The organism is Cohnella faecalis, assembly GCF_003570905.1.
Taxonomy (GTDB): domain Bacteria; phylum Bacillota; class Bacilli; order Paenibacillales; family Paenibacillaceae; genus Cohnella; species Cohnella faecalis.
Map to the genome: position 1 here is coordinate 57672 of NZ_QXJM01000063.1, position 57671 is coordinate 115342.

The 57671-nt window shown below is 54.1% G+C and carries 40 protein-coding genes, 2 rRNA genes, 2 pseudogenes and 1 riboswitch (2 of these 45 cut by a window edge); of the genes and pseudogenes, 33 read left to right on the top strand and 11 right to left on the bottom strand.

Annotated elements, in window-relative coordinates; all coding sequences use genetic code 11:
* On the top strand, positions 1-715 hold the 3' portion of the coding sequence (locus D3H35_RS29790; protein WP_119152674.1) for a DUF6338 family protein. Its footprint begins 59 nt before the window's first position; 715 of the gene's 774 nt are visible here — the last part of the coding sequence; its start codon lies beyond the left edge, outside the window; it ends in the stop codon at positions 713-715.
* Between the two features lie 156 nt (positions 716-871).
* On the opposite strand, the gene D3H35_RS29795 is transcribed toward D3H35_RS29790, so the two are convergent.
* The gene (locus D3H35_RS29795) at positions 872-1378 is read right to left on the bottom strand and encodes a phospholipase D-like domain-containing protein (RefSeq protein ID WP_158594372.1); all 507 of its coding nucleotides are present in this window, start codon (positions 1376-1378) and stop codon (positions 872-874) included.
* A 47-nt stretch (positions 1379-1425) separates the two neighbouring features.
* On the opposite strand from D3H35_RS29795, the gene D3H35_RS31090 reads away from it, so the two are divergent.
* The 7 genes and pseudogenes from D3H35_RS31090 (at position 1426) to D3H35_RS29820 (ending at position 7709) form a co-directional block, all read left to right on the top strand.
* Positions 1426-1629: a hypothetical protein gene (locus D3H35_RS31090; RefSeq protein WP_158594373.1), complete on the top strand. Its 204-nt coding sequence runs from the start codon at positions 1426-1428 to the stop codon at positions 1627-1629.
* Between the two features lie 306 nt (positions 1630-1935).
* Positions 1936-2088, top strand: a pseudogene (locus D3H35_RS35270) (Ig-like domain-containing protein); the annotation flags it as partial.
* A gap of 137 nt (positions 2089-2225) precedes the next feature.
* Positions 2226-3743, top strand: coding sequence for a hypothetical protein (locus D3H35_RS29800; protein WP_158594377.1), 1518 nt, complete (start codon positions 2226-2228; stop codon positions 3741-3743).
* A 25-nt stretch (positions 3744-3768) separates the two neighbouring features.
* Positions 3769-4491 (top strand): hypothetical protein, encoded by a 723-nt coding sequence (locus tag D3H35_RS29805; RefSeq protein ID WP_119152677.1) that lies wholly within the window; start codon positions 3769-3771, stop codon positions 4489-4491.
* Between the two features lie 162 nt (positions 4492-4653).
* Positions 4654-6330 carry a glycoside hydrolase family 13 protein gene (locus D3H35_RS29810; protein ID WP_119152678.1) on the top strand — a complete coding sequence of 559 codons (1677 nt, stop codon included), beginning with the start codon at positions 4654-4656 and terminating at the stop codon, positions 6328-6330.
* 86 nt (positions 6331-6416) lie between these two features.
* The gene (locus D3H35_RS29815) at positions 6417-7145 is read left to right on the top strand and encodes a YqjF family protein (RefSeq protein ID WP_119152679.1); all 729 of its coding nucleotides are present in this window, start codon (positions 6417-6419) and stop codon (positions 7143-7145) included.
* 57 nt (positions 7146-7202) lie between these two features.
* Complete coding sequence (locus D3H35_RS29820) at positions 7203-7709, top strand: ankyrin repeat domain-containing protein (RefSeq protein ID WP_119152680.1); 507 nt, start codon at positions 7203-7205, stop codon at positions 7707-7709.
* Positions 7710-7740: 31 nt separating this feature from the next.
* On the opposite strand, the gene D3H35_RS29825 is transcribed toward D3H35_RS29820, so the two are convergent.
* On the bottom strand, positions 7741-8298 hold the full coding sequence (locus D3H35_RS29825) for a guanylate kinase (RefSeq protein ID WP_158594374.1): 558 nt from the start codon (positions 8296-8298) through the stop codon (positions 7741-7743).
* 451 nt (positions 8299-8749) lie between these two features.
* Between D3H35_RS29825 and D3H35_RS29830 the strand changes: the two genes are divergently transcribed.
* The 4 genes from D3H35_RS29830 to D3H35_RS29845 all read left to right on the top strand — a co-directional run bounded on the left by D3H35_RS29830 (position 8750) and on the right by D3H35_RS29845 (position 12930).
* On the top strand, positions 8750-11419 hold the full coding sequence (locus D3H35_RS29830) for a lipase family protein (protein ID WP_119152682.1): 2670 nt from the start codon (positions 8750-8752) through the stop codon (positions 11417-11419).
* Between the two features lie 87 nt (positions 11420-11506).
* Positions 11507-12073 carry a beta-class carbonic anhydrase gene (locus tag D3H35_RS29835; protein ID WP_119152683.1) on the top strand — a complete coding sequence of 189 codons (567 nt, stop codon included), beginning with the start codon at positions 11507-11509 and terminating at the stop codon, positions 12071-12073.
* A gap of 353 nt (positions 12074-12426) precedes the next feature.
* Complete coding sequence (locus D3H35_RS29840) at positions 12427-12627, top strand: cold-shock protein (RefSeq protein ID WP_119152684.1); 201 nt, start codon at positions 12427-12429, stop codon at positions 12625-12627.
* A 90-nt stretch (positions 12628-12717) separates the two neighbouring features.
* Positions 12718-12930 carry a cold-shock protein gene (locus D3H35_RS29845; protein WP_119152685.1) on the top strand — a complete coding sequence of 71 codons (213 nt, stop codon included), beginning with the start codon at positions 12718-12720 and terminating at the stop codon, positions 12928-12930.
* Positions 12931-13127: 197 nt separating this feature from the next.
* Here the strand turns inward: D3H35_RS29845 and D3H35_RS29850 are convergent, their stop codons facing one another.
* Complete coding sequence (locus D3H35_RS29850) at positions 13128-14525, bottom strand: phytase (protein ID WP_119152686.1); 1398 nt, start codon at positions 14523-14525, stop codon at positions 13128-13130.
* A gap of 131 nt (positions 14526-14656) precedes the next feature.
* On the opposite strand from D3H35_RS29850, the gene D3H35_RS29855 reads away from it, so the two are divergent.
* The 3 genes from D3H35_RS29855 to D3H35_RS29865 all read left to right on the top strand — a co-directional run bounded on the left by D3H35_RS29855 (position 14657) and on the right by D3H35_RS29865 (position 17004).
* Positions 14657-15340 carry a hypothetical protein gene (locus D3H35_RS29855; protein ID WP_119152687.1) on the top strand — a complete coding sequence of 228 codons (684 nt, stop codon included), beginning with the start codon at positions 14657-14659 and terminating at the stop codon, positions 15338-15340.
* Positions 15341-15486: 146 nt separating this feature from the next.
* Entirely contained in the window at positions 15487-16443 is a 957-nt protein-coding gene (locus D3H35_RS29860; protein ID WP_147355993.1) for a hypothetical protein, read from the top strand.
* Positions 16444-16479: 36 nt separating this feature from the next.
* On the top strand, positions 16480-17004 hold the full coding sequence (locus tag D3H35_RS29865; RefSeq protein ID WP_119152689.1) for a hypothetical protein: 525 nt from the start codon (positions 16480-16482) through the stop codon (positions 17002-17004).
* Between the two features lie 33 nt (positions 17005-17037).
* Here the strand turns inward: D3H35_RS29865 and D3H35_RS29870 are convergent, their stop codons facing one another.
* Positions 17038-17715, bottom strand: a complete 678-nt coding sequence (locus D3H35_RS29870) for a response regulator transcription factor (protein WP_119152690.1) — start codon at positions 17713-17715, stop codon at positions 17038-17040.
* 21 nt (positions 17716-17736) lie between these two features.
* Entirely contained in the window at positions 17737-18873 is a 1137-nt protein-coding gene (locus D3H35_RS29875; RefSeq protein ID WP_119152691.1) for a sensor histidine kinase, read from the bottom strand.
* Positions 18874-19026: 153 nt separating this feature from the next.
* Between D3H35_RS29875 and D3H35_RS29880 the strand changes: the two genes are divergently transcribed.
* From D3H35_RS29880 to D3H35_RS29890, 3 genes are read left to right on the top strand one after another with little or no spacing between them, the layout of a single operon-like run.
* A complete protein-coding gene (locus D3H35_RS29880; protein WP_119152692.1) occupies positions 19027-19962 on the top strand; it encodes an ABC transporter ATP-binding protein in 936 nt (311 codons plus the stop codon).
* A gap of 13 nt (positions 19963-19975) precedes the next feature.
* Positions 19976-21151, top strand: coding sequence for an ABC transporter permease (locus D3H35_RS29885; RefSeq protein WP_119152693.1), 1176 nt, complete (start codon positions 19976-19978; stop codon positions 21149-21151).
* Positions 21144-22307, top strand: coding sequence for an ABC transporter permease (locus D3H35_RS29890; protein WP_119152694.1), 1164 nt, complete (start codon positions 21144-21146; stop codon positions 22305-22307). Before D3H35_RS29885 ends, D3H35_RS29890 begins: the two co-directional genes overlap by 8 nt.
* A 75-nt stretch (positions 22308-22382) precedes the next feature.
* Here the strand turns inward: D3H35_RS29890 and D3H35_RS31100 are convergent, their stop codons facing one another.
* The 3 genes and pseudogenes from D3H35_RS31100 to D3H35_RS29900 form a co-directional block, all read right to left on the bottom strand.
* Positions 22383-22553, bottom strand: coding sequence for a hypothetical protein (locus D3H35_RS31100; RefSeq protein ID WP_158594375.1), 171 nt, complete (start codon positions 22551-22553; stop codon positions 22383-22385).
* Positions 22554-22558: 5 nt separating this feature from the next.
* Positions 22559-23113, bottom strand: coding sequence for a hypothetical protein (locus D3H35_RS29895; RefSeq protein WP_119152695.1), 555 nt, complete (start codon positions 23111-23113; stop codon positions 22559-22561).
* A 129-nt stretch (positions 23114-23242) separates the two neighbouring features.
* Positions 23243-24858 (bottom strand): annotated as a pseudogene (locus D3H35_RS29900) (nitrite/sulfite reductase).
* 298 nt (positions 24859-25156) lie between these two features.
* Between D3H35_RS29900 and D3H35_RS29905 the strand changes: the two are divergent.
* The 4 genes from D3H35_RS29905 to D3H35_RS29920 all read left to right on the top strand — a co-directional run bounded on the left by D3H35_RS29905 (position 25157) and on the right by D3H35_RS29920 (position 31340).
* Positions 25157-25366 (top strand): hypothetical protein, encoded by a 210-nt coding sequence (locus D3H35_RS29905; RefSeq protein WP_119152696.1) that lies wholly within the window; start codon positions 25157-25159, stop codon positions 25364-25366.
* Between the two features lie 235 nt (positions 25367-25601).
* Entirely contained in the window at positions 25602-26720 is a 1119-nt protein-coding gene (locus tag D3H35_RS29910) for a S1C family serine protease (RefSeq protein ID WP_119152731.1), read from the top strand.
* A gap of 31 nt (positions 26721-26751) precedes the next feature.
* Complete coding sequence (locus tag D3H35_RS29915) at positions 26752-28668, top strand: copper amine oxidase N-terminal domain-containing protein (RefSeq protein WP_119152697.1); 1917 nt, start codon at positions 26752-26754, stop codon at positions 28666-28668.
* Positions 28669-28820: 152 nt separating this feature from the next.
* Positions 28821-31340 carry a U32 family peptidase gene (locus tag D3H35_RS29920; protein WP_199728652.1) on the top strand — a complete coding sequence of 840 codons (2520 nt, stop codon included), beginning with the start codon at positions 28821-28823 and terminating at the stop codon, positions 31338-31340.
* 136 nt (positions 31341-31476) lie between these two features.
* Here D3H35_RS29920 and D3H35_RS29925 read toward each other — a convergent pair whose 3' ends face one another.
* The gene (locus tag D3H35_RS29925) at positions 31477-32481 is read right to left on the bottom strand and encodes a CAP domain-containing protein (RefSeq protein ID WP_119152698.1); all 1005 of its coding nucleotides are present in this window, start codon (positions 32479-32481) and stop codon (positions 31477-31479) included.
* Positions 32482-32761: 280 nt separating this feature from the next.
* On the opposite strand from D3H35_RS29925, the gene D3H35_RS29930 reads away from it, so the two are divergent.
* The 7 genes from D3H35_RS29930 to ligA all read left to right on the top strand — a co-directional run bounded on the left by D3H35_RS29930 (position 32762) and on the right by ligA (position 42758).
* Entirely contained in the window at positions 32762-34120 is a 1359-nt protein-coding gene (locus D3H35_RS29930; RefSeq protein ID WP_158594376.1) for a UDP-glucose dehydrogenase family protein, read from the top strand.
* A 15-nt stretch (positions 34121-34135) separates the two neighbouring features.
* A complete protein-coding gene (gene galU / locus D3H35_RS29935; protein WP_119152700.1) occupies positions 34136-35014 on the top strand; it encodes a UTP--glucose-1-phosphate uridylyltransferase GalU in 879 nt (292 codons plus the stop codon).
* Between the two features lie 129 nt (positions 35015-35143).
* Entirely contained in the window at positions 35144-35836 is a 693-nt protein-coding gene (gene pcrB / locus D3H35_RS29940; protein ID WP_119152701.1) for a heptaprenylglyceryl phosphate synthase, read from the top strand.
* Positions 35837-35856: 20 nt separating this feature from the next.
* Positions 35857-38217, top strand: coding sequence for a DNA helicase PcrA (pcrA, locus tag D3H35_RS29945; protein ID WP_119152702.1), 2361 nt, complete (start codon positions 35857-35859; stop codon positions 38215-38217).
* Between the two features lie 291 nt (positions 38218-38508).
* Positions 38509-39936, top strand: coding sequence for a DHA2 family efflux MFS transporter permease subunit (locus D3H35_RS29950; protein ID WP_378124876.1), 1428 nt, complete (start codon positions 38509-38511; stop codon positions 39934-39936).
* Positions 39933-40583, top strand: a complete 651-nt coding sequence (locus D3H35_RS29955) for a TetR/AcrR family transcriptional regulator (protein WP_119152704.1) — start codon at positions 39933-39935, stop codon at positions 40581-40583. Before D3H35_RS29950 ends, D3H35_RS29955 begins: the two co-directional genes overlap by 4 nt.
* 159 nt (positions 40584-40742) lie before the next feature.
* Positions 40743-42758 (top strand): NAD-dependent DNA ligase LigA, encoded by a 2016-nt coding sequence (ligA, locus tag D3H35_RS29960; protein ID WP_119152705.1) that lies wholly within the window; start codon positions 40743-40745, stop codon positions 42756-42758.
* Positions 42759-42909: 151 nt separating this feature from the next.
* Here the strand turns inward: ligA and D3H35_RS29965 are convergent, their stop codons facing one another.
* Positions 42910-43323 carry a DUF4395 domain-containing protein gene (locus tag D3H35_RS29965; RefSeq protein ID WP_119152706.1) on the bottom strand — a complete coding sequence of 138 codons (414 nt, stop codon included), beginning with the start codon at positions 43321-43323 and terminating at the stop codon, positions 42910-42912.
* 1251 nt (positions 43324-44574) lie between these two features.
* Between D3H35_RS29965 and D3H35_RS29970 the strand changes: the two genes are divergently transcribed.
* The 3 genes from D3H35_RS29970 to D3H35_RS29980 all read left to right on the top strand — a co-directional run bounded on the left by D3H35_RS29970 (position 44575) and on the right by D3H35_RS29980 (position 50185).
* Positions 44575-46128: ribosomal RNA gene (locus D3H35_RS29970) — 16S ribosomal RNA — on the top strand.
* Positions 46129-46383: 255 nt separating this feature from the next.
* Positions 46384-49313: ribosomal RNA gene (locus D3H35_RS29975) — 23S ribosomal RNA — on the top strand.
* Together the 16S and 23S rRNA genes form the textbook arrangement of a ribosomal RNA operon.
* 137 nt (positions 49314-49450) lie before the next feature.
* Complete coding sequence (locus tag D3H35_RS29980; RefSeq protein ID WP_119152707.1) at positions 49451-50185, top strand: metallophosphoesterase family protein; 735 nt, start codon at positions 49451-49453, stop codon at positions 50183-50185.
* An 84-nt stretch (positions 50186-50269) separates the two neighbouring features.
* Here the strand turns inward: D3H35_RS29980 and D3H35_RS29985 are convergent, their stop codons facing one another.
* On the bottom strand, positions 50270-51004 hold the full coding sequence (locus D3H35_RS29985) for a CAP domain-containing protein (RefSeq protein ID WP_119152708.1): 735 nt from the start codon (positions 51002-51004) through the stop codon (positions 50270-50272).
* 105 nt (positions 51005-51109) lie between these two features.
* A riboswitch (cyclic di-AMP (ydaO/yuaA leader) is annotated at positions 51110-51246 on the bottom strand.
* Between the two features lie 413 nt (positions 51247-51659).
* Between D3H35_RS29985 and D3H35_RS29990 the strand changes: the two genes are divergently transcribed.
* Positions 51660-57671, top strand: partial view of a cadherin-like beta sandwich domain-containing protein gene (locus D3H35_RS29990; RefSeq protein ID WP_119152709.1) — the 5' portion only. 2640 nt of this gene lie beyond the right edge of the window; 6012 of the gene's 8652 nt are visible here — the first part of the coding sequence; its start codon is at positions 51660-51662; its stop codon lies beyond the right edge, outside the window.

A 57671-nucleotide genomic window follows, 5' to 3' on the forward strand; every position in this document is an offset into this window, starting at 1 on the left:
GGTTCAGTATTTCGGGGTTAATCCCGTAGTCAAACATAGCCCCGCCGAGTTCACGGCCATTACGGTATTGTTATGGTTCCCGGTATCGGCATCGGCGATTTATGCTCTTAATTGGCTCGTGCGGATAAATAACAGCCATCCTTTTTCGGACATAGTCACTTCTAATTTCACCGAAATTTGGACGCTTACGCAGCTTAAGAACGCTTCGGACAATATAAGCTATTTAATTGCTTTTGTCATAGCAAGTACCGTGATTAGCTTCGTTGTCGGACTGGTCTGGGCCAAATGGATTCATTATCCGATCTTCACGGGTCTGGTCAATTGGGTTCGCAAAAGCCGAAAGCTGGCCCCGCTGTCCAAAAGCTCGTCGGTATGGGACGAAGTATTTCTCGGCAACGATACTCAGGTCGTAGAGGTTGGAAGAATAGACAAGAAGGACGGTCCCGTTATTTACGGCTGCATACAAAAAGCATCCCGGCCTTTCGAGCCGGAACGCCACTTGTACATTCAACATCTGCGGGATTTTGACCTTGAATTTATCGAGAAAAATGAAATAGAGGTTGAGGGGCAATTTTACGATATGAAGTCTGGCTCGTATGTTAAGGTGTTTAATTATGAGATGACAATTAAGGCCCTTAAGAAGCATTGGGGCTCCGAGGCCGAAGGGCTGCTGCCCCCACGGTTGAAAAAGAAGCGGGGAGCTTCCGGAAAATAGTCCTCGTCCAAAAGGCAGACCGTTATTTTCGCGGCGGCGGAACGATAGTAGGCTTGTCCACCGATTCGTTATGTATTCTCGGGTCTTTGGACGAAGCGGCGGGGCGATTTTTGTCTGTCATTTCAAGGCTCCCTTTTTTATCCTTATTTTGCTTCATTATACCGTTTTTCGATAGGCTTTGAAATCTCTCGTTTGCGGATCAAGCCACAGTTTTTGAAATTGAGCGATGTATGCACCGACCCTGGCTTCTTCGCGAAAAACCTCCAAGCTTTCCTTGTTGTCATGCTTGACGACCGAGGCGTTCAAGGATCCGGTGAGGACATATTTTTCGTCCAGGATAATCTGCTTGGAATGGAGATTAGACTTCATCCTAATCGGAATCCCGGCCTGGGTCAACGATTCATAGTTCTTGTTGTTAGAGTAAGATTTATGGTTGGAGACGATGACTCTAACTGCTACACCTCGATCGGCCGCCTCGATTAATGCGATTACGATTTCGGGATGCGAAAGCTCGAACATGAGGATATCGATGTATTTATCCGCTTTTTGGATCGTCTCGACCATCACTTTAATTCCATCGGACTTGAGCAACAAGACATTCGCTGCCTCGCTTGCTTTATTCCACTCTTGCTTGGCTGTATCCTCGTTGCTCGTTTCTTCCAACCTCTCGAACACCGCCTTCGTTATTTCAGGCGGAAGAGGTCGCCCGCATGGAAGCGGAAGGCAAAAAGCTGAACCTCTACAAGTCGATGACCGGTCCTCGCCACAAACAACTTCGTCGATGCCGAGCGATAAGCCAAGCCGCTTTGCCGCTGCCATTCCTTTTCGTTCTGAAGCTTCTGATAGCGAAGGAACCGATTATCCTTATGGTCGCGGGGCTTCCGAATTTCGTTATTCGTCGATTTAACAAATGAGCGAAACGCGACGATCAACGGTCCGTATTCGGGAGCGATATTCGACGTTCGAGGCAATGCATACGTCGAAGCCGGGGATGGCGCGGTCGGCAAAGTCCAGGTTCAAATCGGAAGCGGCGTGTATCAGAATGCGCAACTAAATGCCGACGGGAGCTGGGTCTACCCGAACGTCTCGGTAACGACAGCAGGTCCATTGACGATTACCGCCAAAGCCTACCAAGCGGGCGCACCAAGACGGCTACCCGCAAAATCAATGTCACCGTCTCCATCGCCCCGCAACCGGATGTCACTCTTCCGACGCTGTCCATTACCGCTCCGAACGCGGGTCAATCCTACTCGACGAACGGCGCAGCGACGGCTAGCGTTGTCGTTGAAGGAACGGCCTCGGACGACCGTTCGGTCGGCAAGGTCGAGATTTCGGTCGACAACGGGGCGTTTGTGCTGGCGGAGACGGGCAACGCGTGGGCGAACTGGAAGAAGACGCTCCAGCTTGCGCCGGGCAATCATGCCATCGTGGTCAAATGCAGCGACGCCACCGGCAACGCCGCGACGAAGAGCTTGACGGTCAGCGTTGACGCCGCCCGCCCAGCCTTACGATCACCTCGCCGCTCAACAACGCGCAGATTGCGGGCACGAATTCGAAAGGGGCCATTATCGAGGTTACCGGTACGGCGCAGGATGCCGGCGGCATCAAGGTCGTCGAGGTTTCTCTCGACCTGAACCCGGTGTTCATCCGGGCTGCCGAGAAGGCGCCGGGAGACTGGTCGACGTGGAAAGCGACCTTCAGCGTAACGGAGCCGGGCATTCATATTTTGACGGCGCGCTGTACGGATCTCGCGAACAACACGATCGAGAAGACGGTATCCGTTAACGTAACGATATTGCCCGAAGTCAGCTCCAGATTGAAACGAATCATTCTAGTCGAATCGTATCGGATGTCTTCGTTCCTAGGGAATTACGGTGCGGGAGGCATGATTAAGACGACTTCTCTTTTGCCGGGAGAGAAGACAAAGATCAGTATCCGTTCGTATACTCAGAGCGAAGAATCGGCCAAGACGGCGTCTACCATTCTCGATTCCGTAACCGACGATATCGCCGACGAGTTCGAGAAATCGATGGGCAACGAGCAGACGGACCAAAAAAATTACAAGGAAAGCTTCGAATACAAGGTAAGCGCGGAAGCCGGAGCGAGCTGGGGATGGGGCAGCGCCTCGATCAGCGCGTCTGCCAGCGGAGGCACGAATGCGGCCCGCGATCAGTTCGCCCGCAACATCTCGAACAGCACGCAGAAGCACGTAGCCAGGGCGTCCGCTCGCCGCGACGTGCAAATCAATACGAACTACGAGGTGAAGACGACGGCCGGCGAAGAAAGCTCGATCATTCGCGAAATCGAGAATATTAACGTAAGCCGAACGCTTAATTTCGTCTTCCGCCAGATGAACCAGGAGTTCATCACGCTGCTCCACCTCGTGGATCTGCGGATCGGATTCTTCAAGGTCGATATCGTTAACGGCCAAGAGAAGCATACGTATACGGAAGTAACGCTTCCGCAGCTCGATGCGCTGCTCGGGGACATCATTATCGCCAGCAAGCGTCAGGAAGTCCGTAACGCCATCATCAATCAGATGACCAATATTTTCGATTATCAGGATCGCCACCACCGTTTTGTCGAGGAAGAGCCGTTCAAGGACGAGAACGGCAACGTCATCCCGCTTTCCAACTATCTTCGCGTCAAGAAGGACTACGTCTCCACCTACGCCGACGAAGCGGCCGGTACGAACATCTCGGTGCCCGGCATCATTCTGGCAGCCAACCGCCACGTGCTCCGCACCGAAGGCGTTATCGTCGAAGCACTGCTCGGCCAAGGCGAGGCGCTGGACGATTACTCGCGTAACCTGCAGTCGGAAACCGTTCGCGAGAAATCGCTGCGCAACGATTTGCTCGAGTCGGAGATGAAGATGAAGCTGCTTGCGCTCGACATTCTTGAATCGCGAGACGAGCTGGCAGCCAAAATCTACGGCCTGCTGAATCCGGCTCCGGTAATCGTCGAGGGCGACAGCGAAGCTTCCGGTTCTTCGGCAAGCGGCAGCGGCGTTCTCGCCGGAATTAAGTAACGAGCGGGAGGGGAGAACGCAGCCGATGTCCGATCCGAATATGCTTGTGCTCAATACGCGAATGATACAGAATCAAGCGTTGGAGAACGGGAAGAAAGCGACGACCGATTATCGCGATCTGACAATGCGCTACAAGCTGCTGTTCGGCATGCTGAAGCAGCTGATCGAAATTCCGGTCGCGAAGAAGATTCTCGATTTTCATAAGATTCATTTTCAATACTTGCTTATCGTCGTTACAGCGGTCGAGAACATGAAACCGTTCGACGACGCGATCGAGCAAATCCAGCGAAATCTGGACGAATACGTCCGCCAGACCGGCCTTGTGCTTGCTGCCGTGCGCGATATTCCGCAGGACCCTTGGGAAGGAATGAACAAGATGGGATTGATCGTGCTGGCGCCGGCGCTGAAGGAAAGCCCGGAGCTTGCGCGCACGTACAACGACACTCTGGACGCCTACGAAAAGCTGACGCAAGAGGCGCTTAACGCGGCTACGCTGTGCGCGGATCAAGGACGCGCCATCGAAGCCGATACCCGGCTGAAGGCAGTGGAAATACTCGCCAAGCTGGATGCGCTCAAAGCTCAAGGTGCGATCGACGTCGTGCTGATCGAAGCCGCCCGCAAGAAAGTCCAGTTCATCCAGCTCGATACGATGACCCGGATACAAACGACCCGCGGCAACGCGGAGGACGGCGTCAAGCGGCTCCAGCCGATGGTATTGAAGGCCGCCCAGGCTCAACGAATCGATTAGCGCTTCGGCGCAAAGCCTCCATCTCTACTGCCAAAGCGGGGATGGAGGTTTTCCTTTTCAGGCGGGTAAAAGGGGAATGCACCTTAAACCGTAATAACCGCACATGTAATGAAATTGAATTTTGTATCCGTTCCCAGTATTCTCTGCGTAGGAGGGATTGGCATGCAGAAGAAATGGTGGAAGGAAAGCGTCGTCTATCAGATTTATCCGAGGAGCTTCATGGATAGCAACGGCGACGGAATCGGGGATTTGCCCGGCATTATCTCCAAGCTGGATTATTTGAAGACGTTAGGAATCGACGTTATCTGGCTCAGCCCTGTTTATGAATCGCCGAATGACGACAACGGCTACGATATTTCCGATTATCGTTCCATCTTGAAGGATTTCGGGACGATGGCCGATTGGGAGCTGTTTTTGAAGGAAGCTCATCTGCGGGGAATTAAGCTGATCATGGATTTGGTCGTGAACCACAGCTCCGACGAGCATGCGTGGTTCGTCGAATCGAGAAGCTCGAAGGACAATCCGAAGAGGGATTATTACATATGGCGTCCCGGCAAAGACGGCAAGGAGCCGAACAACTGGGTGTCCGTGTTCAGCGGCTCCGCCTGGAAGTATGACGAAACGACGGATGAATACTTCCTTCATTTATTTTCGTCCAAGCAGCCGGACTTGAACTGGGAAAGCGACAAGCTGAAGCGCGAAATCTACGATATGATGACCTGGTGGCTGGACAAGGGAATCGACGGCTTCCGAATGGATGTCGTCAATTTCATCTCGAAGGATACCGCATATCCAGACGCTCCGGGCGAAGGCGGCGGGTACCATTGGGGCGGGGAGTACTTCATGAACGGGCCTCGAATTCATGAGTTTCTGCATGAGATGAACCGGGAAGTGCTGTCCAAATACGATTGCATGACGGTAGGTGAAATGCCGGGCGTTACGCCGGAGGAAGCTGTCAAATACACCTCGCCGGAAAGCCAAGAGGTCGATATGGTGTTCCAGTTCGAGCATATGGATCTGGACTCCGGCAATGGCAAATGGGACGTTCGCCCTTGGACGCTTGCGGCGCTGCGAGAGAATGCGAACAAGTGGCAGACCTCCTTGCAGGGCAAAGGCTGGAACAGCTTGTACATGAACAATCACGATCAGCCGCGCATGGTTTCCCGCTTTGGCGACGACGGCCGTTATCGGGTAGAGTCGGCGAAGATGCTGGCGACGTACCTGCATATGCAGCAAGGGACTCCCTACATCTATCAAGGCGAAGAGATCGGCATGACCAACGTGCAGTTCCCGTCCATTGCCGATTATCAGGATATTGAGATTTTGAACTATTACAAGGAGCAAATCGAGCGAGGCGCGAATGAAGCCGATTTGTTGAAAGCGATCCATATTAAGGGACGGGACAATGCGCGCACTCCGATCCAGTGGGACGATACCCTCCATGGGGGATTCACTACGGGAACGCCGTGGCTGCAGGTTAATCCGAATTACAAGGACATTAACGCCGCGCAAGCGCTGGCCGATCCGCAATCCATTTTCCATTATTACCGCCAGTTGATTCAGCTTCGGAAGCAGCATGAAGTCATCGTCTACGGAGATTTCGAAATGCTGGCTTGGGAGCATGGAGAAATAATGGCGTACAAGAGGACGTTGGGCGGCCAAAGTCTGCTTGCGATCATGAACTTCTACGGCGGCACCCCGGAGTGGACGCTTCCGGAACCGTTCGTTAAGGGGCAAGCGAAGCTGCTCATCGGCAACTATCCGACAGAGGGCGAGACTATCGCTTCGGAGAGAATCGTATTGAAGCCTTACGAGGCGAGAGTGTACTTGCTGGCTTGATTAAGATCGGCATCCTTTGAAGGGGTGCCGATTTTTCGCAAGTATAAGCCCATTCCGAACTAAGCTCACTTTGGAGGCTGCTTCGTATGAGAACGGATCATCGCCCATGGCCAATCCCGTCTAAACCTTGGAGAATGAAACAAGTCTGGCACCGACTGTTGTTTGCTCATTGGCCCGTAGCAGCAGATGTTCTTGCCCCATTGATCCCCGGCAAATTAAAGCTCGACTTATTCGAAGGGCAGGCTTGGATAGGCGTTGTTCCCTTTCATATGAGCGGGATTCGATTAAGGGGCCTTCCTCCTGTTCCATTCACATCAAGCTTTGCCGAGATCAATGTGCGAACGTATGTAACAAACGGCCATGCGTCCGGGGTTTACTTCTTTAGCTTGGATGCAGCCCATTTATTGGCGGTGAAGGCTGCGAGGCAATTCTACCACTTGCCTTACTATTACGCGGAAATTGGAATGAACAAAGAGAACGAAGAAATCTTATTTCGCTCCAATAGAATAGGGGCAGACGACAAGTTTCAGTTCGAAGGAAAGTACCGGCCTATTTCAGAACCATTTGTGTCGCAAAAAGGCACGCTGGACTATTGGCTGACGGAAAGATATTGTCTATATTCCCACCATAAGGATCGTTTGTTCCGCTGCGATATTCTTCATGAGCCGTGGATGCTGCAACATGCGGAAGCAGAGATCTTTACAAACACCCTTGGTAATAGGGCAGGAGTCCGTTTGCCTCCTACTCAGCCTCTCTTGCACTATTCGGAGCGGTTGGATGTACTAACTTGGGGGCTTGAAGAGGTTAAAAGCTAGTTGGAGCGGTTGTAGCCGCGAAATAATTAAATACCTTGAAGGTCGAGGAGGTTGAAAATGATTAACGATGTCTTTGCAGCAGCTCAAACTGGAAATGCCCCGCAATTAATGCGCCTGCTGAGCTCCAATCCTGCATTGGCCAACATGGAAAACGCGGAGGGGCTGACGCCGCTGGGATTTGCGGCGCACTTCGGCCATGCGCAGGCGGCAGCTGTGCTGCTGGATTATGGAGCCGTCATCAACGCGCTGTCGCATTCCAAAGTCGGCTATATTCCTTCCAATACCGCACTCCACGCCGCGATTGCGGGGGAGAGGAGCATGGAAGTGATCGGACTGCTGCTGGAGCGCGGAGCGGCAACCAACATTTTTGACAGCAACGGCCACACTTGTCTTCATGTCGCTGCTTTTCACGATGACAATTGGGAAATGGCGAATCTATTGATCGAATTCGGAGCCGACGTTCATGCCAAGCGGGAGGGGGGAGCTTCGGCGCTTTCCATCGCGATAGAAAGAGGAAATCTGAAAGTCGCTGAGCTATTGCGTGAAAAGGGTGCTGTCGAGTAAGCAAAACACATCACGGGATCGAAAAACTAACTTACATCGAGCTTGAAATAATCCCTTGTACTTTAGCCAGCGTTTCTTCAAAATCGGCTCCGTCGTCATTCCAAACAACGGCATCAGCTAATGCGAGGTATTCCGGACTCAACTCCAGCTCTCTAGCTCTCGTCAGCCGTCCGTTCAATTCCTCGTCCGTACCGGCTCGAAGAAGAAGCCTTCTTTCAATGCTCTCGATATTTGCCCCGATAAAAATAGCGAAGGTGTCCGCGTATAGCCGCTTAAGGGCGCGGACACCGGCAAAATCCAAAATAATATTGGCGCTTCCATTGCCGGAAACGATATTTTCCGCGCTATCTTTTAACGTGCCGTAAAGCTCGTTGCCGTACTCGGTCCATTCGATAAAACGACCGTTTTCGATCTGACTGCGAAACTCGCTTTTAGACATGAAAATATAATGTTCACCATCGATTTCGTTGTCTCTCGGCGCTCTTGTAGTCGCGGTGATGATTCGAGGCAAACGGCCGGAAGTGATCTGCTTTTGGATTTCGGTTTTTCCGGAAGCGGAAGGACCGTACAGCACAAAAATTTTTCCCATTCGGGTCATCTCTTTCTACTTCTGGACTCAGCAGCGTCCCGAAAGATGCTCTGGCTATCTTACTAGTAGGTAACAATCCTTCAGGCCGACCGTTTCGCTCAGTAAGTATACTTCGCTTTTATGCTTTCGTATAGTCACCGCCCGCCAACGAATGGATAGTGCTTCCGGCGAGGATTTGGCGAGATCGAGCTCATCGTCGAAGATTACAGGGAAGAATAATAGCATGCATCCCGAGAGAGAGTCCGGTGTTATCGCCGCGGCTCCTTTTTTTGCGCGCTTTTACCTGACCGGGATTCCGCATCCTGCGTCGGGCGTCCTCTCCCTCCATGCGACAGCATCTCCTGTCGCAACAACAGCACTTGCGTACTATTGGAGGATGATTGCGAAATATTGTAATTTCTAAGAGGGTTCCCATACCCCAAGCCGGCCCTTAAGGAAGGAGAAAACAATAATGAGCGAACCGATTATTCAAGGCGATTACGCTCCCTATTTTTTGGCTCAATGCTCCCTTCGCGCTTATGATCCTCCCGCAGTTCTGCAGGCCGTTTATTCCGGTTCCGAGTCGCCGTGGACGTTCAAGGAGGACTACTTTTTCGACATCCCCGCTACCGATACGCAGGGGTTTATTATCTTTTCCAAGGAAACGCAGGAAGTCGTCATCGCTTTTCGAGGCAGCTACGAGTGGATCGATTGGCTGCGCGATCTGAAAAATCTGGCTTACTCTCCATGGAACGGGACGAAGGTAGGAGTCGGCTTTCTGGCAGCGTGGCAAAGCGCGAGCAACTCGATAACGGTTCGATTGGATCGCCTCGTGAAAGAGCTGGGGCCTATGATGGATTTGAGCATCTATATTACCGGACACAGTCTTGGAGCCGCCTTGGCGACGTTATCCATTGTGGATCTATGGCAAGGCCGATTTTCGACGAAGCCCCCCAAGAAGCTCGCCGTCTATACGTATGGAAGCCCTGTCGTCGGCAATCGGGCTTTCGCCTCCTATTACAAAACGTTGGGAGCCCATTTCCAAAGCAATCACTATCTCGATCCCAACGACCAAATCGAGTGGTTCAATAACTTTGCAACGAAGTCCTTTTTTCAGGGTGACGACCCCTTCTGCAAGGTGGACGGGCAAATCCGGCTTCCCGCCGCCAACGGGCACAGAATTGCCAATTATATCGATCTTCTTGAGCCGTCGGCTCCGACAAGAAGACGAGCTCTCGGCGTTCCCGCCGCCGATTTCGAACGCGATCCGAATAAGCTTGTCTCTTATATCGTACTTAGAACCTTCACCAGCGACAACTACGAAGCAGCTACGACAGACAAAGTGTCGTTTTTCATCGGGCTTGACGATAGCGGGGCAGGCGGCTTCGAATTCAATCTCGACCGCCCGGTCAACAATCTCGTTCCGTTCCGCGCAGGCCAGTCGGATACGTTCGTGCTGGAGCTGCCTCTCGGCAACGGGCTGCTGCTGAACGGCTTCCGAAATTGCAAGCTGGAGAAAACCAAGGGAGGCTCCGATTGGGATTTGCTAGGGCTTCAAATTTTGGTGGACGGCAGCGAGCTATTTAACGATATGAATATTTCCGCGACCTTCACGGACGATAACCCCGATTTTCTTTTTCCAATCGAGCTGGCTCCTTTCGCGGTTCCCGCCGGAATCATTGCGGTCGGAGAGCGGCCGTACTGCTTCGTCATCGGAAAAGACGGCCATCTATGGTGCAACTGGTGGGACGGCTACGAATGGGTTTGGTCCGATCATGGAAGGCCGGATGGCACAACGGTTCTATTGCCTTTCGGTGTCGTCAAAACGGGGGATGAAAGACCCTATGTGTTCGTTCAATGCTCGGACGGGAATCTGTATTTCAACTGGTGGCATGGGGCAGCGTCGAAATGGCAATGGACATTGCACCCAAGCCCTTCCGATTTCTCCGGCAAGATCGCAGGTCCGATCGGAGCCGTGTCGGTTCAGAGCAGTCCGCTGTACCTCGTGCACAATAACGGTCAGGCGTTCGTCCATTATTGGAATGGGAGCGATTGGGCATGGAGCAATCAGCGCATACCGGGCGGCAAGCTCGCGGCGGCGGGAATCGGCGCATGCGTAGTGGACGATTATCGCGCTTATGGCTTCTTCAATTGCAGTGACGGTATGGTGTTATCCAACTACATGACCGGGAGCAGCATGAGCGAATGGGTGTGGTACGATCAGAACAAGCCGGCCGCCCTTACTATCGCAAGCTCGATAGGAGCTGTGGGCATCGATAACCGTCCGTATTATTTTGTCGTGAGCGCGGATGGGGAGGTGTGGTCAAATTGGTGGGACAGCGGGCAATCCCGGTGGGAATGGACTTCCCAGAACGTGCCGGCCGGCATCAAGGCGACGGAAGGCTCCGGCCTTCTCGGTATCCGAAATCTGCCGTCTTACTTCGTTCTCTGCGATGACGGCAATCTGTGGCTGAATGGATGGAACGGCAGCGCATGGTTCTGGTCCAATCAGCAAAAGCCGCCGGGACGAACGATCGTCAAAGGAGCAGGCGCTGTCGAGGTAGGCGACAATCCCTACTGCTTCGTTCTTTGCGACGACGGCAGTCTTTGGGTGAACGGGTTGAACGGTCAGCAGTGGAGCTGGACGAACCACAAGGAGCCGGGCACGCCGAACGAGCTGTTCAACCTGGAAGTTAACATCGAGCTTGTCACATGCGTACAACCGCAAGAGAACGGCAGCTTCGGCATCTATGACGAAGTTTATTTGACCAAGAACGGAGTCAAGGCATGGCCGGTGGATCAACCCTACCTTAGCATGACGAAGGGGCAATTCTCGGACGTGAAGCAAAAATTTGAGGTTGTCAGAGGCGCTGCCGTCGTCTGGGAGCTATGGGATAAGGACGATATTACGAGCGATGACGATCTGGTCGAATTCGCGTTTTCGTTCGATACGGCCGCTTACGATCAACAAGAGGATCGCAAAGTCGCCTTAAAGGATTGCTCCCCAGGTAAATCGTATCGAATTAACGGCCGCAACATCGAAGATGGCGTCTACGGCTATTACCTGACTGTCCAAGTGAAGCGCATAAGCCAGACGTCCTCGACTCAGGGAAGCGGTGTTACGTCTGCCTTCAGAATTTAGAGCTTGTTCGCTCGTTTTGACCTACGATTGATGGTAGACTTAATCGTAGAGGAACGATATGAGCTTAACGAGCAAGGAGGCAGAAGGATGTCCATCGTACCCAGCCTGCTGGCGTATAATAAGCAATTCGTCGAAGAGAAGCGTTATCGGGATTTTTTGACGGACAAGTACCCGGATAAGAAAGTCGCGATACTGACGTGCATGGATGCGCGGCTCAGCGAGCTGTTGCCGAAGGCGCTCGGCTTTAAGAACGGAGACGCGAAGTTCATTAAGAACGCGGGCGCGATTCTGACCCAGCCTTTCGGAAGCGCGATGCGCAGCATTCTGGTGGCCGTGTACGAGCTGGGGGCCCGCGAAGTTATCGTCATTGGACACCACGGCTGCGGGATGACGGAGATCAATCCGGAAGGGATGGTCCGCAAGTTCATTGAGCAAGGCATCGATCCGTTAGCGATCAAGACTCTCGAAGATTCCGGCATTCGCATGGAAAAGTTTTTGCGCGGCTTCGAACGAGCGGAGGAAGGCGTCATGCACAGCGTCAGGATGATACGCAGGCACCCGCTATTTCCGCAGGCCGTTCCCGTCCACGGCTTCGTCATGGATCCGGAGACCGGAGCTGTCGAGGTTATCGTCGAAGACTACAGGGAAGAATAGCGCCGCAACCGGACAGGGAGCAAGGTGGAGTTTCGCAGCCTTTTTCCATGTTCGCTTTGCCAAGCGCCTTCAACGTTCAAAAGACGTCGGAGGCGCTTTTTTGCTGCCGCCATCCTTTCCGCTTGTAGATTAATTTTTCTTTCGTTTAATGCAGGTGTAATTCAGAAAGAATAAGGAAAAGACTCCCGTTTGTTATTCCTCGGCAAGTGTGGTACAGTGAATATATTGAAATGCTGACCTTATTCGCATATTGTAGAGGGTTATTATTTTAGCTAATAACCTTGTACAATATGTGAATTTTTTATTTTTAAGTAAATAAAGAGGCCATGTAAATTTATTAGGGGGTAATGAGTATGGAAGCAGGAATAGTGAAATGGTTTAACGCAGACAAAGGATTTGGTTTTATCGAGGTTGACGGCGGCAGCGACGTATTCGTGCATTTCAGCGCGATCGTAGGCGACGGCTACAAATCGTTGGACGAAGGCCAGCGCGTCGAATTCAACGTGGTTCAAGGCAATCGCGGACCGCAAGCCGAGAACGTTGTAAAGCTGTAAGCTAGACGCTGATACGGATGCCCCGAACGTCAAAGTTTGGGGCATCCTTATTTTTTCGCAACTAAACCAAGGATAGAAAGAGGGAAGGCTATGTACTATTCTCGGAAAAGACCGCTGGAAGACATTCCGATGGAGCTGACATCGATCTGGTCTTGCTCGAATGAAGCTTGTAAGGGATGGATGAGGGATAATTTTGCTTTGGCGATCTTGCCGGTATGCCCCCAATGTCAATCCGTCATGGTAAAAAGCGAGAAAATGCTCAGCGTGCTGGTCAACACAAGCCCCAATCAGTTCAAACAATGAATTCATGATTTTACACAGAAGGAGCACCCCGCGCGGTGCTTTTTTTTCGTTATATAGGTGATTCGTGAACCGGCGCCTCTTGCCGCAATAGAATCCGATGAGGCGGGGCTTCCGACTTCGCAGCAACTCCGTATGAAAAAAACAGGTCTATACCCGCGATTGCGCGGAATAGACCTGTTTTTTTGAGAGGCGTAAGCTTATTTGCTTCTCAGGACGAGCTTGCGAGGATCGACGGCGTTGTCTATGCGCAGAGGAGAAGAGGCTCCTTTGGCAATCGACTCCCAAGGTACGACCTTGAAGTTCTGGTTCAGCTCTTTATTGCCGTTCATGTTGGAATCGTCTTGCGCGACGAAGATTCCGTTAGGGAATTGCGCGCCGAGCCCGAAGCCGAGAACGTCGATGCCGTCGGTAACGGACGTTCCATCCGTCGCTTGGCCATCCGCGATCTTGAAACTGGTAATATATGCGTTATTGCCTTCGCGGTCATAGACGGCATAGGTATCGTTGCCTTGGCTGGAAGCGATCAAGTAGCCGTGCCCTTCGGCTGCGTAATAGATCGTCAAGCCTTCGATGTCGTCCTGCAGCCTCCGTCCGTCCGCGATGTCGACGGTAGCCACGGATTTGGAGCCGCCGTCGGCTTCCGCGCTGAATTTGTGGATAGCGTAATCTTCTTCCGCGATGTACATGAAGCCGTATTCGTCGTCTGCGACCAATCCTTCGGATTGGGTAGGCAGCTTGAATTCGCGAACGAGCTTGCCGGCGATTTTGCCTTTGCCGTTATCGGACAGCTCATATTGCTCGAACTCGCCTTCCTTGCCCAATACGAGAGCGTAGAATTTGTCCGTTTTCAAGCTGTGGTACAGGCTGAAGCCGTACACTTCCTCCATCTTGGCCTTGATCGGCTCGGCAACCGCGTCGGTCAGCTCGCCTGTGCTGCCGTTGATGACGAACACGTCGACGGTGTTCTTGGAACGGTTCGTCGCGGCCGCGATGTCGACTTTTTTGCCGCCGAGCGGGAAGCCGTAACGGACGTCGATGTTGTTCATTTTGCCGACCTTCAAACTTTGCAGCTCTTTGCCGTTCAGATCGTAGACGAGCAGGCCGCCGCCTTTGTTGGTGGCGATCAGCTTGGAGTTCGCCGGGTTGGCGGGATCCAGCCAGATGGCGGGATCGTCCGCCGCGTCCTCCCCGTCTTCGACGGCCGCCGTCTCGACCTGAGCCGTCACGGAGTAAGGCTTAATGGCATCCTTCGGATCGGCGTATTTTTTGTTTTCGGCGAGGATCGCTTGCAGCAATTCGGAAGGAACATACATTTTGCCTTTAACAAGCTTGACTTCACCCTTCAGCTCCCCGCGTTTTCCTGCCAGACGATACTCTTGCTCGCCGACCGTGAAGGTTCCGGCCAGACCGTTCTTCAATTTGACCAGCGCCGATTGGTCGTCGCTGTCCCACGTAATGGAGGCTCCGATCGCGTCCATCTGTTTGCGAAGAGGCTCGTAGCCTTGAACGCTCGTATCGGCCGCGCTGGCGATGCCGGCGGGCAGTAAGATGCTTGCTATTAGCAGGGATGAAACAGCGGACTTCCATGGAAACATAATTGATCCGACCTCTCTATTATTTATTTGTCCAAGTAAGTATAGAGAGGAAGTGTAAAATGGGTATGATAGAAGAGTTAGAGGGGTGTAAAGGAAACGAAAGAACGATTTCAAGACCGGAGGAGCGAAGTATGAATTTATTTCGGATGACATCCTTGATCGAAGGAATCGATCGGATGGAAGAGTTCCTTGAAAATAATTTTGTCTGCATGGGTTGGAAGGGCATCGGTGACTTGGAAAATGTCGGCGCGGAGGAGCTTCATACGAGCTTGGCTGGCTTGACCGAAGCATGTGAGCGTTCCGACCGTGAGAGGGGAATGCTGCAGGCGGAGATTTCCGCATTCGTTCATACGATGCGCGATGGGGATTATGTGCTGGTGCCGGCCGGAGATGTCGTTCATCTCGGTGACCTGGGGGATTATTACTATGTGGAAGAAACCGATTCGGAGCACCACGGGACTGTCCACCGGCGCGGCGTTACATGGTTGAATGAGATCGCAAAAGCCGAATTGAACGAAGAGGTAAGGGAATGGCTGGACGGCCCGGGGGAGATCGCCATCTTCGATAGACCGGCTGCCGAGACGGGGCTGGCGCATTGGATAGATCATCCTTTCGGCGCCGCGCATAAATTGCCGCGTCCGGAGGCGGGGGACTCGCGGACGAGCGCGCAGCCGCATGCGACGATGCCCCGCTCGGAGAAGGTCGATCCGCAGTTGGTCGCGGAGGCGCTCGATATTTTGAAGCTGGCGCTTCGCAGCGAAGATCCGGAACGGCGCGAGCGGGCGGCTATCGCGATATTAAATTATGCGAAATAAGAGTGAACCTGGCAAGCTTACGCGAGCGTATTCGATCCTTTTTTTGTAAAAAACATGAAACTAAAAGGGAGGTTCATCCGTTAAATGTTCGTAGCGAACGATTCGAAGCATTCGTTAATACGGTTAAGAAAAAGGAGCTGCCTCGATTGATGCGATTGCGTTCCATGACGATAGTTTTTCTCGGCCTTGTTCTATTGACGGCTTGCACAAGCAATAAGGCTAACGACAGACCCGACCTGCAGGCGTCATCGACATCCGATGCCTCAACCGAAACCGCTTCGCCGTCGCCGAGCGCGTCCGAATCCACGGTTGGAAGCTTGAACGATTATTGGGATGGACAGTCCAAGCGAAGGCTTCTCGACACCGCGATATTGGACGAAGAACCGCCTTTCGAATATGTTCGTTTCGGGCTTACGCACGATAATCCGGAGGTGCGATGGTATTGTGCATATAGAATCGGCGAGGAGCCTTCGAAAATCGATGAAGCCGACCGCGCGAGGCTGGAGGCGATGACCAAGGATACCGACGGCAACGTCCGGCAAGCTGCCCAATTTACTCTTCAAGTGTTGAACGGAACCTTTGAAGGCGACGCCTTCAGCCATTCGTCCGACAACAAGACGGTCGCCTTCCACCGATATCGCGAAGCTCGTTACAATGACGGCAAAGTATGGCTGTCCCGCAACGGCGATACGAAAGTCGTCTACTATTCCGATGCAAGCATTACGAATCTATCGATATCTCCCGATGCGGCATGGCTCGCCGTGGAGTACGGAGGACGAATCTGGGGCTCGCTAGAGCTTGTAGATATGAAGACGGCAAAGCCTCTCGGCAACACATTTTTGCTCGAAGCCGTGTTGAAAGACCCGAACGGAGGTTATACGGACGTCGATCCGAGCCAAAATGACCGGTTCGATCCTTATGTTCGTTTCCTGGAGTGGAAGTCTGACGGAACGCAATTTCTGTTCTCCTATGGGTTCTGGCGAAGCGCCGATAGACCCGAATACGGCACAGCGGTGTACACGATCAAGACGGGAACGGTATCCCGCATAGAGAAGGCCGCCGACGAGCGGAAGCATCAAAAGCCCGAAAATTTCGCCTGGTAATCATGCGGATTTAACGAACGAAAAGGAGAGGTTGGAGTGGGAGCCGCGTTTCGCACACTGTTCTGGGGATTTATCTTTTTATTCGATTTCCGAATTAACGGGCTGGATATTCTGCCGGACGTCGTCGCCTACTATTGTTTTTATACCGGGCTTTCCAGGCTCGTTGTCGTCAGTCCTCGCTTCGAAGAAGCGCGGAAGTTCACGCTGCCGCTCCTCTTTTTGTCTATACCCGATATTAATCCGGCGTGGTTTTCTTTTTCCGGCATCCTCATGCTCATCTATGTCATGGCGTTAACAGTATTAAATTTGATTATGGTCTACTCCATTTGCATGGGAATCAAGGAGGCCGCGGCTGCTCGACAGGATCAGGATTTGGCCGATACGGCCCATTCGCGGTGGACGTTTTTCTTGATTGCCGCGCTCGCCGTCATTTTTACGCAGCTCCTGGCTATGGGATCGGCAGTCAGCGCCGTATGGGCCATTCTGATCTTCTTTTTCAGCCTCGTCGTTTACGTCCTTTTCTTGGACTTGATGAGGAAATGCGAGACTCGGCTTAACTAGAGCTATTTGCTTGCAACCGGGTGTTATCCGGTCTCAGCGGCCTTTTAAGTAAAAGATCGCTATCTGCGTCCGGTCGCGAAGATTCAGCTTTCCGAGAATTTCCGTGACATAGTTCTTGATCGTTCCTTCGCTCAAATAAAGCTGTTGGGCGATCTCCTTGTTGGAGAGGCCGTCGGCGATTTTCTCGACTACGGCTTGCTCGCTCGGGGTAAGCCCGAAGTCCGATAACGGACGCGCGGTTACGGCGGAAGCGGAAGCGGCAGTGGAAGATAAGGCGCTTGCGCTCGCCGGACCGCCGATGAAGGAAGTCAGCTTTGCCGCGATGTCGGGATGAATGAGCAGGTTTCCTTGATGGACGGTTTTGATTCCGTCGATGATGCGGTCGGGCGAGATGTTCTTCAGCAAATAACCGCTGGCCCCATTGCGCAGCGCTTCGATAATATACTCGTCATCGTCGAATGTGGTCAGTATGAGCACCTTGACGTCGGGATACGCCTGCTTGATGCGCCGCGTACCTTCGACTCCGTCGCACTCCGGCATGCGAATGTCCATAAGAACGACATCCACCCGTTCAAAGCGGCCGATCGCTTGGAATGCTTCTTCTCCGTTCGTGCAAGTATCGACGACGCTGAGGTCCTGATTCAAGCCGAGAATAAGCTTCAAGCTTTCTCGAATGAACGGATCGTCGTCGGCAAGCAGCACATGAATCATATTTGTCAGCTCCCATTATCCTCAGTTTGCTTCGTTTCGATACGTCGGCAGCACCGTCCGAACGGTGAAGATCGGCTCCACCACGACTTCCAGCCTTCCTCCGACGAGCGAGACCCGCTCCTCCATGCCTCTAAGGCCTAGCCCCCGAACCCAATCTCCCTCCGGCGGCTTTCCGTTGTTCGTTACGTTCATGACGACTTGTTTCGGTTCATACTCGAGAGTAATAAGTGCCTCAGACGCGCTGCCGTGACGAATTGCGTTCGTTACGGCTTCCTGCGCATTCCGGTACAGAATGAATTCCAAGCTCGGATACAAGGCGTAAGGCATTCCTTCGATCCGATGACGGACGGTAATCCCTTGTCCCGCTCCCGTGCCGAGCTCCTTAATAAGCTGGGTAAGCGAATAAGCTTGCATCGTCCGCTCGTCGGGCTTCAGCTTGCGGACCGTAGACCGGAGAAGCTCCATGCTGTCCGAGAGCTGGTCCCGCACCGATTGAACGATTTCCATTCCTTTGTCCGGTTGATTCGGCAGAACCTGCACCGCGGCATCCATCATGAGCTTGAGCCGGATGAGCTTATGCCCAAGATCGTCGTGAATGTCGCGGGATATGCGGTTTCTCTCTTCCTTCTGCGCGGAGTCCTCGACGTTCCGGGCGTATTCGATCAGCTGCTTGCGCGCTTCGCCAAGCTCGCGATGCTTCAAGAGGAGCAAGTCGCTCTGCTCCTCGACGTCGAGCATGCTCTTGGAGGTGGATCTCAGCTTTAGCAGAAGCGCGCTTAACGCAACGAACAACAAATTGGCGATAACCCAATAGACCGGCGGGCTGCCCGCCAAGCTAATATTCATAAGAATAAGCTGGAGCAAAAGCAGGGGCTTCCAATTCACGAAGGAGGAGTAAGGCAAATACGCGAACAGTGCGGCGAAAAAGGTCATGAACAGAATGCTGCCGTAATGGTGGCTCATCCAGGCCGCATAGGCCGATTCCGCCAATAGAATCGCCAAAGCCCATTCGTTGGAAGCCAGCTTTCGGTGTGCCTCGACGATGAGAAGATGGAGAAGAATGAAGAAAGTGAATAGGCTGTAAGATTCGTAAGATTGCAAGAGCATGGCCCCGAGAGCGGGACCGAGCACGAGCAAGGAGCGCAGCATGAAGAGCATTCGATTCCATCCTTTTCCACGCGTCGAGTACTGCCCCAGTATACCTCCGGATATGACTTTTGTCACCGCAAGAGGATGACTAACTCCACCTGATTGTTCCAGCGTAATCTTCTATACTTCAGATATAAGGAACAGACGAGGGAGAGATGGACGATGAGTCTCGTGCAATTCAAAGACGTTGTCAAAAAATACGGCAGCAGCCTGTCGGTCGATCATTTGAGCTTGGAAATCGGCGAGGGAGAAATCTTCGGCTTGCTCGGACCGAACGGAGCGGGAAAAAGCACGACGATCAAGATGCTGAGCGGCTTGCTGGATATGAATCAAGGGACGATTCGGCTTGAGGGTTATTCCGTCGCCGACGATCCGATCGAGGTTAAGCGCCGGATCGGGTTGGTGCCGCAGGATTTGGCGATCTACAACGAGATGACCGCGCGGGAGAACGTCACTTTTTTCGCGAAGCTGTACGGTCTTCGTGGCAAGCTGCTGCAGGAGCGGGTAAGCGAGGCGCTTGAATTCGTAGGGCTCCAGGATCGGCAGAAGGATAAGCCGCAGTCATACTCGGGCGGCATGAAGCGGAGATTGAACATCGCTTGCGCCATCATGCACCATCCGAAGCTCATCATTATGGACGAACCGACCGTCGGCATCGATCCTCAGTCCCGCAATCATATTCTCGAATCGGTACGCAAGCTGAACCAGATGGGCTCTACGATCATCTATACCAGCCATTATATGGAAGAGGTATCCGCCATCTCCACGAGGGTCGGCATTATGGACCACGGTCGCCTCATCGCTTGCGGGACGCACGAAGAGCTGCGCAGTCTCGTCGCGAAGGAGGAGAAAATCGTCATCGAGGGGCAGAACATCTCGGCGGAGGCGTTGAACGAGCTGCGCGGGCATCCGTCCATTCGCGAAGCGCTGCTGGAGGAAGGCAAGCTCGAGCTGTACCTGCCTTCCGCGAACGCTTATTTGCAAGATATCCTGTTCATTCTATCCAAGCATCAGGCGACTATCCAAAGCTTGACCAAGCAAGAGCCGGATCTCGAAGCCTTGTTCCTATCGATTACCGGAAGAACGCTCAGGGACTAGGAGGAGACGCCGAATGAACTTCATTACCCTTGTCGGTTTCGAGATCAGAAGAACTCTTCGCAAGCCGATGTTTCTTGTCTTTCAAATCATTTTCCCGCTCCTGCTGATCTTTATTCTCGGTTCGGCGCTAAGCAACTCTTTCCAGATGAAGGATGTCGCCTTAAAGCCGGTGCAGGTAGCCTGGGTGCAAGAGGATTCCGGCAGTCTGGCCGCATCCGTCGACGGCTTTCTGCAGGCTCCCGAAGTGAAGTCGATCGTACGAATCACTCGCGTCGCCGACCGGGAAGAGGCTGTCAAGCAAGTAAAAGCAGGCGAGACGGAGTTCGCCGTAATCGTGCCGGCAGGCTTCAGCGATGACGTCACGCAAGGAAAAGAGGCGAACTGGGAATGGATTCCCGGCAACGATCGCAGTCAAAATCTCGTAGCGGAGTCCGTGTTCCAATCGTTCCTGGACCATACGAACGGAATGCAAGCCGCTGCCATTGCGCTAGGCCCTGATGCCGCAACGACAGCGGCGCCGGGAGCGCAGACCGCTGAAGGCGGTGAAGCGTCCTACGTTCACGTCGGCAAGCTGAATGCGAAATACGAGTATTCCTCGAAGCAGTACTATGGCGCCTCGATGCTGATCATGTTCCTGCTGTACGCGGGGATGGGAGCATCCTTCAGCCTCGCTTTGGAAAAAGAGGGGCATACTCTCTCACGGCTGAATTCAACGCCTGTCTCCGAAGTAACGCTGCTGCTCGGCAAAGTATTCGGCAACTTTATTCTCACATTGCTTCAATCGGCCGTTATTGTCGGGTTCACGACCGCCGTACTGGGCGTCGATTGGGGCAGCTCGTACTTGCCGATCGCAATCGTCTGCGTGTCGCTGTCCGTCTTGTCGATCAGTCTGGCAGTCATCGGCACCGCATTGATCAAAAATACGAAGTCGCTGCAAATGGTATTTCAAATCCCGATCATGGTCATGACGTTCTTGAGCGGCGGGTTCACTCCGCTTCCGGAGGAAGGGGCGTTCGGTCATCTCCGCGAATTTACCGTCAACCACTGGGCTTTCCAAAGCTTGCTGAACAACATGCTCGGCTCCGACTCTTCTATCGTTTGGCATCAGACTGGCGTGCTTGCGGCCATAGCAGCGACGATTCTCGCTCTATCCGTTCTCGCATACCGAAAGGTGGGTTACCGTGAATAGCTGGCATATCGCGATGAATCTGGTCCGGCGTACGCTCGGGCAGAAGAGGGGCATTTGGGTTTACTTGGTCATTCCGGTTGCGACGCTGACGATTCTCATTGCCCTCATCGGAGGGGGCGGGCCGGAGCCCGCTCGGATCGCCTACGTGAACGAGGATCAGGGATCCCTTGGCGGGCATCTCGTGCGGGAATTGGAACGGGTGCAAGGGTATTCGTTGAAGGAGATCGGTTCCGAAGCAGAGCTGAAAAAAAACCAGATCGACCAGAAAGCGGCCGCATCGTTCGTCATTCCCGCAAATTTCACCGAACAGATGTTGAATGGGCAGGTGCCGTCTATAGAGGCTTATGAGCTCAACATTAGCGAAGCTTCCGTGACGTTAAAGCTGCGGATCGATTCTGCGGCCCGTCAAACCGCCCAGACGGTCAGAACCGTCATCGCCTCCGGCGTGCAAGGAGAAGCTGCGGTACGCGAAGCGGTGGAACGGGTTGCCGCGCAAGCGGAGAAGCATCAGGTACAGCCTAAGGTGACCGACTTTGATCTGTACGTTGATCCGAACATGAGCGTAATTATCGGCTTCACGTTGATGTTTCTGATGGGACTGATCAATACGACCGTCAGCTCCGTCATGGAGGATCGCCGCCTGCGGACGATGGCGAGGATGTTTGCCGCTCCGGTGCGGGCGTTCGAAATTGCGATCGGGAACGCTCTCGGCAGCTTTCTGGTCGGAACGCTTCAGGTGCTGCTTGTTCTGGTATTCACCCGCAGCATAGTCGGCTTCGATTACCATTTGCCTTTTCTGGCGCACTTTCTTATTATGGAGTTTTTCGTGCTGGCCTGCATGGGCATCGCCAGCGCCGTCGGGGGAGCGCTTCGGAACTCGAATGCGGCGGGCATGCTCAACGGCGTCATCATTACTCCGACCTGCATGCTCGGCGGCTGCTTCTGGCCGATCTCGTTCATGCCGGATTGGATGCAGAAGATTGCGAATTTCATGCCGCAAAAATGGGTGATCGAGGCGATCGACAGGCTTGCGGCCGGAGAAAGCTTGACCGATGTATGGCTGCCGTTCGGTGTCCTGGCTTTGTTCGCCGTCGTGCTCATCAGCTTCGGCTCCGTCATTCTCCAGCCTAATAAGGCAGAGGTAAATACGGTATAAAAGAAAAGGGCATTCCCGTTTGGACGGATTAGTCGTCCTCAGGGAATGCCTTTTGTCATGTTCCGCTATCGCTGCTTAGTGATCGCTCTTGTCCGACGTTCCGTTCTTCGGGTGCTCGCCTTCGCTATTGAAGGCGATGAGAGTAATCGGATGGCCGGTTTTGGCCGATAAGCTCCGCTCGGCTTCGCGAAGCTCGTTCACTTGGTCCGGCTGCAGCTCGGCGAAGCGATAGTCTCCTGTATCCATGCGGCTCACTCCGTTTTCGGCGCGGGAGCAGCGGGAAGCAATTCGGTTAGCTGCTTTTGCAGCTTCACGATGTTCCGCTGATCCTCGAGAATGTCTTTTTTGCGCTCGACAATCGTTTGCAAATCGCTCTTGGCCGCATCCCATTGCTTGGCCGCGGTATGCTGATGGAATTGTTCCCAGGCTGCCCGCTTTTGATCCCTTTTTTCGCGAATGGTCTGGCTGGACGCTTTAAGCTTCTCGATAAGCGTCTTCGCCTTGCCGAACACCTTTTTTCGTTGCTCTTGGGTCAACGAATGGTTGGCGGCCTTGATCTGCTCGCGCTGCTCGTGAATTTGGCGATAGACGTCCTTCTGCTCGTCCCGCAGCTTGTCCAATTGCGATTTAAGCGCTTGAAGGTCGGCTGGATAGCTGCTCCAATCGAGCGCTTGATCCGCCTTCTCGTGCCGATGCCCATTGTCGTGGGAATGCCCGTGCTCATGTGCCGGACCGGCGGCCGCGACGGCCGGAACGGAGAAGGCGAGCGTCGCTGCTCCCAGCAAGGCGATCCATTTCGATTTCATGAATGGTGTTCCTCCCAGATGTTGGATTCCCACCTAGTATGCGCCCGGGGAACGGGTTCCATTCCTCGGAGCGGAAATGAAAAAGCCGTCCCCCCGGGAAGCGAGGGGACGGCTTAAGAATTTAGCGCTTTAGGAAGCCGCCAAAATTTCGGTTAGCTTCGATTGCATCGTTTCGGTGCCTACGCGCTGGACGAAATCGTGGAACGATTCTTCGGCGCTGACTCGCGTTTCCTTGTAGTAGTTGATCAACTGCGCAAGGACGAGCTGAACCTCTTCGCCTTTGACGCGGCCCTTCAGCGCGGTGTTATATTTGGCGCCGGGTCCGAGCGTGCCGCCGACGGCGATATCGAACGCGTCGATCATGCCGTCCGGAGTCTTGATCAGCGAGCCTTGCAGACCGATATCGGCGACGCTCTTCTGGCCGCAGCCGTTCGGGCATCCGATGAAATGGATGCGAACCGGCTCTTCCAATTGAACGTTCTCATCGAGGTACTTGGCGACGCGGCGGGCGCGCTCCTTCGTCTCGACGATGGCAAGATTGCAGAACTCGTTGCCCGTGCAGGATACGGTACGGCTCATGAACCGCTTCGGATCCGGAGTAAGGCGCTGCAGGACAGGCTCCTTCAGTAGATCTTCGAGCTTGTCATCGGGAACGCCTGTCAGAATCAGGTTTTGCGAAATCGTCGTCCGGATCTTGCCGTCGCCGTATTTGTCGGCAAGGTCGGCGAGCGCGTCGAATTCGTCGCTGTTCGTCCGGCCAACCGGAACGCTAAGGCCGACATAGTTGAGGCCGGCTTGCTTCTGCGGATGAACGCCGTCGAAGTAAGAGCCGTTCCAACCGACCGTGCGATCGTCGCCGAGCGATTCCATCGGTCCGATCAGCTCGATCAGCTTCTCCTGGAATTTCTCTACGCCCAATCGGCGACCAAATACTTGAGACGGGCGACGTGGCGTTTTTCGCGGAAGCCGTGATCGCGGAACAGCGTCGTTACTCCGATAGCGACCTTCAGCACTTCCTCCGGACGGATGAACATGTCCATCTGACGGGCCAGGTGAGGCTTGGCGGACAATCCTCCGCCGACCATGGCGTGGAAGCCGACGACCTCTTCGCCGTTCAATACTTTCGTAGCCGGCGTGAAGGACAGGCATTGAATTTCCGCGTTGCAGTTGTTATAGATATTGGCGGAAATGGACATTTTATATTTCCGAGGCAGGTTGGAGAAGTCACGGTTGTCCAGGAAGAACCGTTCCAGCTCGTCGACCAGCGCGGTCGTGTCCATCAGCTCGTCCGGGTCGATTCCCGCAAGCGGGTTGCCGACGATCGTACGAGGGCAGTCGCCGCAAGCTTCCGTCGCGGACATGCCGACAGCGTCCAGACGATCGAAAATGTCAGGAAACTGCTCGATCTCGAGCCAGTGCCATTGAATCGCTTGGCGAGTCGTTACGTCGATCAGCTCGCGCCCGTAGTCGCGGCCGAGAGCCGCAAGCTCGCGAGTCTGGTTGCTCGTCAGGATGCCGCCCGGAATCCGAACGCGCATCATGAAGTGGCCGTTGTTCGGCTTCTGTTGGTAGACGCCCGCCCATTTGAACAGGTTGAAATCTTCCGCCGGAATCGACGCGAAGCCTTCTTTGGAATAGATTTCGCGAATGTCCCGGATAATGTCGAGACCGTCTTTTTCTATTTTGTAAAATTCGAATTTGTTGAGCTTGGCCGGATCGTTCATCCATACCGCTTCATAAGCCATCGTTGCGACTCCCCTTACCGGAATCCGCCGCACTCAGGCGTACAAATTCCGATTGATTTGGTGTGAAAAATATCGACTTGATCGTACCATATTTCACTTCGCGTCTCAACCGAATTAGGCGATCTTCGTCCCATAAAACTTACTGATACGACATGCAATCTCGCCTTATAGTTCGACGCGCCGAAACGGGACTGTGACAAACTTGTTACGGCGGCAACTTCGGACTTGCAAGCCGGTCTCCCAGAAGATAACATAGATGAAGATGGGTATCGTATGACAGAAAAAGGAGGTCCCCCTCATGTTCCTCGCTGGTAACGCGGCGGAAGAGGCTGCTAGCACGTTTACGAACTTCGACATTTTCATGGTCATTTTCACGGTTCTGATCGTTGTCGCGCTAGTTCGCTTGCTTCTGCAAAGACCGCGCAAAAACATATTCGCCATCGGCTTCACCACGGTCTCCCTTTTGGTGTTCCTCATCGCGGATTGGAAAATGCTAAGCGGCTGGTAATCGAATAAGGGAGTTTGCGAAGCGGGTTGAGGAGCGAATAGCTCCTTGGCCCGCTTTTTCCGTTGTCACTTAGAAAGGATTATTAGTTTTTCGATCTATTTGCCAAAGGCGTTATTGCTCGAAAAAAGTGGAATAATGCACGAGTTACATATTCTCTCAATTAGGATCATATGGTAAATTAGTAGAGTTACCCATTGAAATAAATCCCAGATTGGAGAGACGCCCTTTGTTCAGCATGAATCGTCTCAAGGCGATCGCAGCACTTCTTCTTGCCACAGTCATCGTAACGGGAACCTCGGCCGCAGCCGCATCTAACGACAACGGTTCGGTAAAGTTGGACGCGAAGCTTATCAACGGCGAGGTTTATGTAAAAGCATCATCGGTAGTCGCCCAGCTAGGCGGTTCGGGCACCTACGATGCAACGTCCAAGAAGTACACATACACGATGGGGTCAATCGTGCCGGACGTTATCAAACGAGTATCGCCCTCGGTAGTGGCCATTATCGGCAAGCCGGACGACGCGAATGCGGGCAATCGTTATTCGCTCGCGCACGGCACCGGCGTTATCGTCAAGAAAGACGGCTGGATTTTGACCAACGCTCACGTCGTTAAAGATATGAAGAGCATCGTAGTCGTCACCTCGGACGGGCAGGAGCTAACAGGAACCCGCAAGCAGATGGACGTAACCAGCGATCTTGCTCTTGTCAAAGTCTCTGCGACCAATTTGAAGCCGGCAACCTTCGCGGCCTCCCCGCTCAAAGTGCAAGCGGGAGAAACGGTGATCGCGATCGGTACTCCCGTGTCGTTCGCCTTGCGAAATACGGCGACGGTCGGAGTCATTAGCGGCATGAACCGCTCGGTGTCGTCGGACTACAATTTGCTGCAGACCGATGCGGCAATCAACCCCGGCAACAGCGGAGGTCCGCTCGTGAACCTGAAAGGAGAAATCGTAGGCATCAACTCGATGAAGTTCGTCGACGTCGATATCGACAGCATGGGATTCGCCATACCGGCTGACACCGTCCAGTACGTGTTAAATCACTTCTACAAGTACGGCAAGGTAAAGAGGGCTTCTCTAGGATTGGAGCTCGAGGAAAGCTGGTCGGCCATCGTCGGGCTGCCGACCGACGAGCCGATGACCGTCACCGCGATTTCTTCACCGGGTGCGGAAAAGGCGGGCATCCGCGTTGGAGACGAGCTTTATGCGGTAGGCGGCAAACAAGTATCGACGATCGTCGAGCTGAATGAACTGCTCAAGTCGTACTTGCCGGATCAGAAGGTGTCGATCACGCTGCTTTCCGACGGCGATCTCGTTACCCGGCAGTTGACGCTGTCGGCCAGCTTGGCCCAATAACTTATATATCTTCTAAGGAGCAATCACGTTTATGAAATCCAAACTCACAGCTATCGCACTTGTATTCGCGCTTATTTTTACGTTTGCATTGCCCGCCCAGGCCGCTGCGGCGCTTGATATCAAGCTCAAGATAGGCAGTGACCAAATGACCGTTAACGGCAAAGCTTCGAAAATAACGGCCCCATACAAAACGGGTTCGACGGTCATGGTTCCGCTGGCTGTCGTTACGAAAGCGATCGGCGCGAAGCTGACGCTCAAAAACACCAAGACGATCACGTTAACCTATCAAAAGCACACCGTAGTAGTCACGATTGGCAGCAAAGCCGCTACATTCGACGGCAAGAAGGTCGATCTGGCCGTCGCTCCCGTGAACAAAAGCAACGTAACGATGGTTCCGACAAAAGTAATCGAAGGGCTCGGAGCCAAAGTGACGATTAATGCGAGCACCAAGGAAGTTCGCATTACCGTTGCGGCTACTCCTGCAACGACGACAGGTGGAGGCACCGGAGGAGGCACGACGGGTTCGACTATTAATACCGATGCGGGCAAATCTAAGGTCGGAGACAGCTATTACGGCTGGTCGATTAACTACCCTACAGGGCTAGTTCTAGACTATCAATCCGAAGACGGGGACGCGATCGAGTTCCGAGACGTCAAGAAAGAATATTATTTGGGCGTGTTCGTAATGGAAGAGCTTGATGCGTTGACAGTCGAAGAGAAGCGTCAGACGCTCTATGGGTACTTCGATAAAGGCGAATCATTAGTCGACAAGCAGACAGTAAAAGCTGCAGCTCAAACCTATGAGAAAATCACTTCCAAAAACAAGGAAGGCTTCTACTTCGAATATCGCGGTATTCAGGCAAACGGGCGAATGTACGTGATCATATTCGGCAAAAAAACGGCGAATGCCTCCGAACTTAGCCGCTACACGAATGTGCTCGACAGCTTCAAAACAACGTTCGACGCCTCGGATCGCACATTGAAAAACTTGACTAAAATCATCGCGGGCTACAAAGCGTTCAAAAACGCAGATTATGGGTTATCCGTAGTGCTTCCGAAAGAGTGGACGGCCAACACGGAAGATTATGTGTACCCGATGTACCAGTCGAAGAATAGATTTTTGTCGGTGGAAGCAACTTCGCTAGTCGAGGGCGATACGCTAGACGCCTGGGTGAAAAGGGAAGTAGAGCGATTCCACAATAAGTACGTTGAAGCTTACCGCAAGGATTCGGAGCCGACCGCGATTACTTGGAACGGCATTCAAGCAAAGCTATACAAGACGTCTTTTTCGAACGACACAACCAACTGGGCAAGCAATTATTCGATTTACGCGGTTCAAGGCAATTACAGGTACGAGATAACTTACGCCTTCATCGACGGGCAACAGGCCGATTCCGAAAGTCTTTTCGCGGACATACTCCGCACGTTGAAGGTAGATTTCAATTTCATCGCCCAGAATTTCGGCACGATTACGGATGACTCCGATCTGGCCGATGTTAATGCAACCGTTACGAAAACGAGCAGGAAGTATGGTTATTCCATCACGTTGCCCGAGCAATGGTATGGCGTAAAAAAGGACTTTGAAAAAGAAGAGGTTCTTTACTTACTCGACGGCGGCAATTTTTCCATTTACGTCGTTGAGGACGTTTCGGATTTTAGCAATTTCAGTTGGGCCATTGACGAGGAATACCGCAAGATGGTCGCCGAAGAAAAAAATATGAAGGTCGTGGAGAGTGTGACGATTATGATCGCAGGTGCGCCTGCTAAAAAAATCGTACTAGAAAACTCGGGAACAGATAAGGAAAATCCAAGCCGGAGCATCGCCTATTTCATTTGGAAAAACGGAAAAGTGTATGTTGCTGAAGGCAGCTATTATGTAGCTAATGGAACCGAATTTATTACGAAACAACTGGAAACGGCTACGAATTCATTCACGTTCACCAATTGACCTGTATGGTGAAAGATCTTACTGCCCGCAAGAGGGAGAATCTCCCTCGGCGGGCGGTTTTTCTTTGTTTGGCCCCCGTCCGCCGGGTTTGGTATACTAAGGGGTGACGATGCCGCGATAGAATCGGCATGCTGGAGGATGGAACGACGATGATGATAGATAAGAGCGCCTTGCGGCGTGAAGATATTGAACTGCTTGCTCCCGCAGGAGACTGGGAATGCTTGCGCGCAGCCGTGGCGAACGGGGCCGATGCCGTCTTTTTCGGGGTCGAGAAATTCAACGCTCGCGCCCGCGCCCATAATTTTCAGACGGGCGAGCTGCCGGAAATGATGAAATTCCTTCACCGCTATGGGGTGAAGGGCTTCTTGACGTTTAATATTCTCGTGTTCGAGGACGAGCTTCCGGACGCTAAGAAGCTGATCGAGGCATGCATCGACGCCGGAGTCGACGCCGTCATCGTACAGGATCTCGGCTTGGTGAAGATGATTCGCGAGATTTCGCCCGACTTCCCGATTCACGGCTCCACGCAAATGACGATTACTTCGCCGGAGGCCGTCGAATTCACGAAGCCGTTCGGGCTGGAGCGCGTCGTTCTCGGCCGGGAGAACAATCTCAAGCAGATCCGCCAAATCGGAGAGCAGGCGAAGCTGCCTATGGAAGTGTTCGTACACGGGGCTCTCTGCGTATCTTATTCCGGTCAATGCTTAACGTCGGAAATGTGGGGCGGCCGCTCGGCGAATCGCGGGGAGTGCGCGCAAGCGTGCCGTCTGCCTTACGATCTGATGGTGGACGGCGTTCATCAGCCGATGGGGGATATCGCTTATTTGCTGTCGCCGAAGGACTTGGCTGCGATCGATATTGTGCCGGAGCTGATCGAAGCGGGAGTCGCCTCCTTCAAGATCGAAGGCCGTCTGAAGAGCCCTGAATACGTCGCGAACGTCGTCGGCAAATATCGGCGCGAGATCGACAAGTACTTCGCGGGCGATGAATCCGAACCGTCGGAGCAAGAAATCCGCGAGCTGCAGCAGAGCTTCTCGCGAGGCTTCACCCACGGCTTTCTGGACGGAACGAACAACAAGCTGCTCGTGGAAGGGACGTTCCCGAAAAGCCGGGGAGTCTACCTTGGGCGCGTGGAGAAGGTGTTGCGCGACGCGGTCGTTTGCCGGATCGAAGCGCCTTTGAAGCGGGGAGACGGCATCGTGTTCGACGCTGGCGATCCGACGAAGAAGGAAGAGGGCGGACGGGTGTACGACGTGCGCCGCTCCGGCGTTAAGCTGGAAGGCGAAGCGCCTCAGGGCGATCTTATCGAGATCGTGCCGGGCCGCAATGACGTGGATTTGAGCCGCGTGCGCGAAGGGAATCGGATCTGGAAGACGAGCGACCCGGCGCTGGACCGTCGGCTGCGCAGCACGTTCGAGACGGAGAAGCCTTACCGAACGTTCCCGACGGCGGTATCCGTCTTCGGTCAGGAAGGCTCGCCGCTTCGGACGATTTGGACCGATCTGTCGCGCGGAACGACGGTGGCCGTCGAGTCGGAGATGCCTCTGGAGCGCGCGGAGAAGCGCCCGCTTGGGCATGAGATTCTGAGCGAGCAGCTCGGTCGCCTGGGAGGAACGCTTCTCCACTTGGAGAAGCTGGAAGTATCGCTGAAGGGCGATGTTATCGTACCGAAGAGCGAGCTGAACCGGATCCGACGCGAAGCGGCCGAGCAGCTTGAGCTGCTTCGCGAAGCGCCGCCAAAGTATGTGAAGCGTGAACTGGCGGACGTATACGCGGATTCGCCGGCAGAGGCCGAAACCGTTAACGGCAAGGACGTCCGGTTAACCGCGCTGTGCCGGACGCTGGAGCAAGTGAAAGCAGCCGTGAAGACGGATGTTGCGATGATCTACGCCGATTTCGAATTCATCAAGCAGTTTCCCGATGCCATCGCCGTTTGCCGCGAAGCGGGCAAGCCGATCGCGCTGGCGACTCCGCGCATTCATATGCCCGGAGAGAACGGGTACCACCGGAACATTCTGAACTTGAAGCCCGACGCGGTGCTCGTCCGCAATACGGGCGCTCTCTATTATTATTTGCGGGAGCGGATGGCCAAGCCGGATGCCGAGCATCCGCTGCTGATCGGGGATTTCTCGCTTAACGTGGCTAACCATAAGACGGTAAGCCTGTTCCGCGAAGCGGGTGTAGACGTGGTGACGCCCTCTTACGATTTGAATATTCAGCAGATGGTCGATCTTCTGAGGCGTGCGGATACGTCGCATCTTGAGGTCGTCATCCACCAGCATATGCCGATGTTCCATACCGAGCATTGCGTCTATTGCACGTTCATGAGCGAAGGGACGAATTACACAAATTGCGGCCGCCCATGCGAGGAGAAACGCGCTTCCTTGCAGGACCGCATCGGGATGTCGCATCCGGTTCGCGTCGACGAAGGCTGCCGCAACACGGTGTACAACGCTATCGAGCAGTCCGGAGCGGAGTACGCGACGACGTTCCTAGAGCTTGGCGTCAGCTCGTACCGGATCGAATTTTTGGAAGAGAACGCCGACAAAGTGCGCGAGGTAATCGGCTTGTACCGCGCGGCGTTCGAAGGCCGGATCAGCGGAACGGAAGTATGGCGCAAGCTGAAAGCAATCAATCAGCTTGGCGTAACGCGAGGGCAGCTCGTGAGATAAGATAACGCAGAAGGGGCGCTCTCAACAGGCGCTCCCCAACCGCAACAAAAGCACCTCCTTCTCCACATTACCGGTGGAAAACGGAGGTGCTTTTGTTTATAGGACGAAGTAAAATTCAGAAGCCCAAATCGACCGTTTATTTAAGCGGAGTGAAGAAATTTTGCGTGTAGTAAATGCCGTACTCGCCGCCGAAGGCGACGCCTGCGCCAAATTTGGCGATGGCCGAGAGCAAATTTTTGCGATGACCGGCCGAGTTCATCCACGATTCGTGGGCGAATATCGCATTGTCCTGTCCGGCCGCGATATTCTCCGCCGCAAGACGGTAAGCGATGCCTTGCTTTTCCATCCGGTCGAACGGGCTTTTGCCGTCGGGATTCTCATGATCGAAAAACTTGCGGGCCGCCATATCCGCGCTGTGAAGCCGAGCCGTCTTGGCGGCAGTATCGTCCCACTTGAACGGAGCGAGTTCCATTCGCACGCGGACGGAGTTGGCCAGATCGAACAGCTCGCGTTCGTACGCCGCTTGCAGCTTGGCGTTTTTGACTGTCGCCGTGGCGGTTGTGGCCGTTTTCTTATCCATGACTAGCATAGAGGTTACCGTGTTCTTGGCGTGAATGTCGTAGAATAGCGTAACGATTCCCGTGCCTACCGTGTAACGGCCAAGCTCCTTGCCATCGTTGAGCTTCCAAGTCGTATTGCCGATCTTTAACGTCGTTAGAGGCTTGCCGAGCTTTGCCTCGGCATCTTTTCGCGTCGTTCCGATGGCGATCCCGGCATTCGATTTAACTCCGGCGGCGTTGCTGTAGGCGGCAACGACCCGGCCGGCCGCTACGCCTATTTGCGCATATTGCTTGTAGTCTTTGTTATAGACGAACCAGGTAAACCCATATTCGCTCGGGTCTTTGCGGTTAGGCTCGCCCAGCTTCTGTATTAACGTTTTTTCCGTTGTGCCGATCGTAATGCCTCGGATGGGGAACAACTTTTCGGTGAGCGGCTTGGTCGTGCTGTCGGCTGCGGCGGCAAGCACCTTGTAGGTTGACGTCGGATAGGGGGCAGCGAAGCCTAAGAGAAACGTTGCGGCCAGCGTAAGCAAGCCCCATTTGCCGATGCGCATGGTTATTCGGGACAAAGAACGTTGCATATGAAAGCCCTCCCCGTTGGTAGCCGTGCGAAGACGCACTTCTCTATTATATCGGCAGAACTTGCGGAATCCTTCATTCAAGGCTCCATTTTTATTGAAGTATGATTGCCGGTCCGATTTCGCCCTGCTTGGAAAACCGACAAGAGGATATTTTTTCAAGAGGGGCAAGCTTTCGCAAAATTAACAATGCGCTGACGCAAACCGCATAATGCCCTTTCATAGCCATGCTACACTCCTTGCATTCAATCGATATCCGAAGAAACCAGGGAGGAATGCGTTTATGAAAATAGCGGTTATCGGAACCGGCGTCGTCGGTCTGACGACGGGAGCCGGGTTCGCGGATTTGGGGCATTCGGTGCTATGCGTGGATATCGATGCTGCGAAAATCGCGCAACTGTCCAAGGGGCTCGTCCCCTATTACGAACCGGGGCTTCAAGAGCTTGTCACTCGCAATTTGGATGCGGGACGTCTGCAGTTCGGGGGCGCACCGTCGCATGCGCTGCGGGATGCGGAGCTGTTGTTTGTGGCCGTAGGAACACCGACGGACGATCACGGCGAGATGAGCTTAGCCTCGCTATGGTCTGTCATCGACCGGTTGGAGCCATGGACGGGCGATTCGGTCAAAATGATCGCGATCAAAAGCACCGTTCCCGTAGGTACGGCTGATCGGGTGGAAGCGCGTCTGCGCAGTCGTCTGCCGGAGGAGTGCCTTGTAGACGTCGCCTCCGTTCCCGAATTCATGCGCGAAGGGAGCGCGGTCCGCGACTTCTTCGATCCTTCCCGCATCGTTATCGGTGTCGCTTCTCCGGAGACCGGCGCTCGCCTGGAGCTGTTGCATCGGCGACTTCCGGGCGGGATCATCGTCACGGATCGCCGCAGCTCCGAACTGGCCAAGCTGGCGTCCAACGCCTTCCTCGCCGTCAAAATCTCATATGCCAACGAGATGGCGGCGCTCGCCGAGCAGACGGGGGCCGATTATCCGTCCGTCGCCAAGATTATGGGGCACGACCCCCGAATCGGTCCCTTGTTCCTGAATGCCGGCCTCGGCTTCGGCGGGTCCTGCCTGCCGAAGGATACCCGTGCGCTCGTTCGTCTCGCGGACGAGGCGGGAGCACCGCAGACGCTTGTCGCGGCAGCCGTAAGAGCGAACGTCATGCTGCCGCTCCGGACGGTTCGCAAGCTGGAAGCCGCCTTGTCGGATCCGGGAAGACGGAAGGTGGCCTTGCTTGGGCTGGCTTTCAAGCCGGGCACCGACGACATGCGCGAAGCTCCTTCGTTGCGGCTGGCGGCGGAATTGCTCCGTCGTAACCCGGGGGTACGCCTGACCGCGTACGATCCGGCAGCCGGAGAAGCCGCGCGCAAGCTTCTTCCCGGCGCGGTCAAAATATGCGCGACGGCGGAAGAAGCTTTGACGGGAGCCGATGCGGCGATTATCGTGACCGAGTGGAGGGAATTTCGTCTATTTCAGGCGGAAGACTTTAAGAAATGGATGAATCGTCCTATAATTATAGATGGAAGAAACTCTCTCGATTCGGAAGCGCTTAATGCGCAAGGAGTCGTCTGTATCGGCGCTGGGCGTCTTCCGGCTATTCCGGTCGAGCAAATTCGTCTGCCGGGGGAGCTACTACCGAAGAGCTAGAGAGGATGCCTGCATTTGAGAATTCGTAAAGCGATCATACCCGCGGCGGGGCTCGGAACCCGATTTCTTCCCGCCACCAAAGCGATGCCGAAGGAAATGCTTCCTATCATCGATAAGCCCGGCATTCAATATATCGTAGAGGAAGCCGTATCCTCCGGGATCGAAGATATCCTCATCGTGACGGGCAAAGGCAAACGGGCGATCGAGGACCATTTTGACAGCTATTACGAATTGGAACAGAATCTGCTGCAGAAGGGCAAGCTTGATCTCTTGTCCGAGGTTCAGAAAGCTTCCGATTTGACGGATATCCACTACATTCGCCAAAAAGAGCCGCGAGGACTCGGCCACGCTATCTGGTGCGCCCGCAAGTTCATCGGCAACGAGCCGTTCGCCGTATTGCTCGGCGACGACATTGTGCAATCCGAGGTCCCCTGCCTCAAGCAAATGATGGATGTTTTCGATACGACCCAAAGCTCCGTTCTGGCCGTCAAGCAAGTGCCGAACGCCGAAGTTTCCCGGTACGGCATCGTCGATCCCGATCCGGCCGGAGGCGACGGCAACCGGCTCATCAAGGTGCGGGGCGTCGTCGAGAAGCCTTCGCCCGAGAAGGCTCCGTCGAATACCGCCATTATCGGCCGCTATATTTTGACTCCCGCCATTTTCGACTTGCTGGAGACGCAAGATACCGGAGCGGGCGGAGAAATTCAATTGACCGACGCCATCTATCGCCTGCTGCGCCAAGAGTCGGTGTACGCCTATAATTTCGAAGGCAACCGTTACGACACGGGAGAGAAGCTCGGCTATCTGAAAACGATCATCGATTTCGCTCTCGAGCGGCCGGATTTGAAGGAAGAAGTGAGAGCTTACCTCAGCGAGAAGCTCGGCGGACGATAAGCAGATTTTATTGCCGGAACTCCCTTAGGCAAAGGGGGTTCCGGCTTTCTCTATTTCATCCGGTTTCTTCAAATTGACAGCTATACGGGGAACGCATAGACTTAGGTTAAACAACCGTTGGAGGAACACATGATCCCCTCTTTTTACAAGCATTGGAGGCACGTATTCAAGCTCGACCCCGATCGGGAGATCGATGACGCCTCGTTGGACAGAATTTGCATGTCCGGCACCGACGCGATTCTCGTTGGAGGCTCCAGCGGAGTAACATACGAAAATACGGTCGACCTGCTGGCTCGTATTAGACGCTACGAGGTCGATTGCGCGTTCGAGCTGTCCGATCCGGCGTGCGGCGTGCCCGGGTTTGACGGCTATTTCGTGCCGATGGTGCTGAATACGCCGCTTCGGGAGTGGATGATCGGGCACCATGTGAATGCCCTCAAGGACTTCGGTCATCTGCTGCCTTGGGAGTCGGTCGTCGGGCAAGCCTATCTGGTGCTTAATCCCGATTCGACGGTTGCGAGAGTAACGGAGGCGGAGACGGACATCGATTCCGACACCGCGCTCGCATACAGTCATGTTGCCGATCGTCTGCTGAACGTACCGGTCTTATATATCGAATACAGCGGAACGTTCGGCGATATGGAGCTCGTTCGGAAAATTCGCGGCGGCTTGCGGCAAGCGCATCTGTTCTACGGCGGCGGTATCGACGATCCGGATAAAGCGCGGCTGGCGGCTCAAACGGCGGACACCGTCGTCGTCGGCAATGTCGTCTATCGCGATCTCGAAGCGGCGCTTGCAACGGTTAGCGCGGTTAAGAATTAACGGAGCAAAGGAGTAAATCGATGTTTTTTGAACCGGTTCACCAGTCGGGGGCTGTCGATATCGACAAAGCCATTTCCAAGCTGAATCCACGCCAAAAGCAAGCGGCCGAGTCGGTCCAAGGGCCGCTGCTCATTATGGCGGGAGCCGGCAGCGGCAAGACTCGCGTGCTGACGCATCGCATCGCCTATATGATTGCGAAGCGGATGGCGGCGCCTTGGAGCATTCTGGCGATTACCTTTACAAATAAAGCGGCGCGGGAAATGCGCGAGCGGGTCGAGAAGCTCGTCGGCCCTTCGGCGAGCGATATTTGGGTCAGTACTTTCCACTCTATGTGCGTGCGTATTCTTCGCAAGGACATCGAGAGGATCGGCTACGGCTCCAACTTCACCATCCTCGATTCGACCGACCAACTGTCCGTCATTCGCAATGTCATGAAGGATCAGAATATCGACACGAAGAAGATCGAGCCCAAGTCCGTTCAGGCGGCGATCAGCGGGGCGAAGAACGAATTGCTGTCGCCCGAAATCTACGAGCAGCGTCAGGGAGATTACTTCCAGTCGATCGTGGCCCGCGTCTATACGCAATATCAGAAGCGGCTCAAGAGCAACAACGCGCTCGATTTTGACGATATTATTATGCTTTCCATCCGGCTGTTCAAAGAAGTTCCGGAAGTGCTCGACTATTACCAGAACAAATTCCGGTTCATCCACGTCGACGAGTACCAGGATACGAACCGCGCTCAATATATGCTCTGCCGGATGCTGGCCGACAAGCATCATAATATATGCGTCGTCGGCGACAGCGACCAGTCCATCTATCGTTGGCGCGGCGCGGACATTACGAACATCCTGAATTTCGAGAAGGATTACCCGGAAGCGAAGACCGTCCTTCTGGAACAGAATTACCGCTCCACCTCGAACATTCTCGAAGCCGCCAACGCGGTCATCAAGAACAATCTCGGCCGCAAAGCGAAAAATCTGTGGACCGATCAGACCGGCGGAGACAAAATCGTCGTCTATCAAGGCGATTCCGAGCATGAGGAAGGCTACTTCGTCGCCGGGGAGATTCGCAAAAACCGGGCGAACGGGCGCAAGTTCGGCGATCACGCCATTCTGTACCGCACGAACGCCCAGTCCCGGGTCGTCGAGGAAATTTTGATCAAGTCCGAAATACCGTATCAGATCGTCGGAGGCATCAAGTTCTACGACCGCAAAGAGATCAAGGACATTCTAGGCTACTTGAGGCTGATCTCCAATCCGGATGACGATATCAGCTTGAACCGGATCGTTAACGTTCCAAAGCGAGGCATCGGCGATACAACGATGGCGCGCGTACAGGAACAGGCGGGGCAGTGGGGCATCTCGATGTACCGCGCGTTGACCGAGAGCTTGCACGAGCTCGACATTCAGGCGCGCGCCAAGGCGGCGCTTGGAGAATTCCGCGATCAGGTGGCGAGCTTGACAGCTATGGTCGACTACCTTTCGGTTACCGAATTGACGGAAAAAATGCTGGAGATGACGGGCTACCGAATCGAGCTGCAGCGCGAAAAAACGTTGGAGTCCCAGTCCCGGCTCGAAAATATTGACGAGTTCCTGTCCGTTACGCAAGAGTTCGAGAAGCGCAACGATGACAAGTCGCTCGTTTCGTTTTTGACGGACTTGGCCTTGATCGCGGACATCGATTCGATGAACAGCGCCGAAGAGGAAGACGGCGGAGACGCGGTCGTACTCATGACGATGCACAGTGCCAAAGGACTGGAATTTCCCGTTGTGTTCATCGTCGGCATGGAGGAAGGCGTCTTCCCGAGCAGCAGGGCGTTCATGGACAACGAGGAGCTGGAGGAAGAACGGCGCCTCGCCTATGTAGGAATTACGCGCGCGGAGAAGAAGCTGTACCTTTCTTGCGCGAGAATGCGTCTATTGTACGGCAGAACCAGCAGCAATGCTCCTTCGCGGTTTCTTGGGGAAATACCGGAGCAATTGAAGGAATCGAACGGCAATATGAGCGGGCGTTCCGGCTCGTTTGGCGGCTTCGCGAGCCGTGTTGGCGGAAGCGGCGGTACAAGCGGCACGGTCGGAGGCTTCGGCTCGAGAGGGACGACCGGAGGCTTCGGCGCACGCCCGAGCGCATCGGGATCGGGCATGGCACCGGCACCGGCCGCCCGCGCGTCGGTCACCCAGACGCCGGCCGTCAAACCGGCCGGCTCCGGAGAAGGGCTGACCGTCGCGGCTGGAGACAAGGTTCAGCATGCCAAGTGGGGCATCGGCACCGTTGTCGCGGTGAAGGGAACCGGCAATGACATGGAGCTTCAAATCGCGTTTCCCGCCCCTATCGGCGTGAAACGTCTTCTTGCCGCTTTCGCACCCGTCACGAAAGTCTGACTTCATAGATTGGATAGGAAGGTTGAGCGAAGGCCATTCACGCCTGCGCTCAGCCTTCTTTTATTTTGGACGAAATGACATGCGTAAAGCTTTGACAGCCTAGCAGAGTCAATGGTATATTATACATCTTGCCGGACAATTGTCCGGCCCTATTTACGCTTGGGTGGACAATTGTCCAAGAGTGTATAGCAACGCTTAGCGATGCTGACAATAGGAGAATAGAAGATAGTTATCGAGGAGGGTATTATTTTGAATGCAGCAGGTGCAGAAACATCCGCTTCATCCCGGGATTTGAGCGGAATTAAGAGAGGGCCGATTGTCGCGGCGCTCATTATCGGAGCGTTCGTGTCTATTTTGAATGAGACGCTATTGAATATCGCGTTTCCCGATCTTATGACGCAATTCGGCATTTCGGCCGCCAAGGTCCAGTGGCTGGCGACCTCGTACATGCTCGTCATCGGCATTCTAGTACCGATAACGGCATTGCTGCAGCAATGGTTTACGACGAGGCAAATGTTCTTGGGAGCGATGACGCTCTTCTTGGCCGGAACGGTTATCTGTTCGGTAGCTCCCTCGTTCGAGGTGCTGCTGGTCGGCAGGGTTGTGCAAGCATTGGGAACGGGGCTTATGCTTCCCGTGCTGATGAATACCATATTGGCGATCTTTCCCCCGGAAAACCGCGGCGGAGCCATGGGGATGATCGGGCTTGTCATCATGTTCGCACCGGCGATCGGACCGACGTTGTCGGGACTGATTATCGACTGGCAGGATTGGCGCTGGCTGTTCTATCTGATTATTCCATTGACGGTGTTTTCTATTCTGTTCGCGGCGGCTTTTCTGAAAAATGTGTCCGATTTGACGCGTCCGAAGGTCGACATTTTGTCTATTCTGCTGTCGACCATCGGTTTCGGAGGACTCGTGTACGGCTTCAGCAAGGCGGGAGAAGCGTCTTGGTCTGCTCCGGAAGTATTTTGGTGCCTGATTGCGGGCGGAGTCGGGCTGCTGCTGTTCATACTGAGACAGTTGGTTGTAAAGCAGCCGATGCTGGATTTGCGCGCGTTCAAGTACCCGATGTTCTCCCTTGTGACGGTGCTTATGCTCGTTCTCATGATGAGCTTGTTCTCCACAATGATTTTGCTTCCGTTGTTCCTTCAGAACGCGCTGCTTATGACGGCGCTCGCGGCGGGCCTTACGCTCATGCCGGGCGGGGTCGTGAACGGTATTATGGCGCCGATCTCCGGCAAATTGTTCGATAAATTCGGTCCCCGGGTGCTGGTCATCCCCGGTCTTGCACTCGTGTGCGCAGCGACGTGGCTGTTCACTCAAATATCCGCATCCACGACGTCGGGCTACATCATTTTCGTCCATATCGTCTTGCTGATCGGAATTTCTTTGGTCATGATGCCGGCGCAGACAACGGGCTTGAACCAATTGCCGCGTCATCTGTATCCGCATGGAACCGCGATCATGAACACGCTGCAGCAAGTGGCCGGCGCTCTTGGTACGGCCTTGTTCGTCAGCATCATGTCGTCCGGTTCAAAAAGCTATCTGAAGACGTCCGAGAATCCGACTGCGCCTGCCGAGCTGGTCAACGGCTTGGTTGCCGGAATGAAAGACGCGTTCTATATCGGGTTGTGGATCTCTCTTATCGCGCTTGTGATCGGCCTCTTCATCAAACGCGCCAAGGCTCCGCAAGATGAGGTCAAACAAGCATCATGACCGAATCCGATTTGACGAGCAATTTCCCGCAGCAATCGGGCTTGCCCGGCGAAAAACGGACAGACGAGCTGGGCATGCGGATTTTGAAAGCCGCTCAGACGATGTTCGTCCGGGACGGAGTCGACGCCGTCAGCATGCACAAAGTGGCGAAGACGGTAGGGATCGGACAAGGCACACTGTATCGAAGGTACCCGAACAAAGGCAGCCTATGCATGTCTTTGATGCAAACGAAGTTCGACTGTTTCGCGGAGGCTATTAACGAGTATCTTCGGGATGCCGCTAATGCAACTGTTTTCGAGCGGCTGTCAAGGGTCGTCTCGTCGTTGATCCGGTTTTCCGAGAACGATTTGGATTGGCTGAAAGCGATTCTGCAATCGGGTACGTTGAAAGATGCCAAAGCCAATATATTCGAGTCGCCTCCGTTCCTGTTCATCCGGGATACGGTGCAGCGTCTGCTCGAGGAGGCCGCCGCCAAGCGGGAGCTTGTCCCGCTTGATCCGGCGTTTGCCTCTGTGCTCATTACCTCCTCGATGACGCCGGAATTGATGTTCTATTTGTTCGATTCGGGCTATACGCCGGAGCGGATCGCGGAGCGTTACGTGGAGACCTTTTTGGCTCCTTTGTTCGCTGGTGCAGGCAGGATTTAATAGGATCGAGTATGGAAGCCGCCCGGGAAACCGGAGCGGCTTCTTGGCATCTGAAATCGCCTTCGCCGCTCCGTTTGACACTGCTCGTCCCCCTGCAATAGACTAAGGGTTAGAGGGTTTTTCGCCCCATTTTTCAGCGGAAAAGAGGCCGATGACGGCATGACGGAACCAGCAGCGCGGATGCGGGAGCTCGTATTCGAGTTGAACGCGCACAGCCACCGGTATTATACGGAGGACAGCCCGACGATCAGCGATAAGGAATACGACGTTCTCTACGACGAATTGTCTAGTCTGGAGGCCGAGACAGGAACGGTACTTCCGGATTCTCCCACTCGCCGTGTCGGCGGCGACATTCTGAAAGGATTCGCGCCCCATCGGCATCTATCCCGGCTCTGGAGTCTGGATAAAGCGCAAAACGTGGACGATTTGAACGCATGGGCGGCGCGAGCGTCCCGCTTGATTGCGGATTACAATGCGCGCAATCCGGAGCAGCCGCTGCCTGATCCCGAGTATGCGTTGGAGTTGAAGTTTGACGGCCTGACTCTGAATCTCACCTACTCCGACGGCGAGCTGGTGCAGGCTTCCACGCGCGGCAACGGGGAAGTGGGCGAGGGCATCCTCGCGCAGCTGCGGACGATTCGTTCCGTTCCTTTGACGATCGGGTACACCGAGGGGACGATTGAAGTGCAGGGCGAAGGCATCATGCGCCTGTCGGTGCTGGAGGAATACAACAAGACGGCGGCTGAACCGCTGAAGAATGCCCGCAACGCGGCGGCCGGCGCGTTGCGCAATCTCGATCCGCGAGTGACCTCCTCCCGCAAGCTTGATGCGTTTTTTTATAACGTGGGCTATACCGACGGTCTCGCCTTTGACAATCATCGCCAAATGACGGCGTTTTTGCGCGAGAATAGATTTCCCGTCAATCCTTACGTGCATTACTTCGGATCGATCGAGGAGTTGAGCGAGGAACTGACCCGGATCGCGGAGAGCCGAAATACGCTCGATTACTTGATCGACGGGGCTGTCGTGAAGCTCGTTGATATGCGCACGCGCGAAGCGCTCGGCTACACGGACAAGTTCCCGCGCTGGTCGGTCGCATTCAAATTCGAGGCGGAAGAAACGACGACGGTTCTAGAGTCGGTGTCCTGGGAAGTTGGACGAACGGGCAAGGTGACTCCGCTCGCCCGCGTCGAGGCCGTCGAATTGGCCGGCGTTACCGTACAAAATTGCACGCTCAACAACATAGGGGACATCGAACGGAAAAATTTGAAGCACGCGCTGGGCACCCGGATATTCATCCGCCGCTCGAATGACGTCATACCCGAAATACTGGGCAAGGCGGACGACGAGGAAGGCGGCGAGATCGCGGTTCCGACAGCTTGCCCGGGCTGCGGCTCCCCGCTGGAAATGAAGGGCGCCCATCTGTTCTGCGTCAACAAGCTCGGCTGCAAGCCGCAAATCGTCGGCCGCATTACCCACTTCGCTTCGAGGGATTGCATGGATATCGAGACGTTCAGCGGCAAGACGGCGGAGCAGCTCTACGAGGAGCTCGGAGTTCGCGATCCGGCGGATCTCTATTCGCTTACTTTCGAAGATCTGGTGAAGCTGCAGCGCTTCGGCGAGAAGAAGGCGACGAACCTTATCGCGGCGCTGGAGAAATCGAAATCGCGGGAGCTTTCCGCTTTCTTGAACGCGCTCGGGATTCCGAATACAGGCAAAGCGACGGCGAAGATGCTGGCCGAGCATTACGGCTCGCTGGACCCGCTTATAGCAGCGGAGGCGGAGGAGCTGACAGGGCTGCCCGATGTGGGCGGTATCGTAGCGGAGAGTATTGTGACCTTCTTCCGCGATCCCATCATGCTGAGCAGCGTCGAACGGATGCGTGCGGCGGGCGTGAAGGCGGAATCGGCGAAAGCTGCCGCCCCTGCGGACGAGAGTCACCCCTTGTTCGGCAAGACTGTCGTGCTTACCGGCACGCTGACGTTGATGGGAAGGGATGAAGCGGCGAAGCGGCTGGAAGCGCTCGGAGCCAAGGTGTCAGGCAGCGTCTCGAAGAAGACGGATCTCGTCATCGCCGGGGAGAGCGCGGGCAGTAAGCTCGCCAAGGCACGCGACCTGGGAGTCGCGGTGTTAGAGGACGAAGCGGAATTGTTGAAATTGCTCGGCATGGAGTAAGGGGCTATTCGCTGAAGAGACGGCTGTTCCGATTGCGGAATAGCCGTCTCTTTTTGTTAATTATTTTAATGATTGATTAAATACGAAAATGATGGCATAAGAGGAATGCGCGGGGTTGAATTTCTTTTTGCTTATTATAGATACCCCTGATTCAGGAAAGCTTACGCGAAACCCGGTGCCGGAACTGCTTGTATTGAAAATAGATAGTGCACCCAACGCAGTAGCCGAGCAGCGCGGCGCTTGCCGCAGCCAGCAGCATGAGAGCGGCGGAATAGCCGGCGGCTGTCCAGCCCACTAATAGAAAGAGTAAGGACACCGTTAAAAACAAGACGGCAAGCAAGTTGTTGAATCGGGTTAATTCTGCCGCTTGCGTAGGCCGATTGCTCGTTTGAAGAAATGGCTTGGCTATTCGAACGAAAAGATTCCAACGGCCGTTCGTCGCCAGTCCGACGACCTGAACAAGCCATAATGCGGCAAGCAGCCATGGCTGAAACAGGAGGGAGATCAGCACGAGTAAGACGATGCCCGTCTGGTTCGCTTTGACATATGCAAGGGGAATATTCATGTTCGCACCTCTTTAGTAAGTAGTGGATCTTTTAATTCCAACTTAATCTATTGGATAAGTTGTGTCAACAAAATAACGTCTGTTTGCCCTCATTGAAAGCAGAAAGATTTCTTCGGAATCAAATCACAATTCCGGCTTGGAGTCGGGAATGCGTAGGAGTAATGAAAATTTGCACCACAATTCTTGCTCGGAGTCGGGAGTGCGTCGGAGTAGTGAAGATTTGCGTCACAATTCCGGCTCGGAGTCGGGAATGGGTTGGAGTAGTGAAGGTTTACGTCACAATTCCGGCTCGGAGTCGGTAATGCGTAGGAGTAGTGAAGATTTGCGTCACAATTCCGGCTCGGAGTCGGGAGTGCGTCGGAGTAGTGAAGATTTGCGTCACAATTCCGGCACGGAGTTGGTAATGCGTCGGAGTAGTGAAGATTTGCGTCACAATTCCGGCACGGAGTTGGTAATGCGTCGGAGTAGTGAAGATTTGCGTCACAATTCCGGCTCGGAGTCGGGAATGGGTCGGAGTAGTGAAGATTTGCGTCACAATTCCGGCACGGAGTCGGTAATGCGTCGGAGTAGTGAAGATTTGCGTCACAATTCCGGCACGGAGTTGGTAATGCGTCGGAGTAGTGAAGATTTGCGTCACAATTCCGGCTCGGAGTCGGGAATGGGTTGGAGTAGTGAAGATTTGCGTCACATTCCGGCTCGGAGTCGGGAATGCGTAGGAGTAGTGAAGATTTGCGTCACAATTCCGGCTCGGAGTCGGGAATGCGTAGGAGTAGTGAAGATTTGCGTCACAATTCCAGCTCGGAGTCGGGAATGGGTTGGAGTAGTGAAGATTTGCGTCACAATTCCGGCTCGGAGTCGGGAATGGGTTGGAGTAGTGATGTTTTGTGTCACAACACAGGAGCACCTTATATAAAGGCTAGTAAATCCTTAATGTAAAATATTACCTGTTGCATTGATTGTTCGAAATGTGATAAGTTATTTCTCGCCCCTCCGAGAGGAAAGGGCAAGAACGAAATGCCAAACGCAAATGAAAAAAGCGGTTGACATTGTCGCTCGAAGCTGATAAAGTTAACTGCTGTTGGCCCGAGAGAGCCAACGTGGAATACGAAGAGCTTCACGATTGCTCCTTGAAAACTGAACATCGAGCGTAATACGGATCCCCGAAGATGAGGCTTAGGCCGAGTCGGAAGGACCAAAAAGTAAGACCAGCTTTGAAAGAGCCATCGAGGTTCTTCAATAAAGTGTAACACTTTAATGGAGAGTTTGATCCTGGCTCAGGACGAACGCTGGCGGCGTGCCTAATACATGCAAGTCGAGCGGATCTTTGAGGGAGCTTGCTCCCGATAAGGTTAGCGGCGGACGGGTGAGTAACACGTAGGCAACCTGCCCCTAAGACTGGGATAACATTCGGAAACGAATGCTAAGACCGGATACGCAAGCTTGTCGCATGACGGGCTTGGGAAACACGGAGCAATCTGTGGTTTAGGGATGGGCCTGCGGCGCATTAGCTAGTTGGTGGGGTAACGGCTCACCAAGGCGACGATGCGTAGCCGACCTGAGAGGGTGAACGGCCACACTGGGACTGAGACACGGCCCAGACTCCTACGGGAGGCAGCAGTAGGGAATCTTCCACAATGGGCGCAAGCCTGATGGAGCAACGCCGCGTGAGTGAGGAAGGCTTTCGGGTCGTAAAGCTCTGTTGCCAGGGAAGAATAAGGGTGTGTTAACTGCACATTCGATGACGGTACCTGAGAAGAAAGCCCCGGCTAACTACGTGCCAGCAGCCGCGGTAATACGTAGGGGGCAAGCGTTGTCCGGAATTATTGGGCGTAAAGCGCGCGCAGGCGGTCTTTTAAGTCTGGTGTCTAAGTGCGGGGCTCAACCCCGTGATGCACTGGAAACTGGGAGACTTGAGTGCAGAAGAGGAGAGCGGAATTCCACGTGTAGCGGTGAAATGCGTAGAGATGTGGAGGAACACCAGTGGCGAAGGCGGCTCTCTGGACTGTAACTGACGCTGAGGCGCGAAAGCGTGGGGAGCAAACAGGATTAGATACCCTGGTAGTCCACGCCGTAAACGATGAGTGCTAGGTGTTGGGGGGGTCCACCCCTCGGTGCCGAAGTTAACACATTAAGCACTCCGCCTGGGGAGTACGGTCGCAAGACTGAAACTCAAAGGAATTGACGGGGACCCGCACAAGCAGTGGAGTATGTGGTTTAATTCGAAGCAACGCGAAGAACCTTACCAGGTCTTGACATCCCTCTGACCGGTACAGAGATGTACCTTTCCTTCGGGACAGAGGAGACAGGTGGTGCATGGTTGTCGTCAGCTCGTGTCGTGAGATGTTGGGTTAAGTCCCGCAACGAGCGCAACCCTTGAACTTAGTTGCCAGCACGTTAAGGTGGGCACTCTAGGTTGACTGCCGGTGACAAACCGGAGGAAGGCGGGGATGACGTCAAATCATCATGCCCCTTATGACCTGGGCTACACACGTACTACAATGGCCGGTACAACGGGCTGCGAAGGAGCGATCCGGAGCCAATCCCAGCAAAGCCGGTCTCAGTTCGGATTGTAGGCTGCAACTCGCCTGCATGAAGTCGGAATTGCTAGTAATCGCGGATCAGCATGCCGCGGTGAATACGTTCCCGGGTCTTGTACACACCGCCCGTCACACCACGAGAGTTTACAACACCCGAAGTCGGTGGGGTAACCCGCAAGGGAGCCAGCCGCCGAAGGTGGGGTAGATGATTGGGGTGAAGTCGTAACAAGGTAGCCGTATCGGAAGGTGCGGCTGGATCACCTCCTTTCTAAGGAGCCCGCAAGGGCTAACAAAGTCCACAGCTCGCGTCAGCGAGGTGGCAATCCGTATTGCGCTCGAGTTCAGTTTTGAAGGATCAATTCCTTCAATTAGGTATCATCTTGTACCTTGAAAACCGGATAGCGAAAACGAAATGCGCGAAAGACATCATTCGCCTTACTTGCTGTTGGTTTGCAACGGAAGTTGTGAATCAAGAAGTTGACAACGGAGCATTAGCCTTTGGCTAACGCTAACAGTTGCAACAGGTTAAGCTAATAAGGGCGCACGGAGGATGCCTAGGCGCCAGGAGCCGAAGAAGGACGCGACGAACAGCGATATGCCTCGGGGAGCCGTAAGTGGGCTTTGATCCGGGGATTTCCGAATGGGGAAACCCAGCTGCGGTAATGCGCAGTTACCCTTGACTGAATACATAGGTCATTGGAGGCATACCCGGGGAACTGAAACATCTAAGTACCCGGAGGAGAAGAAAACAAGAGTGATTCCGTCAGTAGCGGCGAGCGAAAGCGGATTAGCCCAAACCTAAGAGCTTGCTCTTAGGGGTTGTGGGACGTCTCACATGGAGTTACAAAGGAGCAGGGTAGACGAAGAGGACTGGAAAGTCCCGTCAAAGAAGGTAACAACCCTGTAGTCGAAAGTCTGCTCCCTCCGAGACGGATCCCGAGTACCGCGGGACACGAGAAACCCCGTGGGAATCCGGCAGGACCATCTGCCAAGGCTAAATACTCCCTGGCGACCGATAGTGAACCAGTACCGTGAGGGAAAGGTGAAAAGCACCGCGGGAGCGGAGTGAAAAAGAACCTGAAACCGTGCGCTTACAAGAAGTCAGAGCCCGATCTAGGGGTGATGGCGTGCCTTTTGTAGAATGAACCGGCGAGTTACGTTCACGTGCAAGGTTAAGCTGAAGAGGCGGAGCCGAAGGGAAACCAAGTCTGAATAGGGCGAATAAGTACGTGGTCGTAGACCCGAAACCGTGTGATCTACCCCTGTGCAGGGTGAAGGTGCGGTAACACGCACTGGAGGCCCGAACTCGTGAGCGTTGAAAAGCTCTGGGATGACGTGGGGGTAGGGGAGAAATTCCAATCGAACTCGGAGATAGCTGGTTCTCCCCGAAATAGCTTTAGGGCTAGCCTCGAGGTTAAGCATCATGGAGGTAGAGCACTGATTGGGTGCGGGGCCCGCCAAGGGTTACCAAGTCCAGTCAAACTCCGAATGCCATGTATGTATACTCGGGAGTCAGACGGCGAGTGCTAAGATCCGTCGTCAAGAGGGAAAGAGCCCAGATCATCAGCTAAGGTCCCCAAGTGTGTGTTAAGTGGGAAAGGATGTGGAGTTGCGAAGACAACCAGGATGTTGGCTTAGAAGCAGCCACCATTTAAAGAGTGCGTAATAGCTCACTGGTCGAGTGACTCTGCGCCGAAAATGTAACGGGGCTAAACACACCACCGAAGCTATGGCATGCATACTTAGTATGCTTGGGTAGGGGAGCGTTGTATGCGGGTAGAAGTCAGACCGTAAGGACTGGTGGACTGCATAGAAGTGAGAATGCCGGTATGAGTAACGAAAAGATCAGTGAGAATCTGATCCGCCGAAAACCTAAGGGTTCCTGGGGAAGGTTCGTCCGCCCAGGGTAAGTCGGGACCTAAGGCGAGGCCGAAAGGCGTAGTCGAAGGACAACAGGTTGAAATTCCTGTACCACCGTAAATCGTTACGAGCGATGGGGGGACGCAGGAGGGCAAGGACGCGAGCGGATGGAAGAGCTCGTCCAAGCAGCAAGAGGGTAGCATAGGCAAATCCGTGCTACGTAACCTCAAGCTGTGATGGGGAGGGAAAATTGCAGTACCGAAGGTCCCGTGCTCACGCTGCCAAGAAAAGCCTCTAGCCAGATGAAGGTGCCCGTACCGTAAACCGACACAGGTGGGTGAGATGAATAGTCTAAGGCGCGCGGAAGAACTCTCGTTAAGGAACTCGGCAAAATGACCCCGTAACTTCGGGAGAAGGGGTGCCCCGGTAGTGTGAATAGCACGAGGGGGCCGCAGTGAAGAGGCCCAAGCGACTGTTTAGCAAAAACACAGGTCTGTGCGAAGCCGTAAGGCGAAGTATACGGGCTGACGCCTGCCCGGTGCTGGAAGGTTAAGGGGAGCGGTTAGGGGCAACCCGAAGCTGTGAACCGAAGCCCCAGTAAACGGCGGCCGTAACTATAACGGTCCTAAGGTAGCGAAATTCCTTGTCAGGTAAATTCTGACCCGCACGAATGGCGTAACGATCTTGGGCGCTGTCTCAACGAGAGATCCGGTGAAATTTTAGTACCTGTGAAGATGCAGGTTACCCGCGACGTGACGGAAAGACCCCATGGAGCTTTACTGGAGCTTGATATTGAACTTTGGTACGGTCTGTACAGGATAGGTGGGAGCCTTGGAAGCCTGAGCGCCAGCTTAGGTGGAGGCGCCGTTGGGATACCACCCTGATCGTATCGGAGTTCTAACCTGCCACCCTTATCGGGTGGAGGGACCGTGTCAGGCGGCCAGTTTGACTGGGGCGGTCGCCTCCTAAAGAGTAACGGAGGCGCCCCAAGGTTCCCTCAGCGCGGTTGGAAATCGCGCGAAGAGTGCAAAGGCATAAGGGAGCTTGACTGCGAGACCTACAAGTCGAGCAGGGACGAAAGTCGGGCTTAGTGATCCGGTGGTACCGAATGGAAGGGCCATCGCTCAACGGATAAAAGCTACCCTGGGGATAACAGGCTTATCTCCCCCAAGAGTCCACATCGACGGGGAGGTTTGGCACCTCGATGTCGGCTCATCGCATCCTGGGGCTGAAGTAGGTCCCAAGGGTTGGGCTGTTCGCCCATTAAAGCGGTACGCGAGCTGGGTTCAGAACGTCGTGAGACAGTTCGGTCCCTATCTGTCGCGGGCGTAGGAAATTTGAGAGGGGCTGTCCTTAGTACGAGAGGACCGGGATGGACGCGCCGCTGGTGTACCAGTTGTTCCGCCAGGAGCATCGCTGGGTAGCCAAGCGCGGGAGGGATAAGCGCTGAAAGCATCTAAGCGCGAAGCCCGCCTCAAGATGAGATTTCCCAGTATGTAAGACCCCTGGAAGAACACCAGGTTGATAGGCTCGGGGTGGAAGCGCGGCAACGTGTGCAGCTGACGAGTACTAATCGGTCGAGGGCTTATCCTAACAAACACAGGTAAGACGATGTTAATCGCTCATTTCGTTTTCGCATCCGGTTTTCAGGGCGCAAGCCTATATAACCGCAAGTGGAGCTGTTCCTTAGGGAGCAGCTCCGCTTTTGCATATCCGAGGAGGCTTCTCGAATGGATACGATTGCGATCATATCGGACGTACACGGCAATATTCCAGCTTTGGAAGCTGTCCTCAACGACATTTCGCGTCGTAAAATAACCCGGATTTTCTGCTTGGGAGACTTGGTGGGGAAAGGGCCCGACTCTGTCGCGGTCGTGGATATCGTTAAGGAACGATGCGAGCGGATCGTTATGGGGAACTGGGACGATTTGGTCACTAAGCCGAACGACCATGAAGAAGTAAGCTGGCATCGGAACATACTGGGCGTGGATCGTTTGAACTTTTTGCGGTCGCTCCCTTTTTCCATAGAATTTTTCATGAGCGGCAAGTTTATTCGACTGTTTCACGCTTCGCCGAGAAGCTTGTACGAGCGTATCCAGCCGTGGGATGCTTTGGAGAAGCGGCTGTCTCTTTGTCAAAGCTCTGTATTTTGCCTGGAAGACAGGGAAGCCGACGTCATTGGCTATGGAGATATTCATAACGCTTATTTGCAGCATTCGAACGGGAAAGTTCTGTTTAACGTCGGAAGTGTGGGCAATCCGCTCGATTCGGTGGATGCCTCCTACGCGATTGTCGAAGGGGCAATGGATGAGGAGCGTTCTTCGGCTCCGTTCGAATTGCGATTTATTAAGGTACCGTACGATATCGAAATGGCGGTTCGGCTGGCCGTAGCTGCGAAAGTGCCTTCTTCGGAGGCGTACATCAAAGAGCTTCGCACTGGGAAGTATAGAGGACTCAAGGATTAGAATCATTAATCATTACCATGAAAAAGGACGTCCTTCCAGTCATCAGACCGGAGGACGTCCTTTCGATAAGGCTCAAGCTTTTGCTTAGCCGATAAATTCTTGTACCCATTCGCCGTTGTAATAAGCGACGCCGATGGTTGTGAAGTTAGCGTTCAGAATGTTCGCTTTATGCCCGGCGCTGTTCATCCACGCGGTCATAACCTCTTGGGGAGTACGCTGGCCTTTGGCGATGTTCTCGCCGGCGTAGCGGTAGCTTATTCCGTACGTTTTCATCATGTCGAACGGCGAGCCGTACGTCGGGGAAGTATGGTCGAAATAGTTTTTATTGTACATGTCCTTGGCTTTATCGAGCGCCATGGCCGTCAGCTTCGCGTTCGATTGAAGCGGCTTAAGACCGGCTTTTGCCCGTTCCTGATTAACCAAAGTTACGACTTGCTGCGCATAAGCGGAAGCGGAGCTGTCGGCAGCGGTGCTGCCGTTGCTGCCCGTGCTTGTCGAAGGTGTAGACGGCTTCGTTGTCGCTGGCTTGGAAGGCTGAGCTGCCGGCTTGGAAGGTTGAGTTACCGGTTTGGAAGGCTGAGCGGTTTGACCGGAGCCTGTGCCTGTGCCGGTTGTTGCGTTCGAAGGAGCTTTGACTTGAATATATTGTTGAATGAACGCGTTCCAATCAAAGCCGTTGGCTGATGTCGCTAATTGGTTCCAATCGTAAGCTTTCACTTGAACGACCGAAGCCGAAGCGGCGCCTGCTCCTGCCGGTACTGCGATCGCCAACGTCAACGCGCCTACTGCAAGGGACTTTTTCAACTTGTTGTTCTTCATGAATGAATTCCTCCTCTTTGGTAACGACTCGGGCACGATCTCTAAGCTGCGATCCTGCCGAATCGTTGTCGATATAAACGCTTGTCGTCATCCGATGGATGTCGCTAGCCATTTATACTTAGCCTGCGAGGTTAGCTGACGGGTTCGGGTCAAAGAGTCGCCCTTGCGCGCAATTGCGCGCCTTCACCCCAATGAATTGGGTCCCCCGCGTCCGGTCGCCCGGACTTCGGCTTTGCATAGGACACATTCTATCAACTATCAGCTTGAGATTCACTACCAAATATCTGGAATGGAAGATAAGGAAATCATAGGGCAGGGTAACACGACTCACCGACACAGCCGCTTCAAGGCGGTCTGCGCAGGGAAATGGGAGCATGAAAAAGACCGTCATCCTATCAGGGGACGGTCTTTTCTTTTTACGTAATGAAAGAAGTCTTGTTTATTCTGTGTTTATTGCGAGCTTGTATAATGTTGTCGAACGTTGTCGAATTTTACCAGCGGGTCTAGAAGGCGCTAAAGGAAAGGCACAACGATGTCCTTTGATATTCGTGCGTTTCCACCGAGCAAATGGGAGAAACGAGCCTTCGGAATCGACGGGTTCAATAGGCTCTAATAATGAAGGTTGGAACAGTCAAACGAATGGAGGAAACCGTCAGTGCGCAATCATTGGATTTCAGGATTGGCCAAGCTGTTGATCGCCGCGTTGCTGCTGCAAAGCATACCTCTTGTGTATGGAAGCGGAAATGCAGCTCATGCAGAGGGAGCGGAACAAGTATCAGACGATTTGACGGATTATACGTGGAAGAGGGCCGATAGCGGCACCTTTAAACCGGCTGCGAGGCAAGCTGCAAGCATGGCTTATGATGAAGCTGCCGGGAATGTCGTATTGTTCGGCGGCGAGAGCAGTGTCTTGTTGAACGACACTTGGCTTTGGGATGGCAGCGAGCAAACCTGGCAGGAGGCGGCAGTCTCTTCAACTAAGCCGGTTGCGCGCAAATATGCGGTAACGGCTTTCGACCCTGTTAGCCAGAAAGTGCTTCTGTTCGGAGGCGAAGGCTCCGCAGGAGTTCTTAACGACACATGGTTATGGAACGGGCAGACGGCTTCATGGGAGAAATTAACCCCTGCCATATCTCCTTCGCAGCGAGCCGGTGCGCAATTGGCTTACGACGGAGAGCATCTGATCCTGTTCGGAGGATATAAAATAAGCGGAGGAACGAAGACCTCTCTCGGTGATACTTGGCTGTGGGACGGGACGAATTGGACGGATGTAACGCCTACGGATCCGGGCGCGTCTCCGCCAGCCGCATATAACGGACAGATGACTTTTGACGGGCAATCGGCCGTGTTGTATGGCGGCATTACCGGCAACGTAACGGTCAACAACGGCACGACCGACGTTACAATGAAAGACAGCTCGCCGAAGCTGTGGCACTGGAACGCCGATACGTTGGCATGGAGCTCGACGGATGGGCCGGAGTCATTCGGACGTTGGGGCCATACGATGGCCTACGACGGTCGCCGGGTTGTGTTCTTCAGCGGAGCGCGCGATTACCTTCATTCCTTTAATGGCACCTTGATAACGGACTTGAAGATGCCTTCCTCCGTCTATCCGTATCCGAGAACCGGCCTGGCCTACGGCTTGAAAGGCGGGGTTTGGGAAGGGTATCCTCAAGTCGGCTCGTCAGGAACCGGGTTTCAAGACGATGTCGGCTACCCGGGTCAGCTTCAGCTTTATCCGAATCAGCGTCCGTTCCCGCTCACTAATGCGAGCATGGCGTTCGACGGCACCAATTTTGTTATTTTCGGCGGGCATCGCGATGCGGTCGACGTATGGGACAAACATCAAATCCAGGGCGGGCACAAGCTCGAAACGATTCCCGCCGGAGTAATGAATGAAACCTGGGTGTTCGGATACACGCCGCCATCGCCTCCGGGGATCAAGATGGTGAGCGAACCGATCATTAATCTGGATCCGGCACATCTCGACGATACCGTTAGTGTAGTAACTAGCGTCTACTCTCTAGGCGGCAAACCGGTCACTTCACGCGGGGTCGAGTATCGCCCGTATACGGAAGCTGGCAGTGCAGACTGGATTGCCATGCCTTATTCGGCAGATCCGCAAGCGACAGGCTCATTTACTGTTACGTTGACCGGTCTGACTTGGCAGCAGGAATATGAAGTTCGGAGTTATGCCGTCAACGAAATCGGCACCAGCTATACGCCTGTCGAGCGCTTTGTGCTTGAAGACGATCCATCGATGGAAGAGCCTGACGTTCGGTTCGATCGAATCGGTCCGTCCGTGCTGCATGTGAAAGACAAGAAGCGGATTGTCGCGGTCGGGGAAGGCGTGACCAATCTTCTGCGCAAGCCGCTCAACCAAATTCACTATTATTTGAAAAATGGCGGCAGCATTACTCCGCTGAACTACAACATTTTGAGCAAAAACCAGTTGGAATTGACTTGGGAGGCCGATTTGCCGCCAGGCTCCTATGAAGTACATCTGGAGCATGACACTTACCAAGATTACGTGTATGTGGACGACCTTGGGACAGAAGAGTGGAATGAAGGACTGGCGCTAATTAACGTCGACTTCTACAAGCCGCGCAACTTCGATCGGATTGACGTGCCAAGCACGGCATCGGGGAATGAACAGACCAGCCTGTGGCTGCAAGGTCCGTTCACCGAGACGCCTTCCAAGCCGAAGGAGTACGTATTGAACGACACCTCCGAGGTTGTCACGATCAACGGAAACGTCTTGTTCAAGGGCAGCAGACTTGTCGTGGACAAGACCGATTCGGCCAAAACCGTCATTACCGGCGAGGGACGGTTGTATGTCAACAGCGGCAGCTCGCAAGGGGCAAGCTTGCCCTATACGCTGCATGACGGACCGTTCGCATTCGATTCGGATGACTTCTCCCTCATCCTGTCCGGCAACAGCGCTGCTGATTATATGGGCATAGATATGCCTTTCAAGGCCAATAAGCTTACCTTTGCCAAGGACGGCTTGAATTTGTCCGGCAATCTGGAGGTTGGATTTACGGCCGGAAGTCAGAAAATATCCAGCTCCATTCCGATAAGCGGGGTGCAATATCGGAATAGCCGTTTCGAGCTGAGCGGCACTTACGCGATGAACAAGAGCTTTAAGGTAGGACCGCTTGATGTCAGCAACACGCAGTTCGTTATTGACAGTCGAGTGCCTTATATTAGCGTTAAAGGCACAGGCAAATTGCCTAACGACAGCCTTGGTTTCGATCTTCTCATGAAGGTCAAGCAGGGGCGTCTTGACGAGATCGGCTTCGGAATGTACAGCAAGACGAAGCTTGCCTCGACAGGACTTCAAGTCAATTATTTGTTCGGCAATGTGAACAATCTGGCAGGGAAGACACAAATTCCTCAGCGGCTTGGCGTGACGGGCTCTGTGGCGGACATCATCGTACCCGAGCTTAAGCATCCGTCGGTCAGCTACAAGTTCAACCTGCTCGGAACGGATTCGATCGCTGTCGATTTAACCAATTACGGTTTTGATGCCACCGGCATCGAATATTATTACTGGCTGCCGGTGAACAACATGAGCATGCAGACCGTCGTTAATCCGACTGTCGCCGGTATTCCGGGCTTCACTTCGCCAGGCTTTCTGGCGAAGGGCGATATTAATGTATTCGATACGATCAAAGGCGTCATCGCTGCGTATTCCTTCAACAAAAAGGGATACAGCGGCGTGCTCAAAGGAACCGTATATGTGCCTAAAGGAATCCCGCGCATCGGCGGAGTGACGGTCCGGAATGTCGTTCTTAGCGTGAATGAAAAAGGCGTATCCGGATTGTTCAAGCACAACGGCATCAATGCAAGAGTGACCTATACGTTCCAAAACAACACGATCTTGTTCGAAGTAGAGGCCGAACCGCCGAAGAAATCATGGTGGGAAAAAGGGCTCGACCTCTATAACAGCGTCAACGACTTCTTCGAAAAGACCGAGCCATTGGGGGATCTGCTGGAGGAAATATTCCTCTTTAATCCGAACACCTCTTCGTCTTTCAACATTGCGGCTGCAGACGATTGGATGAAATACTTTGATTTCACCCAGTTCAACGTTGCCAACAATGTCGCATCGACGACCGGCGAATTGAAAAAAGTGTACGAGCTGACGCCGGTCAGGCTGGCGTTCCAGCCGGAGGATACGACGGAGACTGAGGTTAGCGCGCGGATTGCCGACGGACAGCTGACAGCGGTTGACCGGACGCCGCTTGTGACTACGAAGGCAGACGCGGCAGCCAACGGACAGATCAGCTCCGTCTTCCCGGTCAAGCGCGCTTATGAGGCGCTTATCGCCATAAACGGCGACCAACGGTCAGCCGTATTGAAGGCTTCTTCCGCCGAAAAGCCGACTGTTGAAAAGACGGTATTGACGGAAGTTGTCTATGACGCTGACCGGGATACTACCTACATGCGCGCATCGCTGTATGCAGGAAGCTGGAAGCTGATTACGGGGGAAAGCGTCCGAATCAGCGTGAATGAATTGGTATTCGCAAAAAAATCGTTGACGCTTGAGCAATTGGCTGGCGTATGGGCGCAAACCGCTGACCGTTCGGTTACGTCTCTGAATATAGAAGAAGCGGGCGTCTACGCATTGAACATCGATGCTGGATCGGACGAAGTTGTGCTCTACAAGCCGGATGGACGGCCTTATGATCTGCAAGGTTCGCAAAACCAGGCCGGTTGGAACTCCTTCCTGGATGCGGACGACAATCGGCACGTACTGTTGAACGCGATTGAACCGGGAACGTGGCTGATCATTGCGGACGAGAGCCCGAAGGCGGCGATCAACCGCGTACCGGCGAAAACCACGACGGACGAGCTAAAGCAATGGGTACAGGATAGAGCCTATCCGACGTTTTTTGAGATGAGCCGCACGACCAATGGACAGGCCATTGTGGAAATTTACGGAGCGGACGAAGAGACGAAGCTTTATATGCCTAGCGGCGAGCTGTACAGCTTGCAGCCCGATCCGAATTTGAGCGGGCTGAACGTTGCATACGACGAATCGCAGAACAAGCTGACCGTATGGCTCGACAAGGTTGAATTGAAAGGTCAATGGAAAGTGGTGAGCGGCGGCTTTACCAGCTTCGCGGCATACAAAACGAGCAGGAAGTTCAAGTCCATTAAGCCGCTGTTGGACGAAGGACGATATTCCAAGTATTTCGAATTGGCGGAGAAAGGCGACTATATGTTGTCTGTCAGCGGCGGCAATACCGATACGGTCATCTATGCGCCGAACGGGAAGCCTTATACGCTGAGTTTTGAGGATCAGAGCGGCAACGCCTACTTGCAGCCGGCGGCCGATCGAACGTCTAGCCCGTCTGCCGGAGGAGATCCGCTGAATCAGACTCAGATCGTTACTCCGAACCCTGTGCAGGACGGACGGGACATGCTCTATGTGTCGCTGCTTAATGCGCCTGCGGGCAAGTGGCGGGTACAGAACGGCACCAAGGTTGATTTGCAAATTCAGAAGCTTATTCCGTCGCCTGATGTCAAAGCTTCTGCCGACTCGATTGCCGGTGCTAACAATCGTATTCGGGTGACATGGTCAACGGAGAATGCCGCTGCCGATACCGAAGTGGCGATTATGCTGACCGGCAGCAAAGACGCGTATGTCGGAGAAGTTCTTGCGGAAGGTCTGGCTGCTGCGGGCAGCACGGTCATCGACATTCCTGAAATGATGATACCGGGCACTTACTATGTGACGGTAGCGGCGACAAGCGTGGATAAGGCGCCGACGTACGCCATTGTGGAAGAACCGGTGGTCGTATCGGCTCCATATTCGCTTAACGCGCCGGCCCAGCTTAGCGTGCAGTCGACCGGCAACGGAGAAGTGTCGCTGAAATTCTCCTCTGTGTCCGGGCAAGTGGAGCGCTACCGGGTTTGGGTCGGCGAAGGAGCGGACGTTCAACCTGCGACGCCGGTTCTGGATTTCGCTCCGGAGCCTGGCGCTTCTCAGCAAGCGGTAATCTCCGGCCTTCGGGTTAACGAGGACTATACGATTGCGGTTTCGGCGATCGGCGAGCAAGAGGGGCGGCTTGTGTTGAGCCCGCTATCCGACAACGTCAGCTTGACGCTTCCGGCTCCCCAGCCGGCCGCGCTGACCGTATCGGTCGATGCGGGATCGAATTTGGTCGCCAATCGCACTTACAAGAGTTACGACGGAAGCGACATACAGCTTGCGCTGACAGCGGCCGACCAAGCGAAGCTTGATGTAACGACGAATCAGGCGGCCGATCTGACCTTCACGATCAACGGGCACACTTTTGACAGCGTGCACGTCGCGGCGAACGGATCTTATTCATTTGATTTGAACGAGCGCCTTGAAACCAGCGTGCTGGAGGAGCAAGAATACAAGGTGACGATCGAGGCGGTCAATGCGCGCGGCGACCGCAGCGTCGAGTACCGCAGATTGTTCGTCGATCGCACGGCGCCGCTGCTGATCGCATCTGGCGGCGATGACGCAACGGGCGCGCCTATCTCGCTCAACGGTACAATTGACACCTCCGGCAAAGTGCTGATTGTGGGGCAAACGGAAGTCGGAGCGAAGCTGGATATTAACGGAGTCATCGTGCCTCTTGACGATGCTGGCCGTTTTGTCTACTATGCTCCGCTCGCATGGGATAGC

What these genes read in the sequence shown, in the direction of transcription:
- D3H35_RS31090 (WP_158594373.1), top strand. Translation starts at nt 1,426, where the DNA reads ATGGAAGCGGAAGGCAAAAAGCTGAACCTCTACAAGTCGATGACCGGT.
- D3H35_RS29805 (WP_119152677.1), top strand. Translation starts at nt 3,769, where the DNA reads ATGTCCGATCCGAATATGCTTGTGCTCAATACGCGAATGATACAGAAT.
- D3H35_RS29810 (WP_119152678.1), top strand. Translation starts at nt 4,654, where the DNA reads ATGCAGAAGAAATGGTGGAAGGAAAGCGTCGTCTATCAGATTTATCCG.
- D3H35_RS29815 (WP_119152679.1), top strand. Translation starts at nt 6,417, where the DNA reads ATGAGAACGGATCATCGCCCATGGCCAATCCCGTCTAAACCTTGGAGA.
- D3H35_RS29820 (WP_119152680.1), top strand. Translation starts at nt 7,203, where the DNA reads ATGATTAACGATGTCTTTGCAGCAGCTCAAACTGGAAATGCCCCGCAA.
- D3H35_RS29825 (WP_158594374.1), bottom strand. Translation starts at nt 8,298, where the DNA reads ATGGGAAAAATTTTTGTGCTGTACGGTCCTTCCGCTTCCGGAAAAACC.
- D3H35_RS29830 (WP_119152682.1), top strand. Translation starts at nt 8,750, where the DNA reads ATGAGCGAACCGATTATTCAAGGCGATTACGCTCCCTATTTTTTGGCT.
- D3H35_RS29835 (WP_119152683.1), top strand. Translation starts at nt 11,507, where the DNA reads ATGTCCATCGTACCCAGCCTGCTGGCGTATAATAAGCAATTCGTCGAA.
- D3H35_RS29840 (WP_119152684.1), top strand. Translation starts at nt 12,427, where the DNA reads ATGGAAGCAGGAATAGTGAAATGGTTTAACGCAGACAAAGGATTTGGT.
- D3H35_RS29845 (WP_119152685.1), top strand. Translation starts at nt 12,718, where the DNA reads ATGTACTATTCTCGGAAAAGACCGCTGGAAGACATTCCGATGGAGCTG.
- D3H35_RS29850 (WP_119152686.1), bottom strand. Translation starts at nt 14,525, where the DNA reads ATGTTTCCATGGAAGTCCGCTGTTTCATCCCTGCTAATAGCAAGCATC.
- D3H35_RS29855 (WP_119152687.1), top strand. Translation starts at nt 14,657, where the DNA reads ATGAATTTATTTCGGATGACATCCTTGATCGAAGGAATCGATCGGATG.
- D3H35_RS29870 (WP_119152690.1), bottom strand. Translation starts at nt 17,715, where the DNA reads ATGATTCATGTGCTGCTTGCCGACGACGATCCGTTCATTCGAGAAAGC.
- D3H35_RS29875 (WP_119152691.1), bottom strand. Translation starts at nt 18,873, where the DNA reads ATGCTCTTCATGCTGCGCTCCTTGCTCGTGCTCGGTCCCGCTCTCGGG.
- D3H35_RS29880 (WP_119152692.1), top strand. Translation starts at nt 19,027, where the DNA reads ATGAGTCTCGTGCAATTCAAAGACGTTGTCAAAAAATACGGCAGCAGC.
- D3H35_RS29885 (WP_119152693.1), top strand. Translation starts at nt 19,976, where the DNA reads ATGAACTTCATTACCCTTGTCGGTTTCGAGATCAGAAGAACTCTTCGC.
- D3H35_RS31100 (WP_158594375.1), bottom strand. Translation starts at nt 22,553, where the DNA reads ATGGATACAGGAGACTATCGCTTCGCCGAGCTGCAGCCGGACCAAGTG.
- D3H35_RS29895 (WP_119152695.1), bottom strand. Translation starts at nt 23,113, where the DNA reads ATGAAATCGAAATGGATCGCCTTGCTGGGAGCAGCGACGCTCGCCTTC.
- D3H35_RS29905 (WP_119152696.1), top strand. Translation starts at nt 25,157, where the DNA reads ATGTTCCTCGCTGGTAACGCGGCGGAAGAGGCTGCTAGCACGTTTACG.
- D3H35_RS29910 (WP_119152731.1), top strand. Translation starts at nt 25,602, where the DNA reads ATGAATCGTCTCAAGGCGATCGCAGCACTTCTTCTTGCCACAGTCATC.
- D3H35_RS29915 (WP_119152697.1), top strand. Translation starts at nt 26,752, where the DNA reads ATGAAATCCAAACTCACAGCTATCGCACTTGTATTCGCGCTTATTTTT.
- D3H35_RS29920 (WP_199728652.1), top strand. Translation starts at nt 28,821, where the DNA reads ATGATAGATAAGAGCGCCTTGCGGCGTGAAGATATTGAACTGCTTGCT.
- D3H35_RS29925 (WP_119152698.1), bottom strand. Translation starts at nt 32,481, where the DNA reads ATGCAACGTTCTTTGTCCCGAATAACCATGCGCATCGGCAAATGGGGC.
- D3H35_RS29930 (WP_158594376.1), top strand. Translation starts at nt 32,762, where the DNA reads ATGAAAATAGCGGTTATCGGAACCGGCGTCGTCGGTCTGACGACGGGA.
- pcrB (WP_119152701.1), top strand. Translation starts at nt 35,144, where the DNA reads ATGATCCCCTCTTTTTACAAGCATTGGAGGCACGTATTCAAGCTCGAC.
- pcrA (WP_119152702.1), top strand. Translation starts at nt 35,857, where the DNA reads ATGTTTTTTGAACCGGTTCACCAGTCGGGGGCTGTCGATATCGACAAA.
- D3H35_RS29955 (WP_119152704.1), top strand. Translation starts at nt 39,933, where the DNA reads ATGACCGAATCCGATTTGACGAGCAATTTCCCGCAGCAATCGGGCTTG.
- ligA (WP_119152705.1), top strand. Translation starts at nt 40,743, where the DNA reads ATGACGGAACCAGCAGCGCGGATGCGGGAGCTCGTATTCGAGTTGAAC.
- D3H35_RS29965 (WP_119152706.1), bottom strand. Translation starts at nt 43,323, where the DNA reads ATGAATATTCCCCTTGCATATGTCAAAGCGAACCAGACGGGCATCGTC.
- D3H35_RS29980 (WP_119152707.1), top strand. Translation starts at nt 49,451, where the DNA reads ATGGATACGATTGCGATCATATCGGACGTACACGGCAATATTCCAGCT.
- D3H35_RS29985 (WP_119152708.1), bottom strand. Translation starts at nt 51,004, where the DNA reads ATGAAGAACAACAAGTTGAAAAAGTCCCTTGCAGTAGGCGCGTTGACG.